We start from the raw sequence: 57,671 nt of genomic DNA on the forward strand, positions 1-57,671 counted from the left end.
ATGTGAGCGGGATGACGATACGGAAGAGTAGACCGTATGTATTTAAGCCATCCATAACCCCTGCTTCTTCAAGTTCCAGCGGAATGGACTTCAAAAAGGCAGCAATGACGAACACGGTCAAAGGAATCCCAAATGCAGAGTAAGGGATAATAAGTGCCAATGGCGTATCGTAAATGCCGAAATCATTAATCATTTTGTACAGCGGGATGAGCAGTGACGCTGGTGGTATCAATAAGGATAGCAAGAGTAAACTGTAAACCCCTTTGCTAAGCGTATGGAACTTCATGCGTGTCACCGCATAGGCAATCGTTGTCGATAATAAAATGGTTGCAAAAGTAGAGATCGAACTAATATACAAACTATTGATAAAGTAGCTGTCGATATGAGAATTGGACATGGCTTCAATATAATTATCGAATGAGAAGCTCATAGGCATGCCCCATGGATCATCGAATATTTCACTGTTATTTTTGAATGAAGACGAGATGACAAAGAACAGCGGGTAGATGACGAGCAATGCATAGAAGACGAGAATGATGTGGGATACAAAGTTGATTGAACGAGATTGCTTCATCAGTAGTCTACCTCCGTCCGCTTGTTGATCACGTGATACACTAACGCTAAGATCGCTGTAAATATCGTAATAATAATGGCAATTGCATTTGCGTAACCGAAATCACTTAAGGAATACGCTTGTTTATACATATACGTAGCCATAACTTCTGTAGAATGGAATGGCCCGCCGTTTGTCATAATCATAACGATATCCATCGCCTTCATCGCACCTGTAATCGATAGCAGCATCGTTACGACGATAACAGGACGAATGAGCGGTATCGTGAGCAGCCATGCTTTTTTCCAACCGACCGCTCCATCAATTTCGCCAGCCTCCAGCATTTCTTTTGGAATGGAGAATATGGCCGCCAACACGAGGACGATATAGAAGCCCGTCCATTGCCAGCCATTCGTAATGAGGATGGAGAACATCGCAGTTGTTTTGTCTCCGAGCCAAATTTTCGCCCAAGATTCGAGTCCAACGGAACGTAATAGTTGATTCAAGAGTCCTGCATCTGGCGCATAAATAAACTGCCAGATGACCCCAACGGAAGCGGTAGATAGGATACTTGGCAAAAATACGGTCAACTTGTAGAAGTCTAACATTCTTCTTACACTGCTGATCATAATCGATACGACTACGATAACGGGTACTTGTATAAAGACAGAGAACAATACGAAATAAATGTTATTCCAGAAAGCTACCCAGAACTTTTCATCCCCCATTGCTTTCTGGAAATTATCTAGTCCTGTATATACGGGTTCGTTAATGCCGTTCCACTCAGTAACGGAATATTGCAAGGAATTAAAGAGCGGTACCAAATAGAACGTTATGTACAAGGCTAGGGCAGGGACGACAAATATGGCAAATGCCACAAGGTTGCGCTGTATTTTATTCATGGCTCATCTCCTAAGTCCTTATGACCCACTAATGGGCAAAGACCGGGCACTGCAATGTGAATTGCAGCCCCGATCTGCCGTTAGAGGTTCTAATTGGTTCTCGTGTATAACCAGTTATCTTATTTTTTGTTAGCCGATTCTTGTACTTCTTGGAGGCGTTTCGCAGCATCCTCAGGGGAAATTTGTCCGCCTAGTACTTCTTGAATCGTACTTTCCAACGTAACTTTAACTTCTTGTTGAACAACGGCATCGAATGCAGGGAATGCACCTTTAGCAGAAGCTTGCTGCTCACCAATCGACTTCGTCAGCTCGTTAGCACCAGACAAGTCTGTAACACCCTTCATGGAAGGAATACGGCTAGTTTCTACAAGTCCACGTGTTTGGTTTTCAACGGTGTAGAAGTTTTTAATGAACACTTTAACTGCTTTAAGCTCATGCTCCTTCAACTTCCCAGAGAATCCATAGCCGTTAGACCAGCCACCGTTAATGTAACCATCTCCGCCTCCGCCAACATTAGGCATGCGGAAGAATCCAGCATCATTGGCTACTTTGGAATCTTGACCAGTAATTGCACTAACTGCCCAGCTACCGTCAAACAGCATAGCTGCTTTACCTGTGTAGAAGTTAGCTTGACCTTGAGAGTATTTGAGTCCAAGGACGTTCGGATCGATAAAGCCTTGATTTTTCAAATCTACTACGCGCTTAAATGCTTCAACGACAGGTGCATCGGTCCATTTGGATGTTCCTGCTACGAAGCCCTCTTGAATTTCTGGTCCACCTAAGCCTACGAACAAGTTGTTAAGAAGCATGTTTGCAGCCCAGCCATCACCGCCACCTGCTCCAAGTGCAATCGGCGTAATACCTTTCGCTTTCAATGCTTCACATACTTTTAGGAACTCTTCCCACGTCTTAGGCACTTGAACGCCTGCTTCTTCAAATAATTTGCGGTTGTAGAAGAAGCCTTCTACGAATCCGGATTCTGGCAAGCCGTATACTTTGCCGTCTACCGTAAACTCACGTAAGTTAAAGAACTGATCAGCCAAGCCCAACTCTTCCAAAATTGGAGTCAGGTTAAGCAGTCGTCCTGTTTTTGCATAGTTTTGAGTGTCAGCCCCACCGAACAAGTTGAAGATAGGCGGTTGGTTGTTGTTTTGCATTTCCGCTTTCAACTTGACGTCACGGTTAACTGTATCTTCAACACCGTCCAGCTTGAAGGTCAAGCCCGGTACTTCTGATTCGGTTTTCTTCACTACATCTTCAAGGATTTTGAGCGTCTTTTGGGCTGTAGCCCGGACGTTAATATGTCTAACTACAAGAGAGAACTCTTCCACCTGTGGATCGCCTGCAGCACCATTACCTGAGTCGGCTGGCTCCTTCTCGCCACCACCGCCGCACCCTGCAAGAGCAAGGGCAAAAACCATCATTGTAACGAGTAACAAGTTCAAACTTTTTTTCATCCGATAACACTCCCTTTTAAGAATTTAATATCTGTTCGCGTAAGCTACATAAGATGTTTCCTTCTTGGGTGCTAGAGCTAGGAGGTATTCATCAATCGAATAGATTCGTTCTGTTGTTACAGATGCTTTATTGCTTGTTTCATGCTAATACGTTACCGGTAAGACGCGGCAAAGTTTCAAGGCATATACCCGCTCAAAGAGGGGCATCACCTCCTTAAGTAACTAGAGTTAAGTACAAACTGTTATGTAGGTAGGTGTGAAGATCATGGTGAGTAAGTCATGGTAAGTATGTGTATGGTAGAAATGGTTAGAAAAGGTAGTTGTTGTGGGTGAAATTCTAGATGTCTAGTAGATTTCCAATTTTTAATTGTTCTCATTGTATAAAGTTTTGGTTGCGCTTACAACAACTTTGTTGATAATTAGTAAAATATTTTATGGATCGACATTATTCGACATTTGCGACGAAGGTTGCTGACGCAGATATGAATATTTATATGTTTATTATGATGTATGTATAGATTTATATTTGTTATCCTCAGGCAATGTCTCTCACCTATACATATGTTAAAGCGATATAATTATGCTGAAAAATGAAAGAAAGAGAGCGATATCGCTCTCTTTCTGAAGCTGTTGCATACAGTGGAATGTTGGTTAGCTGAGTGGCTGGTATTCTTTTTCCTTTTGTTTGGATTCTCTAAATACATAGTAGAACAACCCGGCCGCAGTAATATATAAAATGCCTGTTATACAAAATGTCACAGCGTAACCCCAATACGTTCCGTAGGCTTTTAATATGGCGGATTGAACGGGTCCCATCGTGGCCCATCCAAGCATGAACGCAGTCTGTGTAAATGAGTTGGCAATTCCACGACGTGCATCCGAGATTCGTTCTACCATTAAGGCGGATTGAATCGGATTAGCTGCATTCATGAGCGCCTGACGGAACAAGAAGCTGAAGGCAGCGATCGTAAATGCCGTTGTGAAGCCTGTTAATAGTAGAAATGGTAAGGACAGCAGTTGAAAAATAACGACGGCTCGTACTTGCCCTACTTTGGCAACAAGCGTAGGCCCGATTAACATCGAGACGATTGTCATTACTTGCCCGAGTGACACGAGTAGTCCTACCGCTGTCAATGATACGGCGAATCGATCGGTAAAATACATATTTAAGTACGGAATAACTAGTCCTGACCCTAAGCCAACTAGCAGTTGGGCCGTTGTAAACTGAGTGATGTTGATCCAATCCCTTCGCTTCGTTTGCTTAGGAGTTGAAACAGCAGCGGCCGTCGGTACAGATAATGAATTTTCATTTTCGTTAGAGTCCGCATATCCACTTTTTTCAATAGGAGCTGGATGCGGTAGAATTTCCGCTGTGGCTTTCTTTTTCTCCTTAATAAAGAGAAGCGGAAGGAACGAAGCAACGGTAGCAGCGCCGCCAAGCATAAGAACAGTCTGCAAGCTATCAATTTTGTTCCAGCCAATCGCTTGAAGGAAATCGGCACCATATCCACCGGCAATACTGCCGACCACCTGTGCGGCAAGTACCCCTGAGAAGTGAATGCTGAACAGCGACAACCGTTCCGATTTACTCACATTTTCAGCTAGAAATGGGATGGCGATAACTTGATAGAAAGAAATAAATAAACCGGTAATGACCGCATAGGTCTGCAAGCTGAAAGGATCTTCGGCATAAGAGCGCCCCATGAAGCTAAGTCCGGTCAGCAGGGCACCGATAATAAGAATATATTTTCGACTTAATCGATCGCCCGCTAAGCCAATGGGAATGAACATGCAGGCCGTGGCCAGTGATTGAATGCTGACGATACTGCCATTCATATCAGCTCCGTAGCCGAGCGCTTGTATGTATAAGTTGTACAGTACCATGAACATGCCGCTTCCGAACTGATACAGCATATTAGATAAGAAGAAAAGCTTAACATTGCGATTCCATCGTTTCACATCATTTCTTGCCTGATGCCACCAGCCCATAGTTGTATGATCCTCCGACAGTTATCGTTACGTAAATCGTAACTATGTATATTGTAACAGTAGTTTTTTTGGCAGGGAAAGGTAATAAAGAAGCTCTATAGTGTGAAAAAGCCCAAATCGGCTGATATTACTTACGAAATATCAATACGACGGAGGATACATCCTTTTCACTTATGAAAGCTAACTTGATTCTTAATTCATGTTAACAAACCAGAGTCTAGCGCTGGGTCGATGTACCGGACTTTAAAAATAGCGGATAGGTACAAAGTTTATATTTTTGTATAGAATAACCTCCTCAGAGCAGCATGATAGAAGTATATGATATGATAGATATAGGTAGACAATCATTTACCTGATAGATAGAGAATGGTTTGGTTTTCAGTATACGTAGATCTGACCCTAATTGTTAGGGTCAATTCCGGTTTTTATAGTAGGGTCAATGATGCATGGAAGGGAAGAATGAATTCGTTTTACGAGAGGATAGGCGAATAGGTTCAGGAGGTACCTTTTATGTTAGAGCTGATGATAGATTTGCGTCGTGATCGCGATGTTCCCTATTATGTTCAGCTGTATCAGCATATTCGAGATGAGATTAAATACGGACATTTGCCTGCGGGAACTCGTCTGCCTGCCATTCGTCAACTTTCTGAACATTTGCACATTAGCAGAAATACAGTTGAAGCTGCCTATATGCAATTGACCGCAGAAGGCTATACCGAGAGCCGAGCGCGCAGCGGATTGTACGTAGTAGAGTTGGAGCAAGATTACTTACTTTCCGAGCAGCAGGCCGGAACAGAGCAAATGAAAGCACAAGTAAGCGACCCGGCCTCTTTGAACAGACCAGATACAGCAAGTGAGATACGGATTGATTTCCGTAATGGCTCGACAGATATGCGTTATTTTCCTTATTCCGTATGGAATCGAATATCGCTAGAGACGATGCAGGCTAACACAAAAGCACTGACTAGAGAGGGTGATCCTCAAGGGGAGTATGGCTTGCGCTATCAGCTAGCAAGTTACTTGCGGTATTCACGGGGTGTTAAATGTAGGCCAGAACAGATCGTAATGGGTGTTGGCATTCAACAATTAACGACTTTGCTATGTCAGCTAATTGGTGGCGATCATCGTGAAGTAGCGATGGAAGAGCCAGGCTATAATGGAGTGAAGTCGGCATTTGTTCATCAAAATTATCGGATTACCCCTATTGTACTCCAAGAAGATGGAATTGATGTTGAAGCAGTGAAGCGATCTGAAGCTAAGTTGGTATTCGTTACCCCCTCACATCAGTTTCCGTTAGGTATGATTATGTCTGTTAACAAGCGCTTGAAGCTGCTGCAATGGGCGGCTGAGCAGCAGGCAATTATTATAGAAGATGACTATGACAGCGAATTTCGCTATCAGGGCTGCTTAATTCCCGCGCTTCAGGGGTTGGATAAAACAGATAGTGTTGTGTATATGGGTACCTTCTCCAAAGCATTGCTGTATGGCATTAGTATGAGCTATATGGTGCTTCCCGAGCGATTTGTGCCTATTTTTCGAGAGAGAGTCTGCGAGCTAGAGCCTACCGTTTCTACGATTCATACGCATACGCTGGAGCGATTTATGGCGGAAGGTCACTGGGAGAAACATTTACGCAAAATGAAAAAAGTGTATCAGAAGAAACATGCCCTACTCGTCGAATGTATTCATCGTTACTTTGGGAAGCAGGCATCTGTTATCGGTCACCGATCAGGACTTCATGTGGTGTTAGAAGTACATAGTGATTATACCGAAGAAGAGCTTATTAAGCTTGCGGCCAATCAAGGCGTGCGCGTATACGGAACCTCTCGTTTCTGGATGAACTCGGACCACTGCACAGCAATTAGACTTCTGATTGGATTTGGGGGACTGACCGAACAAGAGATTGAAGAAGGGGTTCGCTTGTTGTACGAAGCGTGGTTTGAAACCTAACTTTTATTGTAAATCTCGCAAAATTTATCTCATTTTAAGGCGATTATAGGTATAATCATACGTGACCTTTATTTAAGGACATACAGGCCATACATGTGCGCAACAGATTGACCCTATTACAGGCAGTTAGGAGGGGGCTATTTTTTGCAAAAGTTGAAAATGACGATACGTCAGAAAATTTTGCTAGGGTATGTGTTAGTTTTAATATTTTTAATCATTTCTATTGTAGGCGTGAATGTACAAGTTAGTTCGATCAAAAATGAAACGGATAACATCGTTAACAACGATATGAAAGTTCATTTGTTGAGCCATAAAGTAGAAAAGCATATGCTCGATTTAGAGACGGGCTTAAGAGGATATTTACTGTCTAATGATGGTGCTTATTTGGAGCCTTATACGTTCGCGTTGAGTCAATGGGAGAAGGATTGGGAACAGCTCTATAATCTTGTGGCTTCTGATCCACAGCAAGTAGAGCGCCTTTATTCGATTCATTCGATGTTTAAGAGTTGGATTGGGGATTTCGGTGAACCGTTGCTCACCTTGCCTGCAAATCAACGACAGAGTGCGTTCAATAATTTGTTGCAGGAAAATATGACAGGCAAGCGCTATGTAGACCAACTGCGGCAACACTTTGTCGATTTTCAGACGGAGGAGCAGCGAATTACGCAAGAGCGAGTTAATGAACTAGAGAACCAGAGCAACCTATTGGAATGGGGAATGTATGCCCTATTCATTGTTCTTACGGTGTTGTCTCTAGGTATAGGAGTTATCATTTCGCGCTCGATTGTAACGATGCTCAAAGAAGTAACCTCGACGATCAACTATATTTCTTCCAAAAAGGGAGACTATACAGATCGACTTCAAGCAGAAACCAATGATGAGATTGGAGAATTGGCAGCAGCTACGAACCAACTAATTGATACACATGCGGAGCAGAACTGGATTCAGTCTAGCTTGACCGAAGTGATGGAGATGCATCAAGAAGTAGAGGATATGCAAACGTTGGCCAAGACGTTTACTACAAAAATGTCCGAATTAACGGGTGCTTCCTATGGAGTGATGTATACGCGAATCGGAAGACGTGCACAATCACGTTATGTTAAGGCATCTTGCTATGCAGGAGCTCAGTCGGATGTTGGTGTAGCCTCTTTCTCTATAGGAGAAGGGCTGGCGGGGCAAGCAGTTGCTGACCATCGATTAATGGTTATACATGATATTCCTGATGATTACATCAAGGTGTCATCTGCTCTTGGGCAGGGCAAACCGAGAAGTATTTTGATCGCACCAATCGAATATGAGCGTGAAGTCATTGCTGTGCTTGAGTTGGCTACGGTGGATGTATTCCAAGCTAAGCAGTTGAAGCTGGTAGAAAGCATCATCTCCTCCTTCGGCGGAACGATTAATAGCGTCGAGAGTCGGATGGAAATCGAGCGCTTGCTGCAAGAAGCACAAGCTATGGCTGAGGAGCTACAATCTCAGTCTGAAGAGCTGCAAATGCAGCAGGAAGAGCTACGGATGACGAATGAGCAGCTTGAGGAACAGAATCGTAATGCTGTACAGAAGTCTAATGAATTGGATCAGATTCGGATCGAGCTGGAGCAGTACGCAATGCAGTTGGAGAAAAGTTCGCAGTATAAGTCAGAGTTTCTAGCGAATATGTCCCACGAGCTGCGTACTCCGTTAAATAGTATGCTCATTTTGTCGCAGATGCTTCATGAAAATGAGGAAGGACACTTATCTACAGAAGAGCAGGAGTATGCTCGTGTTATTCATACGGCTGGTACCGACTTGTTGAATCTGATTAATGATATTCTCGATTTATCGAAGGTTGAGGCCGGTAAGCTTGATATTTTCATCGAGGCAATGTGTCCATTAGAGCTTGGCGATAATATGCGGGCTCAATTTGCAGCAATGGCAGAGCAGAAAAATCTTGCTTTCCATGTGCATCTAGATCAAGCTTCTTTACCTAAAGTGTTACACTCGGACGAACAGCGCCTGACGCAGATCGTACGCAATTTGCTCTCTAACGCGTTCAAATTTACATCGCAGGGTTCTGTCGAGCTTCATATGCGAGGATTGAATGATGAAGAGTGTAAAAAAGTGATGCGATCAGGTATGAGGGCTGACTTATCATCATGGATCGCTATTGAAGTTACAGATACAGGCATTGGTATTGAAACAGATAAGCAAGCCATTATATTCGATGCGTTCCGTCAAGCTGACGGTAACACGAATCGCAAATATGGTGGAACAGGCCTAGGTCTATCTATATGTCGGGAGCTATGCCGCTTATTAAGTGGTCTGATCGAGGTGAGCAGCGTTCATGGGGAAGGAAGCAAGTTCACCGTATACATTCCATCTTTGACGGATATTGAATCAGGAATGGCTATTCAACAAGAGCTAAACTATCATCAATCCGCAGCTGCGATGGAGACGCCACTTCGCCTTGAGCATTATTCGAATGACGAAGAGGTCGGCTCCCAGTATAGCCAGAGTGGTAACAATGAACATACTGGAAGAGCCTACTTGTTCCAAGGTAAGCGAGTGTTAGTTGTCGATGATGATGTGCGGAATGTATTTGCACTGATGAACCGACTGGAAAAGGAAGGCGTTGAAGTTATTACGGCTCATGACGGTCAGGAAGCGCTGGATGAACTCCGTCGGAATGAACAGGTGGATCTAATCCTTATGGACATTATGATGCCTGTCATGGATGGGTATGAGGCGATGTCGCGCATTAGAGAGATGACTGGCTATGATGATGTGCCTATTATTGCCTTGACAGCCAAAGCAATGAAGCAGGATCGAGAGAAGTGTCTGGATGCTGGCGCTTCAGATTATATTAGTAAGCCACTGAATATGGAGCAGTTATTCTCGCTTATGCAGGTGTGGCTGACGAACTAAATAAACGAAAATAACCTCCAATCTTGGATGACCATCTTAAGATTTGGGGGTTATTTTTTGCTTTTCTTTGGATTTGACATTGGAATTGGTATAGCCATATAATTAGGTAACCTAATAGATAGGGAACCTAATTAATTAGTTGATTACTTAATAATTACGAATTGACTTCAAAACAGTAATGAATAGAGAACTGGGGTGGCAATTATGTCTGGAAAAGGAACGGAGTCCAGAAGAGATGAAGTATCACAGAAGCTAATGAGGTCCTTTCGGCAATTTCAACGTGCGGAATGGCAGCAGCAAGATGGGCAGAAGCGAAGCGATATGACGGTATTGTTCTGTATCCAAAAGGCGCAGCTTGAAGGAGAGCAAGCGATGCGGGTATCTGATATAAGCCAACTGCTTCATGTTACATCTCCAACTATTACTCAAATTATTAATCGATTAGAAGAGAGTGGTTGGGTTGAACGATATATGGACCCAGAGGATCGTAGAGTAGTTCGAGTGAAGCTGACCTCGGAAGGAGAGCAAGTAGCTGCACAGGCGAAGAAGAGGTTTATGGAGTCATTTAACGGGCTTCTTGATCATCTTGGTCTTGAGGATAGTGAGCGTCTTGCGGAGCTGTTAATGAAGGTGTTTGACTACTACCAGCAAGAAAGTGCTGAACGCAAGAATTGTATGGATAAGCAAGACAAACAGTAAGTAAAGTGAAACGGATTTTGGAGTAGGAGATGGATTATTATGATGAAGCTGATTCGCTTTTTGAAGGCTTATCGTCTTCCGACAGCAATCGTACTCGCCCTCGTCTTTATACAAACGTTATCAGAGTTGTATTTGCCGACGTTGATGGCGGATATTGTGGATACAGGTATTGTAACGGGCGATGTTAATTATATTTGGAAAATGGGCGGCTGGATGCTTCTAATCGCAGGGGGTGGCATGCTGTGTGCCATTGGAGCTAGTTACTGGTCATCTAAAGTGGCAGTTGGGTTTGGTAAAGACTTACGTGCTCAAGTATTTCGCCATGTAGAGAACTTCTCCTTGCAGGAGTTCGATAAGGTAGGGACATCCTCTTTGATTACGCGTACAACCAACGATATTAACCAAGTACAGCAAGTGTTGGTAATGATACTGCGTGTCATGGTGATGGCGCCTATTATGTGCATCGGTGGTCTTATTATGGCGGTATCCAAAGATGGTCCGCTCACGATGGTGTTGGCAGTTGGATTGCCTGTGTTGGCCCTTGTTATCTTTTTCATTGCTCGTAAGGGTATTCCGCTCTTCAAAGCGATGCAGGTGAAGCTCGATAAGCTTAATCTTGTTGTCCGTGAAGGGTTGACAGGTATTCGTGTTGTTCGTGCCTTCAATCGTGTCGAACATGAGCAGAAGCGTTTTGAAGAAGCAAGCCGTGATTTGACCGATACCGGAATTAAAGTTAACCGCATTATGGCTTTGCTTATGCCCGTTATGATGCTGGTTATGAACTTAACGACGATTGCCATTATTGCATTCGGCAGTATCCGTATTGAAAGTGGCAGTATGCAGGTCGGTGATTTGATGGCCTTTATTCAGTATGCGATGCAAATTATGTTCTCACTTGTTATGCTTTCACTTGTATTCGTATTAATTCCTCGTGCGTCTGCTTCTGCAGCTCGTATTAATGAGGTACTTGATATGAAGCCAGAATTGAAAGATGCAGAGCAACCAAAGACGGTAAGTGCTTCGCAGAAGGGATATTTGGAGTTTGAACAGGTAACATTCCGATACCCTGGTGCGGAAGAGGCTGCACTTAGCAATATTAGCTTTACAGCTCGTCCGGGTGAGATAACGGCAATTATTGGTGGTACAGGATCTGGTAAGTCCACCATGTTGAACTTAATTCCGCGATTTTATGATGTGAGTGAAGGCTTTATCCGCTTGGGTGGCGTTGATGTTCGTGAATTGGAACAAGGCGAATTGCGGAGAAAAATAGGTATCGTCCCACAAAAAGCAGTCCTATTTTCAGGCACAGTTGCTGAAAACATTCGCTATGGTAAAGACGATGCTTCAGATGAAGAGTTGCGCCATGCTGCGGCAGTTGCTCAGGCCGCTGATTTCATTGAAGCGATGAGTGATGGTTATGACACGATGGTGTCTCAGGGTGGAACGAACTTATCTGGTGGACAAAAACAGCGGTTATCAATCGCGAGAGCATTAGTGCGTCGACCTAACGTCTATTTGTTCGATGACAGCTTCTCTGCCTTGGATTTCAAGACGGACGCCATGCTGCGTGCTGCTTTGAAGCAAGAAACGAAAGAAGCCACACTTATTATTATTGCTCAGCGAGTTAGTACGGTTATGGATGCTGATCAAATTATAGTTTTAAATGATGGGGAAATAGCAAGTATCGGTACACATCAAGAGCTTCTTAAGTCGAGCGAAGTGTATAAGGAGATTGTGGCATCCCAGCTAACAGAGGAGGAGATCGCATGAGTCAACAAAAAGAACGATCCCCTCAAGGACATCAAGATTCAAAAGGGCCTATGGGACCTGGTATGGCTGTTCCTGGTGAGAAGGCAAAGGACTTTAAGGGTACATTGCGTCGTTTGCTTGGCTACCTAAAACCGAGTAGAACTTCGCTTATTATTGTTTTCTTCATGGCTGTATTGGGAACGTTGTTCTCAATCGTCAGCCCGAAGATTATGGGTAAAGCCACTACGAAATTGTTCGAGGGGCTTATGAATATGATGAATGGGGTCCCTGGTGCAGGCATTGACTTTGATTACATTTGGAATATTCTATTAATTCTCGTTGTGCTGTATGTGTTTAGTGCTTTGTTTATGTATGTTCAGCAGTATGTGATGGCTGGCATTGCTCAGCGGGTTGTTTATGATTTGCGCGAACAAGTGAACCGTAAGCTGGCTAAATTACCGTTATCCTATTATGACAGACAGCAGCATGGTGAGATGCTTAGCCGTGTTACGAACGATGTAGATAATATTAGTACGACGTTACAGCAAAGCTTGTCGCAATTGATTACATCGGTTATTACGATTGTCGGTATTATTATTATGATGCTGACGATTAGTCCGTTATTGACGCTCATTACATTGGTGACATTACCGCTTAGCGTTATCGCAACGAAGAACATTGCAGGACGCTCCCAGAAGCATTTCAAAAACCAGCAGGATTCTCTAGGTGAATTGAATGCACATGTTGAGGAAATGTACACGGGTCATCAAATTGTAAAAGCATTTGGCCGTGAAGAGAAGTCGCTTCAGAAGTTCGATGAAGTGAACGACCGTCTATATGATGCGGGCTGGCGTGCACAATTTATGTCTGGTATGATTATGCCTTTAATGAGCTTCGTCAGCAATATCGGATACGTTCTTGTCTGTGTCGTTGGTGGTGTGCTCGTCACGAATCGTTCGATCCAGATCGGTGATATTCAAGCCTTTATTCAATATACTCGTCAGTTCTCACAGCCCTTGGCTCAAGCAGCAAATATTGCGAACTTGATTCAATCCACCATTGCTTCGGCAGAGCGTGTATTCGAAGTGTTGGATGAAGAGGAAGAACGTTCTGATGCCGATAAAGTGAAGCAGCTGGCAGCGCCACGAGGTACTATCGTCTTTGACCATGTGCAATTTGGCTATAAGCCTGACGCGTTATTGATGACGGATATGAATGTGCAGGTGCAACCAGGTCAGACGGTTGCTATAGTCGGCCCTACTGGTGCGGGCAAGACGACGCTAATCAATTTGCTTATGCGCTTTTATGAGCTTAACGGTGGACAAATTACGATTGATGGCGTACCTATCCATGAAATGAAGCGTGCGGAATTGCGCAGTTTGTTCGGTATGGTATTGCAGGATACGTGGTTGTTCAATGGCACAATTCGTGACAATATTGCCTATGGGCGTGAAGGTGCTTCGGAGGCAGATATTATTCGTGCAGCGAAGGCGGCGCATGCCGACCACTTCATTCGTACGCTACCTGATGGTTATGATACGGTATTGAATGAAGAAGCTTCGAACATTTCCCAAGGTCAGAAGCAGCTTCTTACTATCGCGCGTGCGATTCTTGCTGATCCGACAATATTGATTCTGGACGAAGCGACGAGCAGCGTCGATACAAGGACAGAAGTTCATATTCAGAAGGCGATGAGCACGTTGATGGAAGGTAGAACAAGCTTTGTCATTGCTCACCGATTGTCCACGATTCGCGATGCAGAACTCATCCTTGTCATGAACAAGGGCAGTGTAATTGAACAAGGTACGCACGAACAATTGTTGGAGCGAGATGGCTTCTATGCGAGCCTGTACAACAGTCAGTTTGCAGATGAAGGTCAAGCTGTATAACGTGATAGGTTAAATGAAATCCCTAGTTGCTCTTTAGCGAACTAGGGATTTTTTAGTGTTATACTAGTTCTTGGGTCTGTTCTAAATTTTATGATTCTTTGATATTATGAAAATAATGTAAAAATTATTTTATTCCAACAAGGGGGGATCGTATTGGAAAAGTACAAGAAGTTGATTTATGTAGTTGTAGGAATATTAATTATTGGTCTTGTAGGAACACTGACTTATAACGCTAATAAAAGTACTAATACTTCGTTTGATGAATTACTCAGTAGTAGTCTGAAAGGTAAAGAAATTACAGATGTTACTATGCAGGAATATGGTGGAGCGAAACGAGTGATTCATACAAAAAGTAAAGAGGAAATAGATGCAATTCTTAAACCTTATTCTCATATTGAATTAATAACTGAGGGCTCCCCTGTACCTAGCGAAAAATTTGCAATTCACCTAACGATAAATAGCGGAAATGATATCATTTTTGGGATAGTAGTTACTGATACCGGCTTTGTTGATACCTATGTTTTTGAAAAAAATAAAGGGGAATCATACCGTATAACAAATCAATTTGATTTTAAATCGATTCATAATTTATTCGAAAAGTAAAGAGACGCCACGAAGGGCGTCTTTTTGTTTTTTAAGATGTGGTTACCCAGTCACCATTTTGTGGCTTATAACCAGTAATGATACCTTGTCCAGCAACAAATCTAATTGGTCCATCGTAATTGAACTGAATGAATGGCAGTGTTACTTTGATTAATCGGGCATTTGGATTACTTTCAAAAAAGTTTACGAGATAGGACATGTGATAGTGTCCATCTTTTACATATGTGTCTACAATTTCTTTTGTGCTAGGTATCATGCTTGCTAGAATTCCAACTACACCTGTTGCCACTCCTACTGGTGTACTTTTGAAAAATACCAAGCCTAAAATAGAGCCAATTCCAGCAAGAGCATCTGCAACTTTTTTTACGGTGGTATTGGTATCCTTAAAACCTTTTTCATAAATAGCATATTGTGCGCTTTGCATTTTCAAAACTTGATCCTTGGTTAAAATAAGTTCTTCTACATGTTCTGTATAGCCACTATACATATAACAATTCCTCCCAATATGAATTTTGAAGAGATTTCTTCATCGATGAATATTTGCTTCCCTATTAAAAGTGGAATAGCTAGTATAAATAACAACCTAGAAATGAGATGTTTTAGCTCGAATGTTTATTCGCTTTTTTAAACAGTAAGAAAGAGTGTGTCAGATGGAAGAAGGTATAAGATGCCATCATGAACCTCGCTTGATTGGGGAATTGTAACCTTATATACATTTAGGGGGCAATGAAAATGATGGTGCGAAAAAGATATTTGCGGAATTGCTTGTTAATGATGCTTCTCTTTGCTGTGATGATTACCGGCTGTTACTCCAACTCCAATACAAATGGGACATCATCGAATTCTAATCAGGCGAAATCTGTTAAAAATAATACGATTAAAGAGTACAAGCTTGTACCTAATGGAGCGCCTGAGCTCGCAGGCGGACCTGAGAACAAGAATCGCAATACGCAACCATTGACGCTGGAAGAGCTCCGCAAAAAATACCGTTCGAACTTTCATTTCTCAGGTCCATCAACACCGCCTCGTGTTGCGTTAACGTTCGATGATGCTCCTGATCAATTATTTACACCACGAGTTCTGGATGTACTGAAGGAATACAAAGTGAAAGCGACATTTTTCGTGGTCGGCAACAGAGCACAGAAGCATCCTGATATTATTAATCGTATCGTTAAAGAAGGGCACATATTAGGAAACCACACGTATAATCATCCTAATTTGGCAAAGGTATCGAACACCGTATTTCAACGAGAAGTATCGGATACGCAGCAAACGATCAAAAAATTAACAGGAAAAACGATGCGGTATCTGAGACCACCTTACGGAAATATTACCGAAGAACAGATCAAATGGCTCGTAAGCAAAAACATATCCATCGTGAATTGGAATGTGGATTCATTGGATTGGAAAGGTTTAAATGCGGAGCAAGTGCTGGCTAATGTAATGGGTGATGTAACAGCAGGGGCTATTGTGCTTCAGCATTCTGCGGGTGGGGAAGGGGAAGACTTGAGCGGAACCGTTCAAGCTCTGCCGCAAATCATTAAGCAATTGCGAAATCAAGGAATAGAGCTAGTAACTGTGCCTGAATTGTTGAAAAAGCCTGCTTACAAATAAACGGGCACGCTTGTAAGAATAAACAAAGGCGCCTCCAAATAGGCGCCTTTTCATTAAAATCAGCTTTTGGATTGATCACATTTTAATAGCGAACAGTTGGGTTATATAATGGTAGCGATAAAGGTTTATGAGCGTGCCTCCCATATTGAAATATGATTGAAGGACTGGAATGAAAACAATCCCATATCCGTCAACTTAAGTTCTGGAATAACAGGCAGGCACAAGAAAGATAAAGTCACGAATGGATGAAACTCAGTCGAAGCGCCGATCTGTTCTAACGCATGATGCAACTGCTCCAATTGTTTCAATACTTCTTCATAGGGCAGAGTCGCCATTAAACCTGATATCGGTAACGGAAGCGTGGAAAGTACGACTCCATTTTTGACGACAGTTAGTCCGCCTTCTGACTGACGAAGTTCATCAATTGCGATGAGCATGTCAGCATCATTCGTGCCTGCGACGACAAGATTATGCGAGTCATGGGCAACAGTTGATGCAATTGCCCCGGCACGGAAGCCAAAGCCTTTTACAATACCATGCCCAATATGTCCGGTATGGTGATGACGTTCCAGTACGGCTAATTTTAACTGATCAGCTTGTATCGAAGGTTGGAAGGTACCGTTGACGATGGTTACCTTATCCATAAGATGATCGGTTATCAAACTATTTGGTTGAATACCAATGATCGAACAATGAGTGTGTTCAGGCAATGGAATGGCGAGCTGCTCAGCATCTATATTGCTTAATCGAACACTGTTCAATACAGTCGATGGTGGGGTGGTAATTGTCAATTTTGACCCTACATAGGCTCCGTTAGAAGCGACAAGCTGACCTGCTTTGAATACGTGACTGATTTCTACCGTGTCTAGCTGATTGAGAAATAGCAAATCGGCATCATACCCAGGAGCGACAGCTCCTTTTGTTTCAAGCCCGTAGCATTCCGCAGCATTTAAGGTTGCCATTTGAATGGCAGTCAAAGCTGGAATGCCGGATTCAATCGCGAGCTTTATATTCCAGTTGATGCTGCCTTCCTGCACAAGTTCATCCAAATGCTTGTCATCTGTACAAAATAAACAGCGGCGTGCGTTGTGGGGCGTAACGACGGATGCAAGACTGCGTACGTCTTTAGCAACAGAGCCTTCTCGCAGCAATATATACATTCCACGGCTAAGTCGTTCTCTTGCTTGCTCAGCAGATACACATTCGTGATCTGTGCGGATGCCTGCGGCGCGATAAACATTAATCTGTTCTCCACTTAGTCCAGCGCCATGGCCATCCATATATTTGCTTCTCGCATAAGCGTCTGTCAGCTTGCGTATCATATCTGGCGTACCGTTGTGTACAGAAGGGTAATCCATAACTTCGGCTAGTCCAAGTACTCGTGGGTGTTGATAGAAAGGCTCCAATGCTTCTGCATGCAGCACGGCTCCAGCATGCTCATAGGGAGTAGAAGGCACACAAGATGGAAGCATCACATATACATCTAGAGGCAAGCCTTCAGATGCATCTAACATATATTGAATGCCAGCTGTACCACTAACATTGGCAATTTCATGTGGATCTGTGATAACAGAAGTTACGCCATGCGGCAGCACTACACGTGCGAATTCAGATGGAGTAACCATCGAAGATTCAATGTGGACATGCGCATCGATAAAGCCAGGACAAATATAGCGCCCTTCCGCATCAATAATCTGTTTGCCTTCATACTCGCCGATACCGACAATGCGACCATTTGTAATCGCAATATCACCTTCTCTAATTTCGTGTTGAAATACGTCTACGATGCGTCCATTGCGAATAACGATATCTGCCTGTTCACGCTTGGAAGCAGCGGCGATCCATTGTTGCATAGCTATTTCTTTTTCTGTTTGTCCCGTTGTCACTTGCAATTCCCCTCCAAATGAAAAAAACTCTAGCGTATCGAATCGAACACTTAGAGCTTGACTGGAGTAGAAGGAACTAGAGGCTGCATCTGCATCGGTTATCTATTCGATCTGTTCCCAAATGGGTAGATCATAACAAGACAGGCAGGAGAGAGCCACAGTGTTCATGCAAAATACTGCCTTTCTCATTTGCTGTCTTATATCAATCGCCGATTGCTCTCAAAGCTTGTCCAGCTCGGAACAGCCTAATCCTTCCTCGTAGTCAAACTATTTAAGGTAGTTCGGTAGAAACAGTCGGACCTTATTTCCGACCCTATACGAGATAGTGGTATATAAAATTTCTCTTATTCTATAGGGCTGTGCCTCAGCAGTCAATAGCTTTAGCATAAAGTTGGTTTCGTATGTGCAGGTGCTGCTTGTCTTAAGATTGCGAATGGAATATCCAAGCCGCATAAACCCTGACGTGGCTGTAGGTGTACACTGCATCTTCCTTGTAGTAAGATAAAAGTTACATTTCGGGGAAAATAAAAAATACGTTTAGACAAGTCATGCAGAGATCAAATTTAGTTGTGAATCATGTGCAATACAGCAACTAATGATGAAGAAAGGTTGAACGAGTAATGCCAGATATGAAAGATCCATTGACAACCATTTTAAAGTTACCGCCAACACGAAAACAGACGGTCATTGCAACGGTTGTTGGTTTGTTGATCATTGGTCTGTCGATGTCTGTTCTCCCCTATGCACAGAACCATTTTCTGGAAGTGAATGCTTTTTATCCTCTATTCATTGCGTGGGTATTAATCGGAGACTTCGTAACCTCCCATCTCTTTTACATACAATATCGGGCATCTGGTGAAAAGCCACTGCTCATTCTATCCGCGACCTTCTTATTTACTGCACTTATCGTTATTCCGCATGCAGCTGCATTTCCTGGTATACTCCCCTATCATTGGGTAGGCAATTTGGAGCAACTATCCCTTTGGTTATGGCTGGTATGGCATATTGGTTATCCGATCGGTATTATTAAATATTCGTTGCATTTGAAAAGTGAAAATAGTAGTCAACCGCTAAAAATGGGCAGGGAGAAATGGCTGCGAGGAGGCATGCTGCTAGGAACAGGGGCTATCGTTGTTATAGTAACTTATTTGCTGTACTCCTATCGTGCTGACCTTCCGGCATTTTTAGATGGACATAATTATGAAAAGCTTGTCTATTCAGGGATAGGGCCTGCTGTTGCTGTCCTAAATGTAATAGCGTTCACGATGCTGCTGCTTAGAACGAAATTCAACAGTGTGCTGCATATATGGTTGACTTTATCCGTATTTACATTCTGTTTGGACGTGATTTTAACCTTGTACGCTGGTGAGCGATATAGTGTTGGCTGGTATATGGCGCGCTTTAATGCGCTGTTGTCTGCTACGGCGGCTCTGGCAGTACTGTTCTTTGAGGTGAATCAGCTCTACATCCGTTTGACCCGATCGCAGGTTCAACTCAAACAGTCACAGGCTCATCTCAATAACACGTTAAACAGTTTATCAGATTGTTTCGTGGCGCTGAGTAATGATTGGAAATATATGTTTGTAAATAAGAGTGCGGAGCAGTTTGAGGGTATCTCTTTTATAGAAGTAAAGGGAAAGCATTTCTGGGTATTTAATACGCATTTGCTAGACACACAATGGTATGAGCACAGTATGCGAACCATGACAGAGAAGGTTAGAACCGAATTTCTTTGGTTCGATGAGCCTAAGCAGCGTTGGTTGGAGACGAGAATGTACCCGACAGAAGAGGGGGTCTCGATCTTTTACCGCGATGTTACGTTACGGATTGTGTCAGAGCAGCGAATGAAAGAAGCGAATGAGAAGCTGCAAATGGCCAACCGTCTTTTAAAAGATTTCTCGTTCCGAGATGGTTTAACAGGTGTGTATAATCGCCGATATTTCGATCAAGTATTGCAGCAGGAGTGGCAGTCTTCAGGAGAAGCAGGAACGCCGCTAACGCTTATGCTGTTCGATCTGGACTATTTTAAATTGTACAATGATACGTATGGTCACCAGCAAGGGGACGAGTGTCTAACGAGTGTTGCCCATGCAGTACGTGACGCATTATCGGATTCCAATGCGATCGTAGCTCGCTATGGTGGTGAAGAATTCGCAATTATTTTACCGCATACCGATAAGATGCAGGCGGCCATTATTGCTGAAGCTGTGCGCTTAACGGTAGAACATCTAGGCATCGTGCACGGTGTGCCGCCAGCATTCTCAGTCGTGACTTGCAGCTTGGGCAGCTTTACGATGCAAGTACTGCCCAATCAAGAAGGGCAAGAAAGCTCGCTGATACAACTAGCGGATCAAGCAATGTACGAAGCCAAGCAAGCAGGGCGTAATCAAGTTCGAATACATGGGCAGTAGGTGCGTGCTGGCTTGGTTTGCTAGATGCACTAAGTCTACTTTAGCATCCGGGAACAGATAGATGGCGCACATAGAAAGAGGCGAGGAACCTGTATGGTTTCTCCGCCTCTTTTATTTTTAATAAGAAGGATCTGTACATGAACCCAACAATCTCATCCATTCCTCTACCTTATCTTCATTTCGATGAGTCAGAAGAAGTACAGAAATGATTTCGAACTTTTTCGATGATCGGCGCAAGAGTTTCATAATTTCGTAAGTTGTACAGCATGCCCTCTACAAGAGGTAGACGCGGCTCATTAGCTGTCAGCTCCTCGATCAACACGTCCAATGTAATACGAAGATGGTCATCATTAGCCGTATGTGAAGCTTCTTTTGCAACCGTATGAAGCTCCTGTAGTAGTTGTTGCTTAGGATCGACAGGTGCCGCTGCATACGATAAGCACATGCTATTGTTACTATAAGATTCGAATATAGGTTTATCACCGGAACGCTCAAAGCCTTCTAGTAAGTCTTCGATACGCCGCACCATATAAGCAGCCGATTCCCCAAGATCACTCGGTTTATTATGAAGTAGCATCATTTCGCAAAATACTTGCGTCATGCCTTGCATGAGCAGGGTAAGGTCTGTGACATATGACTGAACGCGTTCTTCTCCAAACATATGAATGAGATGGTTACGGAAAAAAGTAAACATCTCATCCCGCATAGTAAACACGAATTCTGCGATATCTTGATTGAATGGAATAGCATGCTCGCGTGCGTGCATGACGATGAATTCTTTATGCTTTTCAATTTCCTCCAACTGGACTTGGAGTTGCCGGATGAATCGTTCCTTCGGGTCTGTTATATGTTGTCCCACTTCGTGAACTTTAGTGTTGATAAGGTCATAGTAATATCGGAATATCGCCAGCAGCAGGTCTTCTTTGGAATCAAAGTATAAGTAGAAAGCACCTTTGGAAATGCCGCTCTCGGTAGCGATTTCTTGTATGGAAGTGGCCAATACGCCTTTGCGAGCGAACAGCTTCATACCAGCCTCGATCAACCATTTTTCTTTTTCCTTCATATGATACGCTCCTATTTAGGTCTGGTACCTTTATTATGACGTGAATGTTCTGTTCGTCAATGTTCATTCTGAACGACGTCCACTAGTTGACTCCGACTGTCTGGTCAGTTATATTTTATATTATTATGACTAGTCAGTCAAAAACTATGTATAGGTTGTTTGTGTAACTCTATACGTTGCCCGTATATCTGTTATTGATATCATGCCATGACAGAGCAGGGAAGAGAGCAAAATAGGAGTGGAGGAGAGACGTTGAATAGTATTATTAATTTTTCTTTGAAAAACAAATTTGCGTTATGGCTAATCACGATTATTGTAGTCGTGTCTGGTCTGTACTCAGGAACGCAAATGAAGATGGAGACGCTGCCGGATATTACAACACCTGTGGTAACGGTAACGACCGTTTATCCAGGTGCTGCTCCACAGGAAGTGGCTGATGAAGTTACCAAGCCAATTGAGCAGCGGATACAGAACTTGCCGGGGGTCGATAGTGTTGATTCCTCCTCGTTCCAGAATGCATCTGCGATAACGATTATGTATGATTTCGATACCGATATGGAGAAGGCAGAAGCAGAAGTGAAGAGCATTATGGCTGAACTTAGCTTGCCTGAAGGCGTGCAGTCTCCGAAAGTATCTCGTATGAGCTTCAGTGCGTTCCCTGTTATAACGTTGAGTGCAGCGAATGACAAGCAGTCGCTTGCAGAGCTGACGAAGCAAGTAGAAGAAGAAATTGTACCTAAGCTTGAGGGTGTAGATGGCGTTGCTAGCATCCAAGTTTCCGGTCAACAAGTCGATGAAGTACAGCTGACGTTCAAAGACGATCAGATGAAGAAATATGGCTTGCAAGAGGATACGGTTCGTGGACTGCTGCAAGCATCTAACTTGCGTTTCCCGTTGGGCTTGTACCAATTCGGGGAGACTGAGCAGTCTGTTGTAGTTGATGGCAAGTTGACGACGCTAGAAGAGCTGCGCAATCTTGAAATTCCGTACAATCCGGCTGCTATGGGTGGTGCAGGAGCTGCTGGGCAGCAACCAGCAACGCCTGGAGCTGGAATGGGAGCAATGCCAGGTGCAGCAGGGCAATCTGCTGCTGGCGCAGGAGCTCAGGCACTTCCACCTAGTGCACAAGGTCAAGCAGCTGCAAACATGAAGCTGCCGACGGTTAAGCTTAGTGAAGTAGCTGACATTAAACTGACAGGTCAAGCAGAGTCTGTATCCCGTACAAACGGTCAAGATGCTATCGGTATGCAGATTGTAAAAGCTGCTGACGCGAATACCGTTGAAGTTGTAAATGCAGTTAAGGCTGTCGTTGCAGACTTTGAAGCGAAGTATCCAGACTTAACGTTTATTTCTACATCTGATCAAGGCAAGCCAATTGAAGATTCCGTGCACACGATGTTAAGCAAAGCCTTGTTCGGTGCAGGTTTCGCCATGCTTATTATTTTGCTGTTCTTGCGAAACCTTCGTACAACACTGATATCGGTTGTATCGATTCCGTTGTCCTTGCTTATTGCGGTTCTTTTATTGCATCAAATGGATATTACGCTCAATATTATGACACTTGGCGCGATGACGGTCGCAATTGGACGCGTTGTCGATGACTCTATCGTTGTCGTTGAAAATATTTACCGTCGTATGTCCTTGAAGCAAGAGAAGCTTAAAGGATTCGATCTTATTCGTGAAGCGACGAAAGAAATGTTTATGCCGATCTTGTCTTCCACGATTGTAACGATTGCGGTATTCCTTCCGCTTGGCCTTGTTTCGGGAATGGTCGGTGAAATGTTCTTGCCATTTGGCTTGACGATCGTATTTGCATTGCTTGCATCTCTAGTTGTTGCAATCACGATCGTGCCAATGATGGCGCATCAAATGTTTAAGAACGGGATTAACGACAAGCATCAGCATCATGAGGATAATCCAGGCCGTCTTGCTTTGGCGTATAAGCGTACACTGCAATGGTCTTTGAATCACAAAGTAGTTACATCGCTAATTGCGGTGGCATTGTTGGTTGGTAGCTTACTGCTTACACCATTCGTTGGCGTCAGCTTCCTGCCTGCTGAAGAGCAGAAGATGATTATTGCAACGTTCAATCCAGAAGCGGGCCAAACGCTGGAAGATGTGAAAAAGACATCAACAATGGCAGAAGAGTATTTCCAAGCTAGTGAATATGTAGATGTTGTGCAGTATTCAGTAGGTAGTGAGAATCCAATGAGCCCAGGGGCTAGCAATCAGGCGCTGTTCTTCATCAGCTATAATCCAGATACGCCTAATTTCACAGCGTTGAAAGAGCAGGTTATCACTGATTTGCAAGCGAAAACGCCAAAAGGCGAGTGGGGTCAAATGGACTTTGCTACAGGTGGATTCAGCGGCAATGATATGAAGATGTACGTGTTCGGCGACAGCATGGAGAAAATGAAGCCGGTTGTTACTGAGCTTGAAGAGCGTATGTCTAAAGTTGAAGGCTTGAAGGATGTTGAATCCAGCTTGTCTGATGCATACGATGAATATACATTGACGATCGATCATAAGAAATTAAGTCAATACGGCTTAACATCTGCTCAAGTCGGCATGGAGCTTAGCCAACAGCGAGAGCGCCCAGTGTTGACGACGGTTGAGAAAGATGGCGAAGAACTGAATGTTTACTTGCAAGTGAAAGAAAAGAAAGCTAACTCTATCGATGATTTGTTGAATCGAGAGCTTACAACTCCACTTGGCACAAAAGTGAAAGTGAAGGATGTTGTTGAGTTAAACGAAGGTTCGACATCCGATACAATTACGCGTAAAAACGGTCGCCTCGTTCTAGACGTGAGCGGTAAAATTACAGGCACAAATGTAGCAGAAGTCTCTGCTGCAGTACAAAAAGAAATCGATGCGATGAAACTTCCTGTAGGCGTAGAAATTTCTACGGGTGGGGTAACGGCTGATATCGAAGAGTCGTTCAAACAGCTTGGTATCGCAATGCTTGCGGCAATCGCAATCGTATACTTGGTACTTGTGATTACATTTGGCGGCGGTCTAGCACCGTTTGCAATCTTGTTCTCCTTGCCGTTCACGATTATTGGTGCAATTGTAGCGCTGTTTATTGCAGGAGAGACGATCAGCGTATCGGCACTTATCGGTATGTTGATGCTCATCGGTATCGTTGTAACGAATGCGATCGTATTGATCGACCGCGTTATTCAAAAGGAAGAGGAAGGCTATTCCGTTCGTGAAGCATTGCTTGAAGCAGCAACGACACGTCTTCGTCCGATCTTGATGACGGCTATCGCGACAATTGGTGCACTAATTCCGCTAGCGATCGGCATGGAAGGCAGCGGCGTTATTTCCCGTGGTCTTGGCGTAACGGTTATCGGTGGATTGACGAGCTCTACCTTGCTTACGTTGCTAGTCGTTCCAATCGTGTATGAGGCAGTTAGCAAAATTAGCCGTAAAGGGTCGAAGAAGAAGGCTAAGGCTGCTTAAGCTACTAGATAAATCCCGTTATGCTCGTGATTGATAGCATATCTTAAAAATGTAAAGAGGGTTGTTCCCCATGGTGGGAACAACCCTTTTTTATCGTATCGTTTGTAAATGTTCGTTAGGGTATGCCTCATGCTGAAGTCGTTATTTAAATGTCTCTTTATAAAGCTTGCTATAGTCTTCATCCCAAAACTTATTCATATACGGTAGAAACTTTCCATCGCTATCTAAAATGGCATCTTTATGCTGTGCAATTAACTCTACATATTTGACTAGCAGGCTGCCGCTTCTTGTTTCTCCGTACTTTTCGATTAGGTTTGCATACGTCTTCTTCATTTTAGGGTGAAGCTTCCCTGTCTTTTTATCGGTGACATCATCCCAATTTCGATTGAAAAATTGCCACAGGTAGCCATGGTGTAAATCTTTTAGCTCTTTCAGGTGACGGCTTTTAGGTGTTTTTTGTATATGTTGGTCAATGACATGAGCGCGTTTCATTAGCGTTTCGTAGGGTGGTTTTTTGTTATCGTCAAAAATATAATAAAGCTCTTTGTTGCTGAGGGCTGTATATTGAAGGTAGAAGGCTGTATCTTTGTTGAATGCAGAGCGATAGGCGTTTTGGATCGCTTCATAGTCAACGTGGTAGAAGTAGAGGGTACCGTCATATTTTAGCTTTAGCTTGCCCTTTTGTTGAAGGAGTAGCCATTTCTTGAACGACTTATCTTTAATTTTATCGAACTTATTTAGTTTGCTGCCGAGCTTCTTAAGTTGGGCGTGTAGTTTGGGATTTGCAATGATTTCATTTAGCTGGCCAATGACTTGTTCAACGTGATTTTCATAGTATTTTTCTAAAATGAGAAGCATTTCTGTGGCTTGCTCTGGTTTTACTTTGTGAATATGTTTATCCATGTACGCAATTAGTTCATATGCGGATTTAGCCTTGCTGGCTAGTTTTTTCATGTTCACGATGACATTTTTGTGCTTGGATGATTTGGTGGGTGTCGGTTTGTTGTTGGTCTCTTGAGTGGTTAATACGAGAGAGTCAGTCCTCGCTTCAGATGATTGTGATTGCAGAGAGGTGTTGGAAGCAAAAGCGGGTGTACTGCTTCCTAAGCTTCCTGTTGATAGCAAAGCGGCTGCGCTTATAACGAGCGTTACTTTCATGAGCTTATTTTTCATGTGATTCACTTGCCTTTCCTGTGGATTGTGAAGTTGCGTGTATAGAATAGATCAGAATAGGGTTGAGAATGTTACGAATTTCTTAGCGAAATCGATTTACATGGATACAATTGGGTTTCAATTTGGTAACAGAAAGTTTAGGGATTTACATGCCGTTCAAAAATTGGTGACACACAAGCTGTCACTAATAGGTTGTTATACTAAGGGCAATTGGGGATCGGAGGTACAGTCATGAAGCGCAGTGACCGCTTGACCGCTATCGTGATGGCGTTGCAGCAGCAAGCAGAAACAGCCCAGTCGCTCGCTGACAAATTCGAGGTGTCCAAACGGACGATTTTGCGTGACATGCAGACGCTTAGTGAAATGGGAATACCGTTATATGGCGAGAGTGGTCCGCATGGCGGTTATCGACTCATGGAAGGATACAACTTGCCCCCACTTGCGTTGAGTGAAGAAGAGGCACTGTTGACACTAGTTGCGCTGCAAGGGATGACTCAATTAGCAGACTCGCCTTTCAATGCGGAGCGCTGGACGGTTATAGATAAGATAAAGCATGCACTGACACCCACCTATCGTTCGCAACTGCATACGAAGTTGAATAAGATGGAACTGTTTATGCCTAAGCGGAGTTACCGGACACCTCATTTGACTCAACTGTTGGAAGCTGCTGTAGAAGGACATGCGATAGAGGCATTTTACCGTTCTATACGTCACGAGCGGTGGCTGAAGCTATTACCACAGCGGGTGTATACTGCTAATGGCTTTTGGTACTGTGAAGCGTACTCTTTTACACATGGTGAATCACGTTCGTTCCGAGTCGATCGCGTTACGGAGCTGCGACTGTTGGGCAATCAAGCAGTGGCTTATGCTATGGATGCTCAGCAAAGAGATTCATATCAAGTAGCACGAGGCCAAGATTTATCGGCAAAGGTGGAGCGAGACGTATTCCAACCACACACGGAACGTGTACGAATCGTGGCTCGACTTACATACCGCGGTGTTCGGCTGGTTGAACAAGACGAGCACCTAGGTGAGAAGGTTCATCTATGTGGTGATGATGAATGGGAACTGGATGCCGAGCTTCCGAGGTCAGAATGGCAATGGGTCGTGGAATGGTTTTACCGGCTGGGCATGGATGCTGAAGTGTTGGAACCTCTTGAACTGCGAGAAGAGGTTGCGAAGTTGGCCGCTCAAGTGTATGCCCGTTATGAAGGGAAGTCTAATTGACGATACAGGATAATAAGGGCACGTATGGTTCCCAGCAATGTTGGGCGAATGACTGGAATGCCCTCGCTACATGAGTTGCAAATACACATGTACATGTGTATCGATTCATTTCTATAGGAGGCCCGTAAGCATGAAACAAGAACCTATTTGTACGTATGATGAAGCGGTTGAAGTGATACGCGAAGTTGGTATTTTGCCATTGGCGAAGCTAATACCGAACCATCCTTCTCTGGATGTAATTACACCTAGTGAGCAGTGGCATACGGATGAAGATAATGATCCGTGGCGTTGGAGAGTTCGCTTTCCTAGTGATGGGAGTGCCGCGTATGGCAAGTTTCTGAAGAAAAAGTCAGTACTCGTATCTGCTGATCTTGTATCTGCACTTAGGGCGCTAATTGGAAGCGAGCAGTCTGTGGAGGAACGTTACGCGGGTGGTCAATTATCTCGCGAGGCGAAGGAATTGTATGCCATCATTGAAGCCAATCCTGGCATCGAGACACGCTCGCTTCGGGCTGAGGCTGGAATGAAGGCGCAGGATAAGAAAAAAGATTTTGATCGAGGTCTTTTGGAGCTTCAGAGCACAATGGATATTGTCATTTCAGGTGTAAAAGAAGAGCGGGATGATATCGGTGAGCGAAAAGGTGGCTGGCGCAATACTTCCTTTGAGACGTTGGGGGATTGGATGCGCGGTATCGGTTTGGCAGAGGAACAACTGACTCGTGACGAAGCACAGGCTAAGCTGGAAGAACGGTTGTTTTCTGTATGCGAACCTGAAGCGATTAAGGCATTCCGTAAAGCTTTGAATTTATAGTAAGCTTGAATGAAATAGGGGAGGGAATAGGGGAATGACAGGACAGAAGAGTGTAGAAGCGTTAGGACAAGCAAAGCTATTTATATACCGACAGGCGCGGCTTCTCGACAGGAGGAGATACGAATTTCATTTTGAACAGGGCAGTCCAGAACAGGTCATTGCAGCCTTACGGGCGTATCAAAATGAGGATGGTGGCTTCGGGCAGGCGCTGGAGCCGGATATTCGTTGTCCGCATAGTCAGCCTGTTCCTGTAGAAATAGCGCTTAGACTGATGGATGAAATCGGATATGTCGATACTTCGATTATGGATGGGATTGGCCGTTATTTGCGAGGCATCGTGCGTCCTGAAGGAGGATTTCCGTTAGCGACACTAGCGGTGAATAATTATCCGCACGCTCCATGGTGGTATAGGGAAGAAGATCAATTGCCGTCCTTGAACCCAACGGGCAACATCATCGGCTTGTTGTACAAATTGGCGGAGCATCATGCTTTTCAGGAAGAGGAATGGTTCCAATCTTCTGTTGCATACATGTGGCGTCAGTTGGATGATTTGAATCCGTATGATTATCATGATATTGTACAAGCTGCAACTTTCTTGGAGCATGCTCCTGATTCTGAGCAAGTACAAGAGTATCGCGTATGGTTGGACGAACTCATTAAACGGCCGGGCATTATCGAGCTTGATCCGCAGGCCGAGGGCTATGTGCATAAAGTGCTCGACTGGGCTCCTGCACCCAATTATCCAGCAGCGAAGCTGGTAACGTCAGAACATATAAGCCTTCACTTGGATCATTTACTGACCGAGCAGCAGGCGGACGGTGGTTGGCCGATTCGCTGGGAAGCGGTTAGTCCGGCCTGCGAGTTGGAGTGGCGCGGTAGTATTACCATAGACAGACTGCTTACTTTACAGGCTTACGGGAGACTGGAGCTTAGCTAATTAAGCCCCTGAGTAACGTAATGAGCATATAGCAGGCAATTCCCCATATCGTAATGGCAGAAATGCGATTAAATACAGCAATTAACTTACCTGAGGTGTCGGCGGTGCGCAGCATTCGTCCAGCGGCCGCCAAGCCGAGGAACCATAACCATGAGATGCCGATTGCGGCTAACGTAAATGCCCACTTTCGTTCATCCTCGTACTGTAACGAGCTTGTTCCGATGACCCCGATCGTATCCAAAATGGCATGCGGATTAAATATAGAAACAGAAGCTGCGAACAACATTTGTTTGCGGCCTGTTAGTGCTGTTTTCCCCCGATTCTCGACCGTGGTTTGAGTTCCAGCAGATTTCCATAGACTGTACCCAATAAAGAGCATGAATACAAATCCCACCCCGTACAATATCTGCTTTAACCAGTCCCATTGAAAAATAATAAGCGACACCCCTTGTACAGCAAGCAGGATAAGCAGCGTATCGCAAAATGCAGCGGTTAGCACAGCAGGCAATGCCTGCTTAAATTGTGGTTGTATCGCTCCTTGGTTGAAAATAAATACATTTTGCACACCTAGCGGCAAAATAAGTCCGAAAGCAAGCAAAATACCATGAATGAATGCTTCTACCATGTTGTTTCCTCCTGTACGTATGTATAGCACCAAGCTAGTTGCTGTATCTAATCATATCGAATGGTTGGGCATATGCACCCAACCATTCGGTTGAACATGCTGCCAACCAAATTTATAATAAGCACAAATAGGTGAAGGAATATCATTCCAAATAAGGTGAGCGTGTCAAATGAACAACTTATCACAATGGCGGCCGAATATGAATGATTCGGTACCGCTTTACCAGCAAATTGAATCTTATATTATCGGAAAAATAAAGAGCGGTGAATGGACATAGGGTATGAAGCTTCCTTCGCAGCGGGTGCTGGCTAAGCAGTTGGATGTTAACCGAAGTACAATTGTCGCAGCGATGGACAGACTTGTATCTACAGGAGTGCTAGAAGGAAACAGTGGAGGAGGAACACGAGTAGCTGTTGTTGGAGAGGAAGAGCTGACTCTGTATGACAGCCAAGGTGATCAACTAGTATCATTCCCCCGCAGACATTGGAACGGTTACGTGGAAGATGGTATCCATTATCCGAACTTACCGCTTGTACAGACGATAAATAAGATGGAATTCGTACCTCACATGATTCGACTGGGAACGGGGGAGCTTTCACCGAGCCTGCTACCAGAGCATACTATGAGGCATTTATTTTCTGAAATAGCATCTTCCGTGGATACAGTACCGCTCAGTTATGAAGAGCCGTTGGGTTCTTTGCAACTGCGTCGTCAATTATGTCTGGAAATGGAGCAGCGAGGCATTAACGCTTCACCTTCCAATGTGCTCGTTGTATCGGGGGCTTTGCAAGCCTTTCAGCTTATATCAGCAGGATTATTAGAGCGACAATCGACGATACTATTGGAGAAGCCTTCTTATTTATATTCCATCCACGCGTTTCAATCGGCAGGCATTCGTCTGGCGGGTGTCCCTATGGATAGCGAAGGATTGCAAATTTCTGCGCTGACCCGCTTGAAGCAGCTGCGTCAAGCTGTGCTGCTCTACACGAATCCGACCTATCACAATCCAACTGGAATGGTGATGAGTGAAGCGCGGCGAACGCGATTGTTGCAGGTGTGCGGACAGATTGGACTGCCCATTTTAGAGGATGGCGCATACGAAGAATTATGGCTTGATCATCAACCGCCTACTTCGTTAAAAGCGAGAGATACAAGTGGGCAAGTGCTTTATGTTGGCACGCTGTCCAAAACAGTCAGTCCTGGCTTGAGAATCGGCTGGATCGTAGGATCCGAGCGAGTGATAGAACGGTTAGCAGATATTAAAATGCAGACGGATTATGGCTCCAGCTCCGTGTCGCAGCTTATGGCGTACCATTGGCTTCAATCTGGTTCTCATCAGCGTCATATGGAACAACTGCGTGAACATTTACGTGTTCGAAGAGATGTGATGTTGGAACTGCTGTCGCAGGAGTGGCATGACATTGCAACTTGGCAACAGCCGACTGGCGGGTTCTACATATGGGTAACCATGAAAGGGACATTTCCACTACACAAGCTGTTCGAGCAGGCGCTTTCGGCGGGCATATTACTGAATATCGGTACACTTTATGATCGTGGATCTAGCAGGCAATTACGCCTGTCGTATGCCTATGCTTCTATTAAGGAAATGAAATTTGCGATGGGTAAGTTGGCACAGCTCATTCGCATACAGGGGTGGAAGTCGTAAGCGAGGTAGATGAGGTGGAGGATAAATGTGACAGTTATTTGTTTAATGTTCGTGTTTTGCTCATCTATGTCTATAAATAAGGCATTTCATCCAATTGGAAATATTAAAAACCGAACAAATTTAGTTTTTTAATTGACATTAGATCGTATATAGGGTAGCATGCATTAAGTATTCCAAGTGTTATTATTGAAAGGGGCAGCAAAATCCGTATGTTGCAGAAATGGTTCAAACTACAGGAAAACGGAACGAATGTCCGCACAGAAGTTACCGCAGGTATGACAACGTTTTTAACGATGGTTTACATCGTTGTCGTCAATCCAGCTATCCTATCATCCGCAGGGGTACCTTTTCAGCAGGTGTTCACAGCGACGGTTATTTCCGCGATTATCGGAACGTTGTTAATGGGCTTGCTTGCTAATCACCCAATTGCGATCGCGCCAGGCATGGGCATGAATGCTTACTTTGCTTCTGTCGTTGCTTCACAAGGTGTAACGTACCAAGTTGTATTCGGCGCAGTATTTTTGGCTGCTATATTATTCGTCATTTTGACGTTCACGAAGCTGCGTGAGATGTTAATCGCAGCGATTCCGCCAGCATTGAAGTTCGGTATTACGGCGGGAATAGGATTGTTTATCGCGTTTCTAGGCTTGAAATCTTCGGGTATCGTTGTTCCGAATGAAGCGACGATGGTTGGATTCGGAGATCTGCATCAACCTGTTACGATCTTGACGTTGTTAGGTCTACTTGTGACCTTGATCTTGATGGTTCGCAACGTGAAGGGTGCGTTGTTCGTCGGTATGGCTTTGACCGCGATCGTCGGCAGTTTTATGGGGCTGTTGAACTTTGATGCGGGCGTTGTATCTTTGCCGGCAGCACCTGTTTTGTTTGACCTGGATGTACAAGGTGTGTTCACACACGGTTTGTACACCGTTGTATTTGCTTTCTTGCTTGTAACGATTTTCGATACAACAGGTACGATGATCGGTGTTGCTGAGCAAGCAGGTATTATGAAGGATGGCAAGCTACCGCGCACGAAACAGGCGCTTATGGCAGATGCGTTCGCAACGACAGCTGGTTCGGTTATGGGTACAACTCCATGTACAGCGTATATCGAGTCCTCCGCAGGTGTAGCAGCAGGTGGACGTACAGGCTTGACTACCGTTGTGGTCGCGATCATGTTCGGGGTATCCTTGTTCTTCGCTCCAGTTATTCAAGCGATTTCTGGGTTGCCAGCTATTACGGCACCGGCACTAATTATAGTTGGCTGCTTTATGATGGATGGCTTAGCGCGTATTAAGTGGAATCAATTCGATGAAGCATTCCCAGCATTCGCAATTATCGTGAGTATGCCATTGACGTCCAGCATTGCAACAGGTATCGCAATCGGATTTATTACGTATCCGGTGATGAAGTTGTTTAACGGTAAAGGACGCGAAGTGCATCCACTGCTTTATATTTTCGGTGTTATCTTTGCGCTGCAAATGGTTTATTTCCCAGCGCATTAATCCAGTCTTTCGAGTTTGAAGCGTGCTTTCCCAATGGGAAGGCACTTTTTTATGTTTTTGTTTCAAGTTGCTTCGATATGTTTAAGAAGATTAGGCCGCTTTAATGCTATAAGTATGCAAAAGTATTGCTGCACCTATTACAGGGCAGCTTTTTTTGCAGGTCGACTGTAAGGAGGAGTTTTAACCAAGAAGTAAAGAAAGTTCGAAAAGGTATTAATATTTGTCGAATAATGTCGATATATTACTATAAACCGAACATAAAAATAGGATGTTATAAGTAATGCAGGAATTTTATGTTTAGAAATGTGGAGGGGTTATGATGCGAGGCTTTATTTCCAAAAGTATCGTCGTGAAGTCTGCGTTAAGTATTTTTGCCCTTATTGTTACGCTTACCGGTATTCTTACTGGCTATAGTTATGTAGCGGAAAAAGGGATTTACTATAACGAGCTTACAGAATTACATAAGACATTAACAAAGCAAGTAGAAGTTGAATTAGAGGGAATCATTAACGCAGAAGCGAAGATGAACAAGCTTACACCCGAACAATATTTGAAAGACGAGGGTATCGTATGGATTAGTGAATCCCTCAATAGTATGGTTCGAGATGGCTTCATTAGCAACAGCTACTTGCTGCTACCAGAAGATACACAGCAAGATGGCAAGACGTACAAGCGTCTCCTTCATGCCAACACTGAATTTATTAAAGACAGCGGTGTTCATCCAGGGCAGTTATACATCCTACCCGAGGAATGGATGCAAACGGAGGATGAGCTGCTGCGGGAAGGATCGGCGATTAGCGATGTGTATCAGGATCTAGGCGGTCAATGGATTACGACGATGACGGCGCTTCGCAATGAGCAGCAAGAAGTGGTGGCCTTGTTTGCGGTCGATTTCAATTATGACACGATTGATGCCGAGCTAGACACTATCTTATGGAAGACAGCAGGCGTAGGTGTAGTTACGGGTTTGGGTATTATGGCGGTTATGATTTTGTTAATTCGTCGTACAGTAGCACCACTTAAGAAGCTAACTGAAATTTCACAACAAGCAGCACAAGGTGATCTGACAGTATCGGTATCGAATACATCCAAAGATGAAATTGGTCAGCTCGCACAGTCCTTTAATCAAATGGTTCAGGCTTTACGGAAAATTACGGCTGATGTAAGAGAGACAACCGAACAAGTTACGGTATCTGCAGAGCAGTTGGCGATTATCTCCGATCAAAATGCTCAATCTGCTCAGTATGTTGCAGCAGCGGTGGAGGAAGTGGCGACAGGTTCGAATACACATTTGGCAACCGTTGAAGACAGTAAGGTCGCGATGGAAGAAGTATCGATCGGGATTCAACGTATTGCAGAATCAGCGTTAATCGTATCGGAAATGAGCAGCGATGCTTCTGCGACAGTGGAGCAAGGCAGCGGCATGATCAAGCAGACAGTTGAACAGATGAATCGTATACAGGAGGCTGCGCAGCAGTCGTCGGAGCAAGCGAATCAATTAGCGGGACAATCGCAGCAAATTGAAGCTATTGTGTCATCGATTCAACAAATCGCAGGACAGACGAACTTGCTTGCCTTAAATGCTTCTATTGAAGCTGCGCGAGCGGGTGATCACGGCAGGGGCTTTGCTGTTGTCGCACAAGAGGTAAGAAAGTTAGCTGAACAAACAGGTCACGCTGCAGAACAAATTGGCGAACAACTCCAATCGATTATCGTTCGGACTAAAAAGTTATCGGTGACTATGGAGCGCAGCGCGGAAGAAACACAAATGGGAACCCTAATTGCACGAGATGCAGGTAAGCAGTTCCAGAGCCTTCACGAAGCGGTACAACGTGTTGCAGAGCATATTCAAGAAGTATCAGCAGCTTCAGAAGAGATGTCGGCTGGTACCGAGCAAATATCTGCTTCGATGAATGGCTTGGCCGCGATTGCCAAAGACTCAGCTGATAACGCACAAAGCATCGCTGCTTCTTCGGAGGAGCAGTTGGCGAGTGTGGAGGAAATGGCAAGTACAGCTGCCTGGTTGGGCAGCAAGATGAAAGATATGAATGCGGAAATGCAAAAATTCAAGCTCTAGACACACTTGATTTGTCTCAAGCAGATCTGTTATAATCTCACAAAATAAACACGACCATTCGCCAGTGAAGAGCATCCAACTCGGAGGCGTTTTCGTTAAGGGAGCTGACCTGTAGGGTACAGCATTCCCCTAAGTTAACCGGGCCCGCCCGTTATCGCGGAACCAAAGAGGATCGAACTGTATCAAGTTCGATCAAGTTGGGTGGCACCGCGAGCAGAGAGCTCCTCGTCCCATACGGATGAGGGCTCTTTTTGTTTTTTACACAACAAGAGAAGGAGTGTGCGGTGGTATGTTGGATCTGCAATGGTTACGGATGAATGCGAATGAGGTGCAGCAAGTAGCTGAGTTGAAAGGGATCGATATTGATATTGCTCAGTTGCTGGGCTTGGATGTACAAAGGAAGGAATTGCTGCAGCAGGTGGAGGTGCTGCGCCAGCAGCGCAATGAACAATCGAAGCAGATCGGTGCGCTTGTCCAAGGTGGGGATCATGCACAAGTTGAGTTGTTGAAGCAGCATGTGAGAGCGATGAATGATCGTTTATCGGTACTGGAGGAGCAGCTTGCCCAAGTGAGGCTTGTGTTAGATAAGGGGATGATGCTGGTCCCCAATATCGTATCGCCTGATACACCCCAAGGGCGCTCGGATGCGGACAATGTGGAGATGAAGCGGGTAGGAGAACCAGAAGCTCCAACGTTCAAGCTGCGAGACCATATCGAACTTGGTGAACTGCACGATATGATTGACATTCCACGAGGGGTTAAGACAGCGGGCACTCGTCATTATTATTTAAAAGGGGCAGGTGTCCTACTGCATAGGGCTGTCCAGCAGCTAGCACTTGATCTGCTTATGGAGCGCGGCTTTACACCGCTGGAGGTTCCACTTATGGCACGAACAGCTGCAATGATGAACACAGGCTTTTTCCCTACAGGAGAAGATCAGTCGTATGCAATCGTGGACGAGGATCAGTGGCTAGTGGGTACGTCGGAGGTGCCACTTGTTGCTTACTACAGCAATGAAATAGTAGATGTGAGTGAGCCGATTCGTTTGGCAGCCGTGTCGACTTGTTTCCGTAGTGAAGTAGGCTCGGCAGGTAAGGATGTGCACGGTCTATATCGAGTGCACCAATTTGCCAAAGTGGAACAGGTTGTTATTTGTGAGGCAGATCAGGCGTTAGCAGAGCAACTTCACCAGGAGATTACTGCGCATGCCGAGGAAATTTTGCGACTGTTAGAGCTTCCATATCGGATGATGGCTGTTTGCACGGGGGACATGTCGCAGAAGACGTACAAACAGTTCGATATTGAGACGTGGATGCCAAGTCGACAGGCATATGGAGAGACACATTCGTCGTCGAATTTGCTGGACTTCCAAGCAAGACGGTCGGGTATTCGCTATCGAGACACGGAGGGACGGCTGCGATATGCCTATACGTTGAACAATACGGCGGTTGCTACGCCACGCATCTTGATTCCGTTGTTAGAGAATCATCAGGATGAGGTTGGAGGCATACACATTCCACATGCTTTGCGCCCATATATGAATGGGGTAGCTTACTTGGCGCCGCAACAACAGTTTTGACGTTCGGCAGTTCAATCACTTGAGCGCATATAATATGATGACTTGGACAAAAGTGCAGTTATTTTCAGTCGAAACCATCATTTTGCGTTAGATAAGGACAAAAATGCAGTTATTTTTCTCGATTAGGCACTCTAGAGGGGTAAAGAGACAGAAATAAATGCATTTTTGACGTTAATCTCTCAAATAAGCCCATTTCAGATTAAATAACTGCCTAATTGTCCTAATGCATGATGAAATGGTTTCGTGTCATGACGAATATGCGCTAAAATGATAGCAATACACGGAAAGAGGCTGTCTTTTATAGGGCATGGTACTTTTAAAAAGTTAGTATAATCTAACCTTCTAAAAGTACTGTGCCTCATAGAGCAGCCTCTCTACCATTTCAAACGCGCTATTTTCAAATGCTGTGCAGCAAACTATGGATTACGCAATTAATGCTCAACCGCAGCTGTTTCCACCGCAGGGCCTTTGGAGGACTTCACATCATAGGTTGCGTGTGCAGAGCTGATTACATAGTCCGGCTTCGGTTTGCCACGGCTTTGGCGATGTCCTTCGATATGAGCTTCGCTCGTCTCCCAGCCTTTCCAAGCAGCTTCAGATTCCCAACGGATTAGCACGATAACTTCTTCGTCACCACGACGAACCCGCTTAACTAGAACGCTAAGATCGATAAATCCAGGAGAATGCTCGATAATGCCCGGTCCTGTAAAATGGTCTACAATTTGCTGGGAAAAGCCTTCTTTTACAACGATCGTCTTCGTCTCGATAAACATACGTACACACTCCCCGGTTATAATGACAACATATACCTATTATATTGATAATAATTATCAATTACAAGAGTGATAGATAGCCGTATCTTAATCAGCGAGAGCTATACCATCTGTCACCTTAAAATACCAATAAGAGGATAGTATTTCCGCTAGGGTTGTTGAAAAGGTAGGAGTATACTGAGAAAGGCACAACTTGTATATGTAATTCTATACATCACTTTTTGAAAATTTATGAAATGATGGAATGGACAATAGCGCTGCACCAATAGGTACAGTGTCATTCAACATGCACACAGGATACGCCAAACCAAATAACAACGTAGATTAACAGACAGAAAGGGAGCTTGGACATCAATGATTGACAATGAAGCAAGAAAGTTGCGATGGCATAACATCGCGCTTATGGCCTTCGTGTCCGTATGGGGATTCGGTAATGTCGTAAATAACTATGCGAACCAAGGCTTAAGTGTCATCACCTCGTGGATTCTCATTATCGCCTTATATTTTATACCTTATGCGCTAATGGTTGGACAGCTTGGTTCTACATTTAAGGATGGTAAAGGCGGCGTCAGCAGTTGGATTAAAGAAACGATGGGGGCTAACCTTGCTTATTTCGCAGCATGGACCTATTGGGTTGTACACATTCCTTATTTGGCTCAGAAGCCACAAGCGATTGTCATTGCGTTAGGTTGGGCTGCAACAGGAGAAGGAACGCTAGTAAAAGAGTTCTCTCCAGTAGCTTTGCAGACGATTACCTTGCTTATCTTCTTGTTCTTCTTGTGGATTGCTTCTCGCGGTATCTCTTCCTTGAAGCGTATCGGTACGATTGCAGGTATTTCGGTCTTTGTCATGTCTCTCTTGTACATTGCACTTGCTGTTACAGCGCCTATGCTGACAGGGGTTCAAGTCGCGACAGCAGATATGTCAGTATCATCCTTTATTCCAGAGTTCAACTTCGCTTACTTCACGACATTGTCTATGCTCGTGTTTGCAGTAGGTGGAGCGGAGAAAATATCTCCTTATGTAAATAACACACATAACCCGACGAAGGAATTCCCGCGCGGTATGCTCGTATTGGCGATCATGGTTGCGGTATGTGCGCTTCTCGGTTCATTTGCTATGGGTATGATGTTCGACTCGAATAATATCCCAGATGATCTGAAAATGAATGGTCAATACTATGCATTCCAAATTCTCGGGGAATACTATGGAATTGGCAATGTACTTATGATTATGTATGCATTAGCAAATACATTGGCGCAAATCTCTGCCTTGGCATTTTCCATCGATGCACCACTTAAAGTGTTGCTTTCTGACTCGGATGATCGTTATGTACCACGTTCGTTACTTAAGACGAATAAGCGTGGTACACCAGTGAATGGCTACATTATGACCGCGGTACTAGTTGGTATACTTATTATGGTGCCAGCATTCGGTATTGGTAACATGAATACATTGTTCAACTGGCTGCTAGATTTGAATTCCATCGTGATGCCGCTTCGTTACTTGTTCGTCTTCTTGGCGTTTATGGCATTGATGAAGCTGTCTGACAAGTTTATTTCGGAATATAAGTTTGTGAAAAATAATAAAGTTGGTTTCGCAATTGGATTGTGGTGCTTCGTGTTTACGGCATTCGCGTGCTTCATGGGGATGTTCCCGAAAGTACCTATGTTTACGAGTGAGTGGTACTTCCAATTCGGCCTGAATGTCGTAACGCCGTTTGCTTTGCTTGGTCTCGGTCTCATCTTACCAATGCTAGCAAGACGCAATCGCTAGTAATCGCAATGGATTAGCGTTATGGCTTTCTATTAGAGTACTGGATAAAGCCCTTGATTTCTCTTTTAAGAAGAGTTGATCAAGGGCTTGTTTGTATCGTACAGAAGCTTCTAACTTTAACATGTTGGCATATCACTGCTTAAGGAAACCCTTATTTCCAACGATCTTTCTCCGAATGCTTTTACCTACTACTGTCTGTGTAGTTTGTTTCGTTTGCTGCATGGGTAGCCATATATCAAATACCGTTTTTCCGACTACACTTTGCAGTTTGATTTCTCCGTTATGCTTCTCTACAATATGCTTTGCGATCGTAAGACCTAATCCTGTACCACCATCACTCTTACGAGCACGGTCGCCTCGCGAAAAAGCATCAAATATAGTAGGTCGCAGCTCTTCTGGAATGCCTACCCCATTATCCTCCACACGAATAAGTACCTCTAGGGGCATAACATCCAACACTATGGACACAGTTGTACCCGAAGGATTGTAATGAATCGCATTTGAAAGCAGGTTCGATACCGCTCGATACAGAAGTCTGCTATTTGCTGGGATGGACACGACTTTGCTTGGGATGAGATAGTTAAATACAAATTCTCGTTCTTCAAATAGGGGATAATACTCAGCTGCGATCTCTCTAATAAACTCAGATAAGTCCGTTTGCTCTAGCTCGCATGGATAATCGGAACTTTCCAATTTCGAAAGTTCGAAGAAATCGTCGATCAATTCCGAGACGCGTTGTGATTTCTGCAGCATCGTCGTCAGCACTTGCTGCCGTTTTTCTTCCGTTTCAATAAGGCCCATTTGGAGTGCTTGTGTATATCCTTGGATCGTCGTAATCGGTGTTCGTAAATCATGTGAAATACCAGTGAGCATCCGCTGTTTGCTTGCTTCCATTTCATGCTTCATCTGTTCAGCTTGCTCTAATTTCTCTGCCATCGTATTAAAATGATCTTGAATCTGCTGCAGCTCATAATCTCCTGAATACTGGAGCCGCTTGTCGTATTGTCCATCTACAATGCTGTGGAGGCCTTCTAAGATGGACTTGAGGGGGCGGGTAACTCGCTTTGAGGCCAAGCGTCCATATATGAATAGATTGACCGTAAATAGAATGAGTAGAAGCACTAGTCCAATAACTAGGGAAATGTGAAAATCTTCGTTCATTTCCTCTGCCACTTTGTGAAGGAGGGGCTCCTGTATGGCATATTCGGAAGAAACAAACACGACTGCCAACAGCTGATCGTTCGTACCTGGAACAGGAGAAGACGATACATAATAGGGCTTCGTCTTACTATCATAAAATAGCTTTTGCCACTGTATAGAATCGTATTGCAGAGGGCCTGCTTTTTTTTCACCAATGATATGGATAACTTGCCGCTTTGAATTTATAATTTCTACCCAGCCACCGAGAGATTGAATGAAGGAAGCTTTGATATGAGTGTAATCACTTTTTACGATTGCCTCAGCGCGTATGTTAGGAAACAACACTTCTTCAACGGGCCCGACTGCTCGGATAATGATGAAACCGAAGACAAGAACAGCGATACAAGTAATCGTAACTGAGAACCATATGTAATAGCTAAGTAGCCGTCGAAACAGCTTTGTGGCTTTCAGCTTCTTCGGTTTACGCATGCAGCTCATCTCGCTTTGCAAAGCGATAACCAAGCCCACGTACCGTCTTAATGTACACTGGATTTCTCGGTGTATCTTCCACTTTATCTCGCAATCGACTCATTTGGACCATAATCGTATTATCATCAGCCATATAATGCTCGCCCCATACTTGTTCGAAAATTTGTTTCTTCGTAAATACGCGCCCTGGCGCGCTCATCAGCATATGAAGCAGTTTATATTCAATTGCGCTTAAACTAATAAGCCTGCCTCGTTTCAATAACGAACAGGAATCATGATCAAGGGTTAGTTCACCAACGCGTGTAGGCAGCATAGAAGGTAGCGCTTCTTCTTCATTAAATGTATACGTTCTACGCAGTTGAGCTTGCACACGGGCAAGCACGACAAGCGGGTTGAATGGCTTGGCTACGAAATCGTCAGCCCCTAGGCCTAATCCAACAATTTTATCGCTGTCTTCACTTTTAGCAGATAGAAGAATGACAGGGAGCTTGTTCGTCAAGCGCAGCTCTGTTAGCAGTTGGAGACCATCCATCCGCGGCATCATAATATCGACAATGGCCAGATCGATGGTATGTTCTTGCAGCCGTTGCAGTGCTTCTTGACCGTCGTTTGCCGCGACAATTGTATAGGATTCCCGTTCTAGAAATAATTGCAGCATCTCGATAATTTCTGGCTCGTCATCGACGATTAAAATGGTGTGTGACATGTCATTCTCCTCCTTTCTCTCCTAGCGTACTGTAAATTCTCTTCATTCGGAACCCTTTTCCTCTTATGTAAGATTAATGTAAGAATAATGAAAGCTGACGGAAAGAAGAAGGAGGTACGATTAGTTGTAAGGAGTTGAGCAATGCTGAATGATCCAATGAAGGGGTGTGCAGGCATGGGGAAGGTTGACATGGGAACGTCACGAATTCATCCGATGGAAGCACTATATGAGCGCCTTGCATCATTGTTTGGTAGGAGAGGCGTAACTTCTTATCTTGCGTATGAGTTGGCGGTATATTATTATGCGCTGCTTTCTTGGGGTAAACGTTCTTTTGAGCGGGATTATGCGAAGTCATATACAGCACATAAGGAATCAGGCTGGCTGACGATGGTTTTGTTTGTCATTAAGCTTTTAATCTTGGAGGGTATCCTTGTTCATTTCTTTGTTGCAAAATGGTCTTCTGTATTTGCATGGATTATGTCCATTAGCAATGTATATATGATTATATGGCTTATCTCCGATTATCGAGCAATGAAGCTCAACCCAATTGGCGTATCTGCGCAAGGGGTGTGGATCCGATTGGGCAATCAGTTGCGGACATCTCTTTCGTTTGAACAGATCGAGTCGGTGGAGGTCGTTAACAATGTGGAGCTGTCTGGAGTAGAAGAGAAGAATTCCTTCATCCCGATTGGACTATCGACAAATGTTCACATTCGACTAAAAGAGGCGACTAGGGTCGGAATTATGCTAGGTGCTAATCGAACGGTGACAGATATTTATTTGACACTGGATGAGCCAAGGGCATTTGTTGAGGAGTGCCGTACCCGTTTGGAGAGTGTACAGTTAAGTGAATCGGGAGTTGTTTTATAGTAAGAGAAAGGGTATTTATGTTCAGAACACGTATTTGATGTGAGATTCAATACGATAACAAAAAGCCAGAAGGCAAGGGCGATCCCCTGACGCTTCAGGCTTTTTGCCTTACAAGGTATGTTCTTCAAATGGAATAGGAAGTCTGTCGTCTAGCAGCTCGATCTGATCGAGAATCGCGTTCCATAACACGGTCCAAGATGAGCTGTTCAAAATAGGCGAAGCCGCTATCCTTTTCCCGCGGGCGTGGAAGTGTAATGGCTACATCTAGTGCAATGGCGCCGTCTTTCATCAGCACGACGCGGTCCGCAAGAGCTACTGCTTCACTGACGTCATGAGTGACGAGGATGACAGAGAAGCGCTGCTTCTGCCACAGTCTCTCAATTAGGTCCTGCATGTCAATACGGGTCAAAGCATCAAGGGCTCCCAATGGCTCATCGAGCAGTAGTAGTCGTGGGTTACCAGCTAATGCACGTGCGAGCGCGACTCTTTGGCGCTGTCCACCAGATAGTGTACTTGGCCATACATGGGCTTTGTCTTCTAGGCCTACCATGCGTAATGCTGCTGCTGCATCGTCTGGATTGCCGCCGCGCACACCGATTCGTACATTGTCGATGACTTTTTTCCAAGGAAGTAGCCTAGCGTCTTGAAACAGCACTCTCGTATCGGGGTCGAGGCCTTGTATCGTTTTCCCATCTAGCAGCAGCGTTCCATCTGTTGATTCATCCAAACCAGCTACTAAGCGTAGCAGCGTGCTTTTGCCACAGCCACTTTTTCCTACGATGGCGATAAATTCTCCAGACTTGACCTGAAGGTTTAGTTCCTCCAGTACGGTTACATGATCGAACTGCTTCCATATTCCAGAAGCGGAGAGAGAAGAACCGAATACACCAGTACTCATGAGGATGTCACTCCTTTCTTGCCGGCCTGTTGTCCTTTTCCGTAATTCGGATGCCATTGCAAGAAAAGCCTTTCGCACAATTTAGCGATGGAATCAGACAGCTTGCCAAGCAGTGCATATAAAAGAATACTCAGGACAACGACATCCATCTGCATAAATTCACGAGCATTCATGGCCATATAGCCAATGCCTGAATCCGCCGATATCGTTTCTGCAACGATAAGGGTAATCCACATTGTACCGAGAGCGAAGCGAACCCCGACGAGAATGGAAGGTAGTGCACCCGGAAGAATGATATTGCGGAATAACGCCCAGCCGCGCAATCCATATACTTTGCCCATCTCAATCAAGCTCGGATCGACGCTGCGAATACCATGGAATGTATTCAGATAAATAGGAAATGCCACTCCGAGTGCGACGAGAAACAGCTTCGCTGCTTCATCAATGCCGAACCACAGGATGACGAGCGGAATGAGCGCGAGGTGGGGAATGTTGCGTACCATCTGAATCGATGTATCTGTCAGCTTCTCAGCCAATGGAACAATTCCATTTAGCAGACCAAGGCTAAAGCCGATGCTGCCGCCAATAGCGAAGCCGATTAGCGCGCGTCCTGTACTTGTTCCAATATAGTCAAACAGCATGCCATTGCCGATTAGGGTAATGAATGCCTCTATGACGGCGATAGGTGTAGGTAGGATGCGAGTAGATATCCATCCGAGCTGACCAAAAATTTGCCACAATAAAAGTAAAGTACTCGGCACGATCCATGCGATCCATGAGCGGGTCAGCCATCTTCTAAGCATGCTGTCGAGCTGTGTTCTTTGCATCGGAAGTCACCTCTTTCGTGGAACGGATAGCTGCATGGCTTGGTGGTCGGTCATTGGCGATGATTTCACCGAGAGGGCTGCTGGGATGCTGAGCGTTTTCGTGCTGTTGAGGTTGTCGAATCGGGAGAAGCGGGAAGAGCAATTCTGCAGTGCGATAAGCTTCTTCTAGATGCGGATAGCCGGATAAAATAAAGGTTTCGATACCTAGCTCTGCGTATTCTTTGATTCGAGTGGCAACGGTCTCGGGATCACCTACGAGCGCTGTTCCTGCACCGCCTCTTACAAGCCCAATTCCGGCCCACAAGTTTGGACTAATTTCTAATGACTCTCGGCTGCTGTGATGAAGCTGTGCCATCCGTCTCTGTCCTTCGGAGTCATAACGCGCGAATACTTTGCGGGCAGCAGCAATGGTAGAGTCATCGACATATTGAATGAGTTGATTTGCTGCGTCCCATGCTTCTTCATTTGTCTCACGTACGATGACGTGCAGGCGAATGCCAAAGCGCAGCGTTCTTCCTTGCTGGCCAGCAAGTTGGCGCACGTGTTCGATCTTCTCCTTTACTTGCTGAGGAGGTTCGCCCCAAGTTAAGTAGACGTCTACATGCTCGGCCGCCACCTGCTGCCCCGCAGATGATGAACCACCAAAGTATAAGGGTGGATAAGGAGTTTGAATCGTAGGATACAGGTTGCTGGCTCCATGAACTTGCAAATGCTTACCTTCAAAAGTGACTTCTTCATGGAGCAATGTTTTTCGCCAAATATGAAGAAACTCATCTGTCAGTTCGTAACGAGCATCATGATCAAGGAATACACCTTCACCAGCCAGTTCTACAGGATCACCGCCTGTCACGATGTTAATGAGTAGCCTACCACCAGAAATACGGTCGAAAGTGGAAGCCATACGAGCAGCTAAAGTCGGAGACATTAGCCCCGGGCGGAGGGCGACGAGAAACTTCAGCTTATTGGTGGAGGATATCAAGGCAGATGCTGTTACCCAAGCATCCTCACAGGACTTACCGGTAGGCAGCAGCACACCGCTGTAGCCTAATTGATCTGCTGCTTGCGCAATTTGCTTCATATAAGGAAAGTCGACTGCACGTGCGCCTTTTGTTGTACCTAAATATTTGCCATCACCATGCGTCGGAATAAACCAGAACATTTCCATATGAAATCCCTCCATATCTTATTTATTTGCGATTAGGCATTGCTTCTTTCACTTGTATTGGTTTAGGAATTAAGCCGAGCTTCGCAAAGGTGTCAGCTACTTTTTGCTGTTCCGCAATAACGTTTTCGCTAATCGGAGTACTGTTGTACTCCCGTCTGCTCGAAGCTAGCTCTAGAGAAGGGACATCGATGCCAAGCTGTGGGGATAGTATTTTTGCCAGCTCTTTATGGTTGGCATTGGCCCAGTCGCCAGCTTTGTTCAGTTCTTCGAATAGAGCGTCGATAATGGCAGGATTGTTTTCGGCAAAGCTGCGTGCAGCCAGATAAAATTCGTAGTTGTTAACGACGCCTTCACCGTCAGCAACGATTCTTACATCGAGGTTCTTTTGAGCAGATGCGAGGTATGGGTCCCAAATTGCCCATGCATCTACACTTCCGCGCTCGAATGCAGCTCTAGCATCAGCAGGAGGCAGAAATACGGTATTTACATCGCTGTATTGCAGTCCAGACTGCTCCAACAGCTTTACGAGCAAATAATGAACGTTAGAGCCTTTGTTCAACGCAATCTTTTTCCCCTTAAGGTCAGCAACCGATTGGATAGGAGAATCTTTAAGTACTAAGACCGCTTCACTATGAGGGCGTGACGCCTCGTGCGCTAAATAAACAAGCGGAGCTCCAGCGGCTTGGGCAAAGATTGGCGGGGCCTCACCGGTATGCCCGAGATCAATACTGCCGACATTAAGTGCTTCTAGCAGTTGCGGTCCACCGGGGAACTCGGTCCATTCTACGGCCACTCCGTCTTTTTCCAGCCTTTTCTCGAGTTCTCCGCGTGCTTTTAGGAAATTGGGTACTCCGTATTTTTGATAGCCGATCCGAATGAGGCTAGCCTTACTGCCATCTGTTCCTTCGGCCGCGACGTTCTGGTGCTGTGCACCGCCGCAAGCACTCAGCACCATCAACAATAAAGCTCCAACAGCAATTCGTTTGCATGCACGAATCGTTCTTAGCAGCATATTCTTCACGCCCCTTTTTCTTAGTTATTACAGCAACAGCAACAGCATCAGTCACTCCATTGATCGGGTCTCACATATAGGGTCATGTTAAGGAACGCAAAAAAGGAGATGCCTCCTTCTTCATTTCCGTAAAGAAGTGATGGTCATCTCCGGTTGTCCGGTAGATTAATAATACCTATGCGATTACTTGGTATTTTAGTTGGCAGTTATCATAACATTGGAAAATATTCATGTCAATGGGCTAGTGCAGGTATCTGTCTATTATTTACCTCCGTCTCTAGAAGGAGTAAGTATCCGTTAAAAGTTGGTTGTGAGAACGGAATGGAGTCTATATAATGATGAAAAGGTGTTCATCCACTTTTTGACAACTAAGATTGTATCTTAAGGAGGAGTATTTCATGATCCAATTTCCTAAGCCTGATGCAGAGCAATATTACAAATCGTATGTCATTCGTAATTTTGATGTAAGTGCTGATGAATCAAGACTCGTATTCACTTCGAATATGAATGGAAAGCTAGATGTTTATGCGATTGAACTTCATGATGAAATCTCTTATCCTTACCCGCTAACGTATCAAGGGCAATCAAGCAATTTTATTAAAATAGATCCACAAGGCCGTCATATTTTGTCCGGTTTCGACCATGATGGAAATGAGAATTATTATCTCTATGCGCTGCGTCCTGAAGGTGGAGTCCCGTTCAAGCTAGTAGAGGCAGAGCCGACTGATAAATTTTTCTTTAGTTCCCTCTCGGAAGACGGGCAGCGTCTTTATTATGGGACTTCGCAAAATAATCCGCAGTTTTTGAATACATATGTATTAGATTTGGTAACAAAGGAGCAGAAGTTAATCGTAGAAGGCAAGGATGCAACGACATCTCTACTTGCTGTGAGTCCAGATGAGCAGAACATCGTGTACGGGAAAGGTTATTCCAATACATATGGGGTGTCCTTCGTTCGAGGAGTAGATGGAGCGGAGGCGTGCTTAACGCCAAGTGCTGATGAAGAGCAACTGACAAGCAATGCACGGTTTATCGATGAAGATACGATTATTTTCACGACTGATTATAAGGCTGAATTTGCGTATGTGGCGAAATACACCATTTCTTCAGGGACATTTGAGGCTTTGTTCGAAATACCGCAAGCGAGTGTGTCCGAGCTGTACTGGCATAAGCAATCTCGCTCTCTCTATGCGCTGACCGAAAAAGGAGTAGAAGATGCGTTGTATGTGTACGCATTAGATACAGGCAGCTTAGAGGAGCTGGAACTTCCGACTACTGTTGTTGAACAATTGCATGTAGCACAATCAGGGGCAGTTTATATTTTGGCTCGTGGATCAGTAGATCCTGACAATATTTATCGCTATGATGCTGGAAAATGGACGATGCTGACCCGCAACGTTGTGCTAGGACTTGCGAGGGAAGATCTCGTCTCACCCGAAACGATTCGCTATACGTCATTTGATGGTATGGAAATTGAGGCACTGTTGTTCCGTGCTAAAGATGAATTGGCCAATGGTCATACGATCTTCTGGCCGCATGGCGGGCCGCAGTACGCAGAGCGCAAGCACTTCCGCGCGATGTTCCAATACTTGCTCGCTGAGGGCTACAATCTCTTCTGTCCTAACTTCCGCGGCAGTACTTGCTATGGCCGTTCATTTACGAAGTTAGTAGAGCGTGAATGGGGCGAAGGACCGCGTAAAGATTGCCTTGCAGGGATGGATTGGTTGTTTGAGCAAGGGATATCCAGTCGAGATCGGTTGTTTGTGATGGGTGGAAGCTATGGCGGTTATATGACGTTGCTGCTGGCAGGTCGCAATGCGGATTACTTCCGTGCGGCGGTTGATATTGTAGGGGTAAGCAATCTATTTACGTTTGTGAATTCTGTGCCTGACTTCTGGAAACCGATGATGGATCGTTGGATTGGTGATCCAGAGCGAGATCATGATCGCTTTGTGAAGGATTCTCCGATTACGTATCTCGATCAGATGGTGAATCCAATATTTATTATCCAAGGAGCTAATGACCCGCGTGTGGTAAAAGCCGAATCCGATCAAATCGTAGAGGCGCTTCGCACGAAGGGAGTAGATGTGGAGTACCTTGTATTTGAGGATGAAGGCCATGGTATTGCACGTACGGAGAACAATATTACAGCTTGTCGCCAAGTTGCTGCATTTTTGAAGCGGAATCAAGGGTAGTCACCTCAATATATAAAATAGTAAAACCGAAAGCCCACCCTACAAACGATATTCGCTTGTAGGGTGGGCTTTCGTTGTTTGATGACCAATTCTGCAATGCAGTAAGTTCGTCGGATTGTACAACGATAATCGACAGTTGGCATTCGATTCTATTGTCGTCTATGATGAGGAGACGATAACGATTGTGGAGTGAATGAAATGTCTGGCACTTTGCCTATAGATGAGGTATTGCCTGAGCTGCGCGGAGTGCTGAGCGCGCGGACGGGAGCAGTGTTAGTGGCAGAGCCGGGGGCGGGCAAGACGACCCGTGTCCCGCTTGCGCTGTTGGATGCGCCGTGGCTGGTTGGCCAGCGCATCGTCATGTTGGAGCCGCGCCGCTTGGCGGCACGCGCGGCTGCGCAGTATATGGCGGCGACGCTCGGTGAGCGCGTCGGCGAGACGGTTGGCTATCGGGTGCGTATGGACACCCGGGTGAGCCGGGCTACACGCGTCGAGGTCGTGACGGAAGGCGTCCTGACGCGCATGATGCAGGAAGACCCCTCGTTGGAAGGGGTCGGACTGATTATTTTTGATGAGTTCCATGAGCGGAGCTTGCATGCGGACTTGGGACTCAGCTTGGCGCTAGAAGCGCAAGCGGTGCTGCGCGAGGATTTGCGCTTGCTTGTGATGTCCGCAACGATTGCGGCTGAGCCGGTAGCGGAACTGCTTGGAGATGTGCCAATCGTTCGCAGTGCGGGGCGCATGTATCCGGTAGACACTCGGTATGTGCCGCGCCGCACACAAGAACGAATGGAAGAGGCAGCAGCAAGGCAAGTCGAAGTGGCACTTCAAGAGGAGAAGGGCGATATGCTCGTATTTCTCCCAGGGGTCGGTGAGATACGTCGAGTTCAGCAAGAGTTGGCTCGTATTTTATCTCGACAGAATCAGCATTACGAAGCATTAGGACACGAATATATACGTGTGCTTGCGCTGCATGGCCAACTGCCGCAGGAGGCTCAGGACGAGGCGATTGCCCCTGTACAACAGGGTGAGCGTAAAGTAGTGCTGACGACTTCCATTGCTGAGACGAGCTTAACCGTAGAAGGGGTTCGCATTGTCATTGATTGTGGAATGATGCGTGTCTCTCGATATTCGCCGCGAACGGGAATGACAAGACTCGTCACGGAGCGTGTAACACAGGATGCAGCGGATCAACGCCGAGGACGTGCGGGAAGGCTAGGGCCTGGCGTTTGCTATAGGCTATGGTCAGAGGCGGAGCACGGGCATTTACCAAAACAGCGCTTGCCGGAAATATTGGACGCCGATTTGGCTCCATTGGCTCTGGAGCTGGCAGCATGGGGTACGGATGTCAATTCCCTTGCATGGCTGACCCCTCCGCCAACTGCCGCTATACAGCAGGCGCAGCAGCTTCTAGGGCAGTTAAGTGCTTTGCATATGGATGGAAGTATAACGGAACACGGACGACGTATGGCAGTGAGTGGTTTGCATCCAAGGCTTGCCCATATGCTGTTGAAAGCGGTCCTGCTTGGAGCGGTAGAACAAGCTTGCTTATTGGCAGCGATGCTGCAGGAGCGGGATTTGCTCCGAGGCACAAGCGGTAGGGAAGGGGCAGCAGGGCATTCAAGCGTGTCATCATACGATAGCTCTAACCCGGATCTACTGTTCCGACTAGAGGTGCTGCTTGCTCATCGGCAAGTACAGAGGGAGGCGAATGCTGAGAAGGCGAGCTTCGCATCTACCTTTGGCTCAGGAAATTCGGTCTCGCTAGATGAAGCTATTGTCCGCCGAATTCATGAAGAGGCAAGGCGTTTATCTAGACTGATTGGTGAAAAATGGCCAACTGCGTCACAAGGTTCTGCTGCTATAGACAATAGAGTGTTACGTGTAGCTGGAAAGTCATCAAGTAAAGGATCAAGTAATGATTCAAGTAAGGCATATAAAGCGGGCCTTTCAGGTCCTGCTAGCGAGGCGGAAAATGCGAATGATGCTAGCAATCTAAATCTTGATAAAAGGTTCAACAGAGCAGTTGGAACAAGTGGCGCTAATGATCGAAGTGAAATCACTAGTGTATTGTTGGCTTTGGCGTATCCGGATCGAATTGGTAAGCGGCGTGAAGATGGACGTTATTTGCTAAGCAACGGTCGTGGAGCTAGTTTCACGGGGCAGCATGGCGGTAACTCAGCGGGTGTAGGCTCGTCTGCATATATAGGTAGAGCTATAAGCAAAGCGCAGCATACTATTCATTATGCACCTTATATTGTAGCTGTTGATTTGGACGATCAAGGTACAGATAGTCGTATTCGTTTGGCAGTAGAAGTGACGAAAGATGCCCTGGAGCAATGTATGGACGATCAAATCGAGCATGTTGTTACTGTAGAGTGGGACAAGTCGGCAGAAGCTGTTCGAGCGCGAGAAGTTATTCGTCTTGGTGCTATCGTCCTTCATGAGCGGCCGTGTCCAAATCCAGACGCGGATAAAGTGTTGGCTGCCTTAATAGAAGGGATCTCCCGACACCCGTTAGCCATTGGCATGCTTCCATGGACGAAGAACGCCCGCCAATTGCAAGCGCGGCTTGCGTTCCTGCATCATCACCGCCCACATGATTGGGCGGATGTATCAGATGCTGCGCTCACCGCCAGTATGGCGGATTGGCTCGCACCGCATCTGTACGGCTTCAGCAGCCGCCATGACCTGCAGAAGCTACAGGTCACTGCGCTGCTGGAAGGGCTGCTGCCGTGGAATCAGCGGCAGCAGCTCGACGACGAAGCTCCGACCCACATCGCTGTGCCGAGTGGGTCGCGCATCGCTGTCGACTACACCAACCCCGAACAGCCCGTGCTGGCCGTACGCCTGCAAGAGCTGTTCGGGATGCGGGAGACGCCGCGCGTCGCAGGCGGCGCCGTCCCGCTGACGCTCCACCTGCTGTCCCCGGCACAGAGGCCGGTGCAGGTTACGCAAGACTTGGCGAGCTTCTGGAGGAATACGTACTTTGAGGTCAAAAAAGACCTCAAAGGCCGCTACCCGAAGCACTATTGGCCAGACGACCCGTTGCAAGCAGTAGCAACGAGAAGGACAAAACCTTCTAGCACATAAGTAAAATAGCCGAGTCCCAATAGGGGTTCGGCTATTTCATTTGAACACGATAAAACCAGTAATTTGAGAGCTAAAAGTAGATTTTCATGCACATTAACCGATTAATGATTGTCCAATGAAGAATTAACGATTAACTGAATAATCGAATAAGATATAATTCCTTTGCAGATAGGATCTCAGACCGTGCTACATCGCATGATAACCTATATAGCTTCCTCTAGCGAGCGCCATAAACGTTATTTTCGTGAAATCGTTCATTTCAGATTCGTAACGGTTGCAGTTGAGCTTATATTAGCAATTGGTGCAAATGATATCGCTCACTCTGACAAATAAGCACTATCATAACCGTTACATTTCATAATCCATCTATATGTATGGAATAGTCTCCGTGGCAACCATTAGCGCACTTTTCCCTTGCTTTCCTCCTTGCTTTCGTCCTTGCTTTATATCAAGGATGGTTGATTATCTGTCTAAATTGGTTTTTATATTTAGTAATCAATGGTAAAGTAGAGTGTAGAGATGTAAAGAAAGGGGAATCTGTACACATGTGGAATACCTTGAAATGATGCATGAATCGGATAGAGACAGCGGCGGTCCTTCGTATGTAAGGATGCGTTGATTTGTCTATCTTAAATCATTCAAGGGATACATGGTGTGGACAATTACATTCCCATTGCCGAGCAGATACCTTTGTATATCTGTTTTTATTTATGGGTAACTATACATCTCGATTGACACTATCATAGCGTCCCTAACTTGGGGGAATTTACATGAGCAATCACTACGAAAAAGAAGAAGCATTAACAGGAGGAAATGTCTCCTCTGTATCTCGTCTAGGAAATACGGTTAGACGGGAATTAAAACCTGATAGTGTTAATACTCATACATTGCTAAAGCACCTTGAAAGCAAAGGCTTACACGGTGTGCCAAAGTTTCTAGGTATAGATGAACAAGGAAGAGAAATTTTGTCCTTTATCGAAGGGGAAGCTGGCAATTATCCATTACAACCATACATGTGGTCGGATGAGGTATTAAAAGAGATTGCGAACATGCTTCGTAGTTATCATGATGCTGTGAGTGATTTTCCAATAGATGAACGTTGGAGGCCCCTTGATAACACCCCGCAGCCATTTGAGGTAGTGTGCCATAATGATTTCGCTATCTATAACATTATTTTTAGTGATAAGAAGCCAGTAGGTGTAATTGATTTTGATATGGCTGCTCCTGGGCCGAGGCTTTGGGATATCGCCTATGCGATGTATACTTGCGTCCCATTAAGCAGGCTTTATTATACGGAAGCAGGCGAAGCTATTTATTATGATTCGTTAAAGGATGCGGAGCGAATCAAACAGAGAATTGCCTTGTTTTTCGATTCCTATGGTATGGAAGGAATGGAAAGCGGCTTTTTAGAAATGGTAATCTTGCGAGTAGAGGGATTATGTAAAACCATTCAAAGAAAAGCCAAAGAAGGCGATATGGCGTTTCAAAAGATGATCGACGAAGGACATTATGATCATTATCAAGAGGAGCTTCGATTCATTCGCAAGCATGGACAAGAGTGGATGTAAGAGCTTCGTCTTCATGAACTTCACAGTGTGTAGCATGTAAAAGAGACTATCTTCTGATGGTCTCTTTTTTAATTCAGTCCTGGGCTTTTTTAGCTTATATAATTTACATGTATGAATGCATGTGTGTGTTTGCGCGCATTACGATATGTGATCGATATCATATGATTTCATTTCTTGTTTCTGATGTAATGTCTTTATTTGCTGTTTTTCATACAACATCTCCGGTAACTGCTTACAGCCGAATTAGTCATGCTGCTGCATATGCATAAGATAAGAGAAATAAGAAGGGGGAAGTCAGTATGCTGCTCCATTTGCTTGGCACAGCTGCCTATGAAGGCATTCCATCCTTGTTTTGCCGCTGCTCACTATGCCAACAAGCTAGAAAGCTTAAGGGGAAAGACATTCGTACTCGCACTTCAGTCGTTATTGATCACGAGCTGAAAATAGACTTTCCGCCAGATACGTTGCTGCATATGCTGCGTGATGATCTCGACTTGGAGGAGATTCAAGATCTGCTCATTACTCACTCTCACTCTGATCATCTGTATGCAGAAGACTTAGAAGCAAGATTGCCAGGGTATGCACAATCAGGTGAGGAACCCATCCATATTTACGCTCATGATATGCCTTTAGCTCGAATTCGTGAACGAGTAGGTCAAACGAGTAAATATGTTCTCCATCGAGTGCAGTTGTTTATACCAACGGTGACTCAAACGGCCACAGTCGTTGCGCTACCTGCCTATCATATGGATGAAGAGACCTGTCTCCTTTATTGGATTGAAAAGAATGGTCATACCGTTCTACATGCTCATGACAGCGGTTGGTTTCCTGATGAGACGTGGAGTTGGTTGGAACAGCGAGGTCGGGAAGGAAATAAGCTGAGTGCTGCCATCTTGGAATGCACGATGGGGAATGACCCTGATTCCGGTACGCATATGAACGCAGCTGAGGTGTTTAAGGCGAAAGAGCGCCTAATCGCGTGTGGGGCGGCTGATCCTCAAACGGTATTTATCGTGACGCATTTTTCCCATAATGCACATCTGACCCATCAGGAGTTATGTGATTTGTTCGAGCCCCAAGGCATTAGAGTAGCTTATGACAGTATGAAGGTGCAGCTGTAAATGCTGTAATGTTTATTCATACCTCCTTCATTCTCCCTTGTCATTAGTGTGTGATTACGATGCTATAGCAGCTAGGAAATAGACATCGTCGATGTGTAAGAAATGTAGGCGGTATATGTCCAAACCGTGAACAGAATCGAACGTTTCCCATACGTTTCGTATTCCTGCTATCGCGTGTTACGGTCAAATCACGTAAAATATAAGGGAATGCATGTACGCATTCCTTTTTTCATGAGAGTAGAAGCAATAATCTATAACTCCCAAACTTTATCTCGGAAAGGAGGGGCAGGGGAAAGTATCGGATAATAAAATGGGCTAGACTCTGATCAATTCGATACGATTACTTCCTCACTTATCAGAGGCAGTGATCACCTGCACGAGTTAGATGAAAGCATTGATGTATATTTTGGTCATCATCTGCTTTATGGATACATTTGTACAACTGCCAGTCGTCGGACCTTATGCACTTCACTTAGGGGCGAGTTCTTTTGGCGCGGGGTTGGCCATTGGCATGTATTCGCTGACCAATATGCTGGGCAATATTGCAGCAGGACGTTGGATTGATCGCTACGGCGGCAAACGTGTACTGTTGATTGGTTTTATACTTACCTCCGCTATATTGCTGTTGTACTCACAAGTGAATAACGATACCCAGCTCATTGCGGTAAGATTTCTACATGGTTTAGCAGGGGGGCTACTTGTACCGAGTGTGTTCACCTTAATATCTCGTCATGTACCTGACGAACGTCAAGGGAAGTCGATGGCGTTGTCTGGCGCAGCAGTTGGCTTAGCTGCCATTATTGGACCAGCTACAGGTGGTATTATGAAAGCGAAGCTAGGATTTGAAGCTCCATTCCTTACGGTAGCGGCTTTGCTGGTACTTGGCGTACTGCTGACGATATTTATTCCCCGTACGGAAAGCGAACAATCGAGTAAGGGCGAAAATAACGACGGAAATGCAGGTTCACAACTTCAAGTGGAGCAGCCGGAGAGTAGTTTCAGAACCTTGTTTGCTGTGCGTCCTGTCGTCCAATCTTATATTGCTGCGTTTGCACTTATGTTCGGGATGGGTTCGCTTACTTACGCGTTACCGATAAAGACAGATGTACTGGAATTTGGGGGCCAGGCCTCAGGCATGATGATGAGTACGTTTGGCATGGTTGCGATTATGGTCTTTATGCTACCGACGAATCGATTATTTGATCGGGTCGTACCATTAAAGCTCATTATGCTTGGCGGCGGAATTGTTATAGGATCCTTACTTGCGCTATCTTTTACTACGAATGAGACGATGATGTATGTAACGATGGCTGTATACGGCATAGGTTACGCGTTGCTGTTCCCTTCGATGAATACGTTGCTTATCCGCCATGTTTCACAGAAAGATAAAGGTAAAGCATTCGGTATGTTCTATGCATTTTTCTCGCTTGGTGTTGTAGGGGGCACTTCAGGTATTGGTTACTTAACAAACAGTTATGATACGGGATTACGAATTGCAGGCGCGGTCTTAGCGGGATTGTTAATTTTGATCTTCGTCGTTGGAAAAGTTCAAGTCAAAGTTAGCGAGCGTGCATAACTATTCATCAGGGTGGAATAGAAAAAAAATCCATACTATTTGCGATATTACTGGTGATATCATGTAATTCCTAACATATTTCGGGTCGGTTTTTTTAAAAAAAAGTGAAAAATAGTGTATATAGAGCTGTTCATCCCGTTTCCTTCTTACAATTTTAGTGTTATTATGTTTCTAATATTTCAAATTGATAATATAAGAGGGAGGCTAGCTATGGACCTATCTATTACACTTTCCGAGCTGGAACAGTTAGATAATGACCAAAAAGTTGAGGCGCTTAAATCTTTACGAGCAACTTACAAAGTATCAGACATACGCAAAGGGTTAGGGTTCCCGCACAACAATGCTTACTATATGTGGTTGAAGAAACACAAAATCTACGATCAAGTGACGAAGAAGTATGATTTGTCGATTCCACTTGATAACGATCGCCGTTCTATACATGTTCCTTCCCTACCGATTCAGGAAGAGATTCATTTGTCAAACGGTGATATCCAATTAGATGTGCAAGGCTTCGCTTCTGGCGTAGCGACTTCAAAAATGCTGCAAAAATATGCTGCGTTGTTGAGTGATCAACCACAATCCGTTCATATTCGCATTTCCATTACATCTAGATAAGACAAAATCTCGTTTGAGTGATACCTATAGATGATGTAAATAGCCACCATTGCGGTGGCTATTTTTTATGCACTTATTCTTTTGTTGCCGAAGTCCAAGAATCAATCTCTTTGTCGTTCGGAAGTAATAGACTTAGCAAGCCGAACAGCGGCAGAAATCCACAAATAAACATAACCGTTTCAATACCACTACTATCAATCCACTGCCCAATCGCTAAGCTTCCTAATCCACCCATACCGAAGGCGAAGCCTGTAATAAGACCAGATACGGTACCGATGCTACCGGGATGTAGCGCTTGTGTATAGATGACCGTAGTCGAGAAGCTGGTGAAGTAGACGAAGCCGCTTAAGCCCAGTACAACCATCGCCCAAGATAGTGGTAAATGTGGCAATAGGAGTGCGAATGGAATAACGGAGAGCAAAGAAGCAATGATGAGATTCCGTTTCCCAAAGCGATCTGCCAATGGACCACCAAAGAATGTACCAATTGCACCCGAAAGCAGGAAGACAAAAATATAGATTTGAGCTTCATCAATAGACAATTTGTATTTCTCAATTAAATAGAAAGAGTAATAGGTGCCAATCGCTGACGAATACCATGACCGTACAAAGACAAGTACGATAATAATAGCCGTTATCGTCCACACTTTTCTACGCTGTGCAGCATCTACTTGGCCTTGTGGTTTGCGTTTGGCAAATACGTAGCCGTTATTCAAGGAAGCTTGGTACCAGCGTGCGATATAGGTTTGGACAGCGATACCTGCTGCGGCGATAGCAGTAAAGCCTAGTGCTCCCATTTGCCCGAAGGGGATGAATACCCATTTCGTTAATAATGGGGCAAGAGACTGTCCCATGTTACCGCCAACTTGGAAAATGGATTGAGCCAAGCCTTTGCGCCCACCGGCAGCCATATGAGCGACTCGCATTCCTTCTGGATGGAAGATAGCCGAGCCGAGACCGACGAAGATGACCGCTGCCATGACGACGGCATAGGTCGGAGCGAAGGCGAGGACAAGCATACCTGTAAAGGTGAAGCACATCCCGATTGGCAGCAGCATTGGTGTAGGCCTGCGATCCGAGGCAAAGCCAATGACAGGCTGCAAAATGGACGAAGTGA

At 44.9% G+C, this 57,671-nt stretch carries 41 protein-coding genes, 1 pseudogene and 1 riboswitch (2 of these 43 only partly in view); of the genes and pseudogenes, 25 read left to right on the forward strand and 17 right to left on the reverse strand.

From position 1 onward, the window contains the following. The 4 genes from IFO66_RS07020 to IFO66_RS07035 all read right to left on the reverse strand — a co-directional run. Positions 1–574 carry the 5' portion of a carbohydrate ABC transporter permease gene (locus IFO66_RS07020; protein ID WP_192024450.1) on the reverse strand. Its footprint begins 257 nt before the window's first position, so the window shows 574 of its 831 coding nt (coding positions 1–574); its start codon is at positions 572–574; the stop codon falls past the left edge of the window. Beyond that, positions 574–1,455, reverse strand: a complete 882-nt coding sequence (locus tag IFO66_RS07025) for a carbohydrate ABC transporter permease (RefSeq protein WP_192024451.1) — start codon at positions 1,453–1,455, stop codon at positions 574–576. The genes IFO66_RS07020 and IFO66_RS07025 overlap by 1 nt, the downstream gene beginning before the upstream one ends. Before the next feature lie 119 nt (positions 1,456–1,574). Then, complete coding sequence (locus IFO66_RS07030; protein ID WP_192024452.1) at positions 1,575–2,912, reverse strand: extracellular solute-binding protein; 1,338 nt, start codon at positions 2,910–2,912, stop codon at positions 1,575–1,577. A 651-nt stretch (positions 2,913–3,563) separates the two neighbouring features. Further along, entirely contained in the window at positions 3,564–4,901 is a 1,338-nt protein-coding gene (locus tag IFO66_RS07035) for an MFS transporter (protein ID WP_192024453.1), read from the reverse strand. A gap of 510 nt (positions 4,902–5,411) precedes the next feature. Here IFO66_RS07035 and pdxR point away from each other — a divergent pair. From pdxR to IFO66_RS07065, 6 genes are all read left to right on the forward strand, one after another. Next, positions 5,412–6,851, forward strand: a complete 1,440-nt coding sequence (pdxR, locus tag IFO66_RS07040) for a MocR-like pyridoxine biosynthesis transcription factor PdxR (protein ID WP_192024454.1) — start codon at positions 5,412–5,414, stop codon at positions 6,849–6,851. Positions 6,852–6,995: 144 nt separating this feature from the next. Next, the gene (locus tag IFO66_RS07045) at positions 6,996–9,755 is read left to right on the forward strand and encodes a response regulator (protein ID WP_192024455.1); all 2,760 of its coding nucleotides are present in this window, start codon (positions 6,996–6,998) and stop codon (positions 9,753–9,755) included. Between the two features lie 204 nt (positions 9,756–9,959). Next, positions 9,960–10,454, forward strand: a complete 495-nt coding sequence (locus IFO66_RS07050; RefSeq protein WP_192024456.1) for a MarR family winged helix-turn-helix transcriptional regulator — start codon at positions 9,960–9,962, stop codon at positions 10,452–10,454. A gap of 39 nt (positions 10,455–10,493) precedes the next feature. Continuing rightward, complete coding sequence (locus tag IFO66_RS07055; RefSeq protein ID WP_192024457.1) at positions 10,494–12,224, forward strand: ABC transporter ATP-binding protein; 1,731 nt, start codon at positions 10,494–10,496, stop codon at positions 12,222–12,224. Further along, positions 12,221–14,092 carry an ABC transporter ATP-binding protein gene (locus IFO66_RS07060; protein ID WP_192024458.1) on the forward strand — a complete coding sequence of 624 codons (1,872 nt, stop codon included), beginning with the start codon at positions 12,221–12,223 and terminating at the stop codon, positions 14,090–14,092. The genes IFO66_RS07055 and IFO66_RS07060 overlap by 4 nt, the downstream gene beginning before the upstream one ends. A 153-nt stretch (positions 14,093–14,245) precedes the next feature. Continuing rightward, entirely contained in the window at positions 14,246–14,695 is a 450-nt protein-coding gene (locus IFO66_RS07065; RefSeq protein WP_192024459.1) for a hypothetical protein, read from the forward strand. Positions 14,696–14,726: 31 nt separating this feature from the next. On the opposite strand, the gene IFO66_RS07070 is transcribed toward IFO66_RS07065, so the two are convergent. Next, the gene (locus IFO66_RS07070) at positions 14,727–15,182 is read right to left on the reverse strand and encodes a hypothetical protein (RefSeq protein ID WP_192024460.1); all 456 of its coding nucleotides are present in this window, start codon (positions 15,180–15,182) and stop codon (positions 14,727–14,729) included. Positions 15,183–15,427: 245 nt separating this feature from the next. Here IFO66_RS07070 and IFO66_RS07075 point away from each other — a divergent pair, with 245 nt between their 5' ends. Continuing rightward, positions 15,428–16,309 carry a polysaccharide deacetylase family protein gene (locus IFO66_RS07075; RefSeq protein WP_225445561.1) on the forward strand — a complete coding sequence of 294 codons (882 nt, stop codon included), beginning with the start codon at positions 15,428–15,430 and terminating at the stop codon, positions 16,307–16,309. A gap of 125 nt (positions 16,310–16,434) precedes the next feature. Here the strand turns inward: IFO66_RS07075 and ade are convergent, their stop codons facing one another. Then, positions 16,435–18,297, reverse strand: coding sequence for an adenine deaminase (gene ade / locus IFO66_RS07080; protein WP_192024672.1), 1,863 nt, complete (start codon positions 18,295–18,297; stop codon positions 16,435–16,437). A gap of 137 nt (positions 18,298–18,434) precedes the next feature. Beyond that, positions 18,435–18,536: riboswitch (purine riboswitch) on the reverse strand. 279 nt (positions 18,537–18,815) lie between these two features. Here ade and IFO66_RS07085 point away from each other — a divergent pair. After that, a complete protein-coding gene (locus IFO66_RS07085; RefSeq protein WP_192024461.1) occupies positions 18,816–20,606 on the forward strand; it encodes a sensor domain-containing diguanylate cyclase in 1,791 nt (596 codons plus the stop codon). Between the two features lie 175 nt (positions 20,607–20,781). Here the strand turns inward: IFO66_RS07085 and IFO66_RS07090 are convergent, their stop codons facing one another. After that, the gene (locus IFO66_RS07090; protein WP_192024462.1) at positions 20,782–21,669 is read right to left on the reverse strand and encodes a TetR/AcrR family transcriptional regulator; all 888 of its coding nucleotides are present in this window, start codon (positions 21,667–21,669) and stop codon (positions 20,782–20,784) included. A gap of 252 nt (positions 21,670–21,921) precedes the next feature. Here IFO66_RS07090 and IFO66_RS07095 point away from each other — a divergent pair, with 252 nt between their 5' ends. After that, on the forward strand, positions 21,922–25,131 hold the full coding sequence (locus IFO66_RS07095) for an efflux RND transporter permease subunit (protein ID WP_192024463.1): 3,210 nt from the start codon (positions 21,922–21,924) through the stop codon (positions 25,129–25,131). 141 nt (positions 25,132–25,272) lie between these two features. Here the strand turns inward: IFO66_RS07095 and IFO66_RS07100 are convergent, their stop codons facing one another. Beyond that, a complete protein-coding gene (locus IFO66_RS07100) occupies positions 25,273–26,304 on the reverse strand; it encodes a hypothetical protein (protein WP_192024464.1) in 1,032 nt (343 codons plus the stop codon). A gap of 231 nt (positions 26,305–26,535) precedes the next feature. Between IFO66_RS07100 and IFO66_RS07105 the strand changes: the two genes are divergently transcribed. The 3 genes from IFO66_RS07105 to IFO66_RS07115 all read left to right on the forward strand — a co-directional run bounded on the left by IFO66_RS07105 (position 26,536) and on the right by IFO66_RS07115 (position 29,279). Then, entirely contained in the window at positions 26,536–27,531 is a 996-nt protein-coding gene (locus tag IFO66_RS07105) for a helix-turn-helix transcriptional regulator (RefSeq protein WP_192024465.1), read from the forward strand. 130 nt (positions 27,532–27,661) lie between these two features. Next, on the forward strand, positions 27,662–28,342 hold the full coding sequence (locus IFO66_RS07110; RefSeq protein WP_192024466.1) for an AlkZ-related protein: 681 nt from the start codon (positions 27,662–27,664) through the stop codon (positions 28,340–28,342). Between the two features lie 34 nt (positions 28,343–28,376). After that, positions 28,377–29,279 (forward strand): prenyltransferase/squalene oxidase repeat-containing protein, encoded by a 903-nt coding sequence (locus IFO66_RS07115; protein WP_192024467.1) that lies wholly within the window; start codon positions 28,377–28,379, stop codon positions 29,277–29,279. On the opposite strand, the gene IFO66_RS07120 is transcribed toward IFO66_RS07115, so the two are convergent. Continuing rightward, a complete protein-coding gene (locus tag IFO66_RS07120; RefSeq protein WP_192024468.1) occupies positions 29,272–29,904 on the reverse strand; it encodes a LysE/ArgO family amino acid transporter in 633 nt (210 codons plus the stop codon). The genes IFO66_RS07115 and IFO66_RS07120 overlap by 8 nt on opposite strands. A gap of 169 nt (positions 29,905–30,073) precedes the next feature. On the opposite strand from IFO66_RS07120, the pseudogene IFO66_RS07125 reads away from it, so the two are divergent. From IFO66_RS07125 to serS, 4 genes and pseudogenes are all read left to right on the forward strand, one after another. Further along, positions 30,074–31,570 (forward strand): annotated as a pseudogene (locus IFO66_RS07125) (aminotransferase-like domain-containing protein). 209 nt (positions 31,571–31,779) lie between these two features. Then, complete coding sequence (locus IFO66_RS07130) at positions 31,780–33,075, forward strand: NCS2 family permease (protein ID WP_028593944.1); 1,296 nt, start codon at positions 31,780–31,782, stop codon at positions 33,073–33,075. A 316-nt stretch (positions 33,076–33,391) separates the two neighbouring features. After that, entirely contained in the window at positions 33,392–35,152 is a 1,761-nt protein-coding gene (locus tag IFO66_RS07135) for a methyl-accepting chemotaxis protein (protein WP_225445563.1), read from the forward strand. Positions 35,153–35,441: 289 nt separating this feature from the next. Beyond that, entirely contained in the window at positions 35,442–36,731 is a 1,290-nt protein-coding gene (gene serS / locus IFO66_RS07140) for a serine--tRNA ligase (protein ID WP_192024469.1), read from the forward strand. A 431-nt stretch (positions 36,732–37,162) separates the two neighbouring features. Here the strand turns inward: serS and IFO66_RS07145 are convergent, their stop codons facing one another. Further along, positions 37,163–37,504, reverse strand: a complete 342-nt coding sequence (locus IFO66_RS07145) for an antibiotic biosynthesis monooxygenase family protein (protein WP_028593941.1) — start codon at positions 37,502–37,504, stop codon at positions 37,163–37,165. Positions 37,505–37,858: 354 nt separating this feature from the next. Between IFO66_RS07145 and IFO66_RS07150 the strand changes: the two genes are divergently transcribed. Next, positions 37,859–39,280 carry an amino acid permease gene (locus IFO66_RS07150; protein ID WP_192024470.1) on the forward strand — a complete coding sequence of 474 codons (1,422 nt, stop codon included), beginning with the start codon at positions 37,859–37,861 and terminating at the stop codon, positions 39,278–39,280. A 132-nt stretch (positions 39,281–39,412) separates the two neighbouring features. Here the strand turns inward: IFO66_RS07150 and IFO66_RS07155 are convergent, their stop codons facing one another. Next, complete coding sequence (locus IFO66_RS07155) at positions 39,413–40,909, reverse strand: HAMP domain-containing sensor histidine kinase (protein WP_192024471.1); 1,497 nt, start codon at positions 40,907–40,909, stop codon at positions 39,413–39,415. Beyond that, on the reverse strand, positions 40,902–41,615 hold the full coding sequence (locus IFO66_RS07160) for a response regulator transcription factor (protein ID WP_192024472.1): 714 nt from the start codon (positions 41,613–41,615) through the stop codon (positions 40,902–40,904). The genes IFO66_RS07155 and IFO66_RS07160 overlap by 8 nt, the downstream gene beginning before the upstream one ends. Before the next feature lie 141 nt (positions 41,616–41,756). On the opposite strand from IFO66_RS07160, the gene IFO66_RS07165 reads away from it, so the two are divergent. Further along, entirely contained in the window at positions 41,757–42,485 is a 729-nt protein-coding gene (locus IFO66_RS07165) for a hypothetical protein (RefSeq protein WP_192024473.1), read from the forward strand. Positions 42,486–42,609: 124 nt separating this feature from the next. Here IFO66_RS07165 and IFO66_RS07170 read toward each other — a convergent pair whose 3' ends face one another. Genes IFO66_RS07170 through IFO66_RS07185 form a run of 4 tightly spaced genes read right to left on the reverse strand, consistent with a single transcriptional unit; the run spans position 42,610 to position 46,387 of the window. Beyond that, the gene (locus tag IFO66_RS07170) at positions 42,610–43,383 is read right to left on the reverse strand and encodes an ATP-binding cassette domain-containing protein (RefSeq protein WP_192024474.1); all 774 of its coding nucleotides are present in this window, start codon (positions 43,381–43,383) and stop codon (positions 42,610–42,612) included. Then, on the reverse strand, positions 43,380–44,186 hold the full coding sequence (gene ssuC, locus IFO66_RS07175) for an aliphatic sulfonate ABC transporter permease SsuC (RefSeq protein WP_192024674.1): 807 nt from the start codon (positions 44,184–44,186) through the stop codon (positions 43,380–43,382). Before ssuC ends, IFO66_RS07170 begins: the two co-directional genes overlap by 4 nt. Further along, the gene (gene ssuD, locus IFO66_RS07180) at positions 44,179–45,375 is read right to left on the reverse strand and encodes an FMNH2-dependent alkanesulfonate monooxygenase (RefSeq protein ID WP_192024475.1); all 1,197 of its coding nucleotides are present in this window, start codon (positions 45,373–45,375) and stop codon (positions 44,179–44,181) included. The genes ssuC and ssuD overlap by 8 nt, the downstream gene beginning before the upstream one ends. A 22-nt stretch (positions 45,376–45,397) precedes the next feature. Continuing rightward, positions 45,398–46,387, reverse strand: a complete 990-nt coding sequence (locus tag IFO66_RS07185; protein WP_192024476.1) for a sulfonate ABC transporter substrate-binding protein — start codon at positions 46,385–46,387, stop codon at positions 45,398–45,400. Between the two features lie 398 nt (positions 46,388–46,785). Here IFO66_RS07185 and IFO66_RS07190 point away from each other — a divergent pair, with 398 nt between their 5' ends. From IFO66_RS07190 to IFO66_RS07225, 7 genes are all read left to right on the forward strand, one after another. Beyond that, positions 46,786–48,582 (forward strand): S9 family peptidase, encoded by a 1,797-nt coding sequence (locus IFO66_RS07190; protein ID WP_192024477.1) that lies wholly within the window; start codon positions 46,786–46,788, stop codon positions 48,580–48,582. 198 nt (positions 48,583–48,780) lie between these two features. Further along, a complete protein-coding gene (hrpB, locus tag IFO66_RS23760) occupies positions 48,781–51,675 on the forward strand; it encodes an ATP-dependent helicase HrpB (RefSeq protein ID WP_225445565.1) in 2,895 nt (964 codons plus the stop codon). Between the two features lie 183 nt (positions 51,676–51,858). Further along, a complete protein-coding gene (locus tag IFO66_RS07205) occupies positions 51,859–52,008 on the forward strand; it encodes a hypothetical protein (protein ID WP_192024478.1) in 150 nt (49 codons plus the stop codon). A gap of 437 nt (positions 52,009–52,445) precedes the next feature. Continuing rightward, positions 52,446–53,243 (forward strand): phosphotransferase enzyme family protein, encoded by a 798-nt coding sequence (locus IFO66_RS07210; protein ID WP_192024479.1) that lies wholly within the window; start codon positions 52,446–52,448, stop codon positions 53,241–53,243. Between the two features lie 299 nt (positions 53,244–53,542). Next, positions 53,543–54,364 carry an MBL fold metallo-hydrolase gene (locus tag IFO66_RS07215; protein WP_192024480.1) on the forward strand — a complete coding sequence of 274 codons (822 nt, stop codon included), beginning with the start codon at positions 53,543–53,545 and terminating at the stop codon, positions 54,362–54,364. Positions 54,365–54,749: 385 nt separating this feature from the next. Then, positions 54,750–55,940: an MFS transporter gene (locus IFO66_RS07220; protein WP_192024481.1), complete on the forward strand. Its 1,191-nt coding sequence runs from the start codon at positions 54,750–54,752 to the stop codon at positions 55,938–55,940. Between the two features lie 210 nt (positions 55,941–56,150). Further along, positions 56,151–56,555 carry a hypothetical protein gene (locus tag IFO66_RS07225; protein WP_192024482.1) on the forward strand — a complete coding sequence of 135 codons (405 nt, stop codon included), beginning with the start codon at positions 56,151–56,153 and terminating at the stop codon, positions 56,553–56,555. A 73-nt stretch (positions 56,556–56,628) separates the two neighbouring features. Here IFO66_RS07225 and IFO66_RS07230 read toward each other — a convergent pair whose 3' ends face one another. Next, on the reverse strand, positions 56,629–57,671 hold the 3' portion of the coding sequence (locus IFO66_RS07230; protein WP_192024483.1) for an MFS transporter. 247 nt of this gene lie beyond the right edge of the window; the window shows 1,043 of its 1,290 coding nt (coding positions 248–1,290); the start codon falls outside the window, past its right edge — the gene reads right to left on this strand; the stop codon is at positions 56,629–56,631.

The sequence above is a fragment of the Paenibacillus arenosi genome (assembly GCF_014841135.1).
Classification (GTDB): Bacteria; Bacillota; Bacilli; order Paenibacillales; family Paenibacillaceae; genus Paenibacillus_B; species Paenibacillus_B arenosi.

Coding starts and splice junctions, on each gene's coding strand:
- IFO66_RS07025 (WP_192024451.1), bottom strand. CDS start 1,455: ATGAATAAAATACAGCGCAACCTTGTGGCATTTGCCATATTTGTCGTC.
- IFO66_RS07030 (WP_192024452.1), bottom strand. CDS start 2,912: ATGAAAAAAAGTTTGAACTTGTTACTCGTTACAATGATGGTTTTTGCC.
- IFO66_RS07035 (WP_192024453.1), bottom strand. CDS start 4,901: ATGGGCTGGTGGCATCAGGCAAGAAATGATGTGAAACGATGGAATCGC.
- pdxR (WP_192024454.1), top strand. CDS start 5,412: ATGTTAGAGCTGATGATAGATTTGCGTCGTGATCGCGATGTTCCCTAT.
- IFO66_RS07050 (WP_192024456.1), top strand. CDS start 9,960: ATGTCTGGAAAAGGAACGGAGTCCAGAAGAGATGAAGTATCACAGAAG.
- IFO66_RS07055 (WP_192024457.1), top strand. CDS start 10,494: ATGATGAAGCTGATTCGCTTTTTGAAGGCTTATCGTCTTCCGACAGCA.
- IFO66_RS07060 (WP_192024458.1), top strand. CDS start 12,221: ATGAGTCAACAAAAAGAACGATCCCCTCAAGGACATCAAGATTCAAAA.
- IFO66_RS07070 (WP_192024460.1), bottom strand. CDS start 15,182: ATGTATAGTGGCTATACAGAACATGTAGAAGAACTTATTTTAACCAAG.
- IFO66_RS07075 (WP_225445561.1), top strand. CDS start 15,428: ATGATGGTGCGAAAAAGATATTTGCGGAATTGCTTGTTAATGATGCTT.
- IFO66_RS07085 (WP_192024461.1), top strand. CDS start 18,816: ATGCCAGATATGAAAGATCCATTGACAACCATTTTAAAGTTACCGCCA.
- IFO66_RS07090 (WP_192024462.1), bottom strand. CDS start 21,669: ATGAAGGAAAAAGAAAAATGGTTGATCGAGGCTGGTATGAAGCTGTTC.
- IFO66_RS07100 (WP_192024464.1), bottom strand. CDS start 26,304: ATGAAAAATAAGCTCATGAAAGTAACGCTCGTTATAAGCGCAGCCGCT.
- IFO66_RS07105 (WP_192024465.1), top strand. CDS start 26,536: ATGAAGCGCAGTGACCGCTTGACCGCTATCGTGATGGCGTTGCAGCAG.
- IFO66_RS07110 (WP_192024466.1), top strand. CDS start 27,662: ATGAAACAAGAACCTATTTGTACGTATGATGAAGCGGTTGAAGTGATA.
- IFO66_RS07115 (WP_192024467.1), top strand. CDS start 28,377: ATGACAGGACAGAAGAGTGTAGAAGCGTTAGGACAAGCAAAGCTATTT.
- IFO66_RS07120 (WP_192024468.1), bottom strand. CDS start 29,904: ATGGTAGAAGCATTCATTCATGGTATTTTGCTTGCTTTCGGACTTATT.
- IFO66_RS07130 (WP_028593944.1), top strand. CDS start 31,780: ATGTTGCAGAAATGGTTCAAACTACAGGAAAACGGAACGAATGTCCGC.
- IFO66_RS07135 (WP_225445563.1), top strand. CDS start 33,392: ATGATGCGAGGCTTTATTTCCAAAAGTATCGTCGTGAAGTCTGCGTTA.
- serS (WP_192024469.1), top strand. CDS start 35,442: ATGTTGGATCTGCAATGGTTACGGATGAATGCGAATGAGGTGCAGCAA.
- IFO66_RS07145 (WP_028593941.1), bottom strand. CDS start 37,504: ATGTTTATCGAGACGAAGACGATCGTTGTAAAAGAAGGCTTTTCCCAG.
- IFO66_RS07150 (WP_192024470.1), top strand. CDS start 37,859: ATGATTGACAATGAAGCAAGAAAGTTGCGATGGCATAACATCGCGCTT.
- IFO66_RS07155 (WP_192024471.1), bottom strand. CDS start 40,909: ATGCGTAAACCGAAGAAGCTGAAAGCCACAAAGCTGTTTCGACGGCTA.
- IFO66_RS07160 (WP_192024472.1), bottom strand. CDS start 41,615: ATGTCACACACCATTTTAATCGTCGATGACGAGCCAGAAATTATCGAG.
- IFO66_RS07165 (WP_192024473.1), top strand. CDS start 41,757: ATGCTGAATGATCCAATGAAGGGGTGTGCAGGCATGGGGAAGGTTGAC.
- IFO66_RS07170 (WP_192024474.1), bottom strand. CDS start 43,383: ATGAGTACTGGTGTATTCGGTTCTTCTCTCTCCGCTTCTGGAATATGG.
- ssuC (WP_192024674.1), bottom strand. CDS start 44,186: ATGCTTAGAAGATGGCTGACCCGCTCATGGATCGCATGGATCGTGCCG.
- ssuD (WP_192024475.1), bottom strand. CDS start 45,375: ATGGAAATGTTCTGGTTTATTCCGACGCATGGTGATGGCAAATATTTA.
- IFO66_RS07185 (WP_192024476.1), bottom strand. CDS start 46,387: ATGCTGCTAAGAACGATTCGTGCATGCAAACGAATTGCTGTTGGAGCT.
- IFO66_RS07190 (WP_192024477.1), top strand. CDS start 46,786: ATGATCCAATTTCCTAAGCCTGATGCAGAGCAATATTACAAATCGTAT.
- hrpB (WP_225445565.1), top strand. CDS start 48,781: ATGTCTGGCACTTTGCCTATAGATGAGGTATTGCCTGAGCTGCGCGGA.
- IFO66_RS07210 (WP_192024479.1), top strand. CDS start 52,446: ATGAGCAATCACTACGAAAAAGAAGAAGCATTAACAGGAGGAAATGTC.
- IFO66_RS07215 (WP_192024480.1), top strand. CDS start 53,543: ATGCTGCTCCATTTGCTTGGCACAGCTGCCTATGAAGGCATTCCATCC.
- IFO66_RS07220 (WP_192024481.1), top strand. CDS start 54,750: ATGAAAGCATTGATGTATATTTTGGTCATCATCTGCTTTATGGATACA.
- IFO66_RS07225 (WP_192024482.1), top strand. CDS start 56,151: ATGGACCTATCTATTACACTTTCCGAGCTGGAACAGTTAGATAATGAC.